The sequence below is a fragment of the Streptomyces sp. NBC_01077 genome (assembly GCF_045162855.1).
Lineage (GTDB): Bacteria > Actinomycetota > Actinomycetes > Streptomycetales > Streptomycetaceae > Streptomyces.
On the sequence record NZ_CP108669.1, the window covers coordinates 8,613,762 to 8,671,432 of the forward strand.

Here is a 57,671-nt window from a genome sequence, read left to right on the forward strand (position 1 = left end):
CAGGACGGCGACCGCGTCCGCCTGCTGCCCGGCGCGCGCCAGGACGTCGGCGAGCTGGAGTCGTACCTCGGCCGCGTCGTCGTGCGCGTCGTCCTGGTCGAACCGCGCGGCCGCCTCGGAGAGATGGCGCACCGCACCGCCGAAGTCCCCGAGATGCGAGGCCGCGTGGCCGAGCAGCGAGTACGTCGGTGCCATCGGGAACTCCGCGTCGTCGAAGCGGACGGCGTCGGAGACCGCCCGGTGCAGCAGCTCCACGGCCTCCGCCGGCTCGTCCTTCGCGAGGAGGATCTGAGCGAGCAGGGCACGCGGCCGAGGGCCACGCCACGGCCGACCGGCGACCTCGATGTCCTTCAGGGCCGCGCGCAGCTCCGACTCGGCCAGTGCCATGTCGTCGCGGTGGCCGGCCAGGTCGGCGACGAACTGCCGTGCGTTGGCGACCTGGTGGGGCGCGGACAGGCGTTCCGCCTCGGAGCGCAGCGCACGGGTGGCCTCCTCGAACCGCTCCCAGGCGGCGTCGGGGGCCTCCGGCAGCTGTCGCTGCACGTCCTGGTAGGCGGCGAAGGTCAAGGAGTACAGCACGGTGAGGTACTGCCGGATGCGCTCCGATGCCAGGTCGGCGCCGGAGAAGGGCTCTGCTTCGCCGAGTGCCTCACCCGTGAACGGCACCTCGGTCGTGAGCCGCTCGGCCTCGCCGAGGGCGGCGTCGAGCGCGGAGCGGATGGTGTCCTCGGCGCCCTCCTCCGCCCGGGACTCGGCGGCACCGGCGGCGATGGTGGTGCTTGCCGGGAAGGACGGACCGCTGGTGATCCTGGCGATCTTGGCGTCGAACTGCTGCCCCTGCTGGTCGACGAGCCGCGCTCCGTTGCTCGGGGAGTCCGAATGGACCTCACTGCCCGTGTTCTTCAACCGGAACTGGACGCCGATGAACTTGTTGCCGTCCCGCCGCCGCAGCCCACCGCCCCCAGGGTGACGACGGTCGGTGCGCAGATCAGTACCCGGCGCATCGCGGCCTCCGACGGCAGAACCACCCCGAGAGTTACGCACCATAATCCGCCTCGGCCTTCCCGTCCGCACAACGGGAAGGCCGAGGTCTCACTCTTCTCTCACTCCTCGTCCCGGTCGTCGCTGCCGACGCCGGGCTCGTAGTCGTCCAGTTCGCTCCGCAGCGCGGCCGGCCCGGCCGTCGGCCCCTCGCGGAGGAGGGAGAGGAAGCTGCTGAGGGGATGGTGCTGGGGACGGGCGTCGTAGTCGATGCCCTCGGGGTCCCGGTACTCGTCCAGGCGCGCGAAGGGCACGATGACGTAAGGGCGTTGGGACCAGGGGTGGCTGTCGGCGGGATCGGGGTCCATGCGCCACTGGGTGCCGCGGGTGCGGTTGTGGACCTCCCCGACGTACCAGCAGGCGACCTGGATCAACGGGGTGTGCTCGTCCGTGAACAGGTGGTCGACGGAGGTGACGTGTTCACGGATGAGGGCTTCCACGCGGTCGAGCGAGCGTTCGCCGAAGTCCCAGCCACCGCCGTGGCGGCGGCTCCAGTCGTCGAAGCGGCCCTGCTGCTCGCCCAGCCACGCCGTCAGGCGGGGGTTGTCGGCGTGCGCCGTGTCGATGCGCTCGGCGACAGCGTGCTCGTCCTCGTCCTCGTAGTCCCAGGTTTCATCGCTCACAGCAGCTAAGCCTAGCCCCCGATGTAACGGTAAGAATCAGTGATCTGCACGGAGTTAACACACGCCTCACCGCCGAAACGGCATTGCGGCGGCAAAGCGAGCCTCTAGGATCGGACCGCTTGTGCGGCGCCCACTGAGCATCGGGGGCCCTGGCGCCACACAGCCTGAATCGGACCCGTGGGGGCTCCCGGGGGAAGCACTGTGAAGCCAGCACGAATAGCGCGCCGCTGGCGTGCGCTCAGGAACAGCCTGCTAGCACTCGCCTGCGCCACCGTCATCACGGTCACCGGCCAGCCCGTCTCCGGCGTCGCCGAAGCCGCTCCGGGGCCGACGCTGAAGCCGGGCAAGCGCTGCGACCAGATGTACGGGGTGAAGAACGTACCCACCGGTGGCCTGCCCCAGGGGGACGCCTCCCGTGCGGTGGACCGCTGGGACACGTACGACTACACCAACCCCGGTCTCCAGTTCGACGGCCTCAACCCCACCCAGGCCGAGCTCGACGCGGCGGGCACCGACTACAAGAAGTACGACCACAGCGACCCGAGGCGCATCTACGCCCGGTTCAACGCGCAGAAGCGGTGGAAGGGCTTCAGCGACTACCTGTCGAAGGTCTACATCCCGAACCAGGGCTACGACGCCCGCGGCAAGGCCTTCATGGCCAAGGTCGTGCGCGAGATGGGCCTGACGGGCCCGGACTGGATCTGCGAGAAGGAGTTCTACTTCACCGATCCCGACACCGGCGAACGCCACGTGCGCCGGTTGGACGCCTACAACAAGCGCACCCGGGAGATCGTGGAGGTCAAGTCCAACGGCAGCCCCGACGGCCGCGAGAAGCCCGCGGACCGGGCCTGGGCCAAGAACAGGGGCTGGCGCTCCTACCGGTACACCTACGTGTTCGCCGAGAACCAGTCCCGCGACGCCAAGAACTTCATGAAGGAGTTGAAGGACACCGCGGGCAAGGACACGCTCGGCCGTGACCGGGTCCGTACCTACGACTACCAGTCCCACCACAAGGGAGTGCCGCCCAAGGGCACCGAGAACGGTCCGTACCGCGCGAACGGTACGACGATGTCGCCGGGCAACGGCACCTCCACCGGGTCCCGCGGCTCCGGCAACCAGGTGATCAAGCAGTCCCCGGCGAACCCGCAGACCCTCAAGGAGCAGCTCGACCGGCTGGGCAAGACCGGCGAGCGGGCCCTGATGAACCGCGGCCTCGGGGGCATCGACTTCACCACCCTCGACCTGCGGTACATCGGCAAGGGCAAGGGCGGCAAGGGGCTGGACTACGCGTTCTCCGCCAAGTCGGTGGAGGACGAGTACGCGGCGGGCTGGGGCGGCCAGGAGAAGGGCGACCTGATCTCCGACGCGTTCTTCACCTGGCTGGCCCTGGACCCGTCCACGTTCTGGGTGAATCTCAACCCGGACGAGCCGAACCGCATCATCGACGCGGACTTCGGCAAGACCGACGCGGGCCGGGTGCTCCTGGAGGCGGACCTGGAGCTGAAGCACGACATCTTCAAGGCCATGGACCCGGAGACGGACGCGGGCCGCAACTTCATGAACGCCCTGCCCCAGCGCAACGGTTTCCCCTGCTGGGCCGGTTTCCGCTACTGGATCGAGCCGGAGACCGCGGTCGTGCGCGAGCAGGACGGCGGCATCCACATCCTCGACACCCCGCTGAAGCTGTCCACGGTGCCGCAGGAGACCACCACCCAGCCGCCCGGCGGGAAGGGCTGCGACCTCACCGAGGCGGAGACGCAGCAGTCCGACCGCGTACTCGACCGCTACATCACCCCCCTGGTCGCGGAGAAGGTCAACAACGGCGACTACTACGCCGACCTGCGCCGCGTCTACACCGCACGCGTCGCCGCCGAGTGGGTGCGTCAGAACGCCGCCGACATGCCCGCCGAGTACCGCAAGATCATCAACAGCAACGACGTGAAGCGCTGGCCGCTGCGCGCCCCGCACAAGGACTGGACCGGCAAGCAGGTCTGGGAGCGCTACTACAAGGCGTTCACCGAAGGCACCTTCAAGTACAAGTGGTCCAACGGCGAGGACGTCTACGTCTACACCGTGGGCGGGGTCGACTTCTCCAAGCAGCCCAAGAGCAACATGAACCCCGTGCGCTTCCGCGCCGAGCAGCGCTACAAGCCCCGCACGGTCGGCTACGCGGTCGACACGATCGCCGACGATCCGAACAAGGAGGGCTACCTGATGTTCGGCGGGAACAGCGCCGGACACTCCGAGAGCGGCACCCCCGGCCCGACCCCCACGGACACGGGAACGCCGACCCCGTCCCCGACCCCGACCGTCACGGGGAAGCCGACCCCGACCCCGACGGCTCCGGCACCGACGGCCAGCCAGTCCCCCGGGGCCACCACCCCGCCGGGCCCGAAGGACCCTGACGGCGACCTCGCCGACACCGGCAGCAGCACCCCCGTGGGCCTGATCGTCGGCATCGCGGCCGCCGCGATCGCCGCGGGCGGCGCACTCGTCTGGTGGCGCCGCCGCCGGGCGAACACCGGGAGCTGACCGGCACCGCACCCGGAGAGCAGGAGAGGGGTCCTTCCCGTACGCGGGAAGGACCCCTCGCGCACGCCGGGGCGCGTGCTCAGCGCGCGGGACGATCGACGCGGATCAGCGTCTGCTGTCCGTTGGCGACGAGCTCGCGCTCGCCGTCGTGCCGGACGCCGTACACCTCCAGCCGGCACACGGTCAGCGTGCGTCCGGCCCTCAGGACGGTTCCGATCGCCTCGATGTGGTCGCCGGTGGCGGGTGCCAGGAGGTTGATCTTGTACTCGACGGTGAGCACCTCGGCGTCCTCGGGGAACAGGGTGGACGCGGCGTAGCCGCCGGCGCTGTCCGCGACGGCGCTGGTGGCACCCGCGTGGAAGTAGCCGTGCTGCTGGGTCACTTCGGGCCGGCTCGGGAGCTCGATGTGCACGCGTCCGGGGCCGATGTGCGTGATCCGCGCGCCGAGGTGGGCCATCAGTCCCTGGCGGTCGAAGCTGGCCCGGACGCGCTTCTGTACCTCCGGGCTCGACTGCTCCCGCTGTGTCCGGTCTTCCACGTGCTCTCCTTCGTCTGCGTACGGGGTGAGGAGGATGCGTCAGCCCGCCAGGCGTTCCACCAGCAGGAACCCGCCGATGGCGATCATCATGGCACCGGAGACGCGGGTGACCGTCCGGGCGGCGGAGGGCCTGGTCCTCAGTACGGACCGGGCCAGCACGGCGACGGCGAGGTAGACGAGAGCGCAGGCCGTCATGTGCAGTACGCCGAGCAGCCCGGTCTGCGCGGCGACCGGCCAGCCGTCCGCGGTGTCGATGAACTGCGGGAACAACGAGAAGTACAGCAGCAGGGCCTTCGGGTTCAGGCCGCTGATCCCGGCTCCCTTGAGCATGATCTGCCCGCGCGACGAGGCCATGGTCTCCGTGGACGCGCCCAGGACGGCGGGCCGGCGCAGAACACCCCAGCCGAGCCACATGAGGTAGGCGGCGCCGGCGACGGTCAGCGCCGTGAGGACGGTCGCCGAGCTTGCCACGATCACCACGAGCCCGGCCACGGCGAGCAACGTGTAGCCCGCGTATCCGGCTATCAGCCCGGCGACCGCCGGGACGACCGACCGGTCGCGCAGGCCGGCGGAGATCGCGTAGGCCCAGTCCGCGCCCGGGGTGAAGACCAGCAGCAGGTCCACGGCCAGGAAGGCCGCCAGCGTGGTCGTGTCCATCGATCGCTCCCTCTCGCATTCCTTGCTTCGAGAGGGAAGATTAGGTGCGATATGGCCGAAAGTGTTCCTGTATTCACTCCTTGATCGCGCCATTCGGGGGAGAATCTTCTGCATGGATGCCTTGGACCGGAAGATTCTTACCGAGCTCCAGCTGGACGGCCGTCTGACGGTCACCGAGCTGGCGGCTCGTGTGCAGCTGAGCGTCTCGCCCTGCCACCGCCGCCTGCGCGACCTCGAACGCCAGGGGGCGATCCGCGGCTACCGCGCCGTCGTCGACCCGGTAGCCGTGGGCCTCGACTTCGAAGCCCTCGTCTTCGCCACCCTGCGCTGGGAGGACCCCGGCACCGTCGCCGCCTTCGAAGAGGCCGTGGCCGCCATCCCGCACGTCCTTCAGGCCCAGCGACTGTTCGGCGAACCCGACTACCTCCTGCGCGTCGCCACCACCGACCTGGCCGCCTACCAACAGCTCTACGACCAGCAGCTGGCCAGGCTGCCGGGCGTCCAGCGGCTGACCTCGACCCTCGTCATGAAGCACGTCGTCGCCGACCGCCCCCTGCCCGAGTAGGCGCGGGGGCCTGGGGCCGGACGGGGCCGCACCGGTCTCACGGAGTCACGATCGGGAACTCCGGCTCAGGGGTTTCGAGGACCGCGAGCAGCTGGGGCAGGAGAGTGCGGTCGCCGGTCATGGTGATGCCGTCGGTGCCCTTTCCGGCGAGCAGGGTGAGGAGCTCGGGCTTGGTCATCGTCAGGGTCAGGCCCGCGTCGGCGGCGGGGTGACCGTCCGTGGTCCAGGTGAGCAGGCCGTTGGCGAGGCGCAGGTGCCAGTGGTCGGCGCCGATGTGCCAGTCCATGGCGATCCGGAGTGACCAGGCCTTCGGGCCGTCGACGCGGACGGCGAGGCTGTCGATGATCTGGCCGACGGTCAGGGCCAGGTACATGTCGGGGCCGAGGGTGGCGGTGGCGTGCGGCGTGATGCCGTGGAGGAGTTCCTGGGCGCCGGTGAGGTAGAAGTTCCGCCAGACGGCGTTCTCGACGGCCTGTCCCAGGCGGGTGTAGAGCGCGGCGAGCTGCCGTCGGGCCCGGCTGTCCCGGGGGTCGTTGAAGACGGCATGGTTGAGCAGGGTGACGGCGAAGCGCAGCTCGCCCCGGTCGGCGTAGTGCCGGGCACGGGCGCGGACCGCGGCCTGGCCGCCGAGGGACTCCACCCAGAGGCGGGCCTCCTCGACGGGCGGGTGTTCCCAGAGATGGGCCGGGTTGCCGTCGAACCAGCCCATGTACCGCTGGTAGACCGCCTTGACGTTGTGACTGAGCGAGCCGTAGTAGCCGCGGTTGGCCCAGACGCCTTCGAGCTGGGGCGGGAGCCGGAAGGTCTCCGCGATCTCGGTGCCGGTCATGCCCCGGCTGATCAGCCGGACGGTCTGGTCGTGCAGGTAGCCGTACAGGTCGCGCTGGTGGGAAAGGAGGGCGACGATGGCGTCGTTGCCCCAGGTGGGCCAGTGGTGCGAGGCGAAGGCGACGTCGGCGGTGCCGTCGTAGAGGCCGATCGATTCGGTGAGGTAGCCGGCCCAGGCGTGGGCGTCGCGCACCTGGGCGCCGCGCAGGGTGAGGATGTTGTGCATGGTGTGGGTGGCGTTCTCCGCCATGCACACCGCGCGCAGGTCGGGGAAGAGGAAGTTCATCTCCTCCTGGGACTCGGTGCCCGGGGTCATCTGGAACCGGATCCGCACCCCGTCGAGGACGACCTCCTCGCCCGTGGCGCCGATGTGGTGAGTGGGGGCGATGAGTCCCACGGTGCCGAGCGAGACCGTCAGCCCGAGCCCGCAACCGACCTGCGCGCCCGCGTTCTTGGGGAGCGTGGAGCCGTACATGTAGGCGGCGCGGCGGGCCATCGCGGTGCCGACGTACACGTTCTCGCTGACCGCGTGCTCCATGAAGCCCTTCGGGGCGAGCACGGGCACGTCCCCGGCGCCGTCCGGCAGCACGCCCCGGCAGCCGCCGAAGTGGTCGACATGGGGATGGGTGTAGATCATCGCCCGGACGGCGCGGTCGCCGCGGTGGGTGCGGTAGAGCCGCAGGGCCGCGGCGGCCGTCTCGGCGGAGATGAGCGGGTCGATGACGATGATGCCGGTGTCGCCCTCGACGATCGTCATGTTGGACAGGTCCATGCCCCTGACCTGGTAGATCCGGTCGGTGACCCGGTACAGGCCCTGGCGTGACAGGAGCCGCGCCTGCCGCCACAGGCTGGGGTCGACGGTGTCGGGGCTCTCGTGGCCCGCATGGCCGTCGTGGCCGCTCGTCGCCTCGGTGAGGAAGCGGTAGGCGCCGGGGTCCCAGACGGTCTTCCCGGCGGCGTCGGTGATCGGTCCACCGGTGAACGCGGCGATGAATCCGCGTTCCGCGTCGGCGAAGTCGGCCTCGTCGTCGTACGGGAGCCCGTCGGTCCGCGTGGGCGTCCGCACCTTCCGGGGCGGGTGCCCGGCGAGCGCCTGGGCGGTCTGAGGGTTCAGGGAGACGGAGGCGGCCGCGGCGCCCATCGCGGCGGCGGCCGCGACGAAGCCGCGCCGGTTCATCGAAGTCATGGGAGTGTCACGCCCTTCTCGGTGAGGACGCCCACTATTGCAGTCTGACTGCAATACGAGTCAAGAGGTGTGCGGCCCGACGTCCAGGAGCGCCCGGAGCGTGCGGTCGATCGCCGCACGCGCCGCCGTCCCGTCCAGCCCCCGGCGGGACCGCAGGTGGTCCCAGACCGCCCACGACGAGGCGGCCTCCAACGCGTCGAGCAGCCCTCCGGCCTCTTCGGCGTCCGGAACCCGGCCCAGCTCCGGCGCGAGCACCTCGGCGAGGTCCGCCCGGAACCAGGCGTCCCCCTCCGCCATCACCCCGCGCAGGCCCGGCGAGTCCGGTTCCAGGCCGAGCCCGATCTTCCGGATCGGCGTCATCACCTCGTACATCCGGCCGCGCTGTGCCAGCAGCGCCTCCACCTTGCGTGCCGTCTTCCACCCGGGCGGGACCGGTGCGGCATGACCGCGCCACCGCTCGGCCTGTCGCCGGGCAGCCGCCACGTACAGCGCCTCGCGGTCGGCGAAGTGCACGAACACCGTCCGCTCGGACACCCCCGCCCGCTCCGCGATCGCCTTCCGGGTCGGCTCCCTGCCCTCCTCCGAGATCAGCCCGAGCAGCGCGTCGAGCAACGCCGCGTACGTCCACTCCGGGTCCCGCCGGCGTCGCCCCCGCGCGCCGGCGTCCGCCCGCCCGGGGCCCTTCTCCGCCTCTGTGTCGCTCACCGGCCCATGGTGGCAGAAGGGCCGGAGCGGGACGGGGCGGCGTCACTCCGGGACGGGCGGGTGCAGGCGGTCGGTGAGGAAGGCGAGGATCTCGTCGCGGGCCCGGACCGTGGCGTGGCCCGCCTCGTCGACGAGATGGGCGGTGACGACGCTGTGCGGGGTGCCGACCAGGTCGGCGAAGAAGGGCGGCGGCGCCGGGTTCGCGGCGCTGTCCGGGAGGACGCGTCCGTCGAAGGCGTCGCCGAGGAGCGCGCGGTAGGCGGCGAACCGCTGCCCCGTGCACCAGCGGTCGCCCTCGAAGCGGTAGGCGAGGACGGTGAGTCCGTCGCGGGTGATGCGGTCACGCACCGCGCGCGCGTCCGCCGCGTCGAGTTCGATTCCGCCGGGGTCGTCGAGCGGTAGCGACGGGTGGTTGACCACGGGGGCGATCACCGCCGGCTCCAGGGCCATGGTGAGGGCGAAGTTGCCGGTGAAGCACAGGCCGATCGCGCCCACCCCGGGCCCGCCGCAAGCGGCATGGGCCTGGCGAGCGAGGCCGCGCAGCCACAGGGTCACCGGGCTGGTGCCGCCGCCGGCGAAGGCACGGAACTCCGCGCTCACGCAGGCGCGGCGGACGACCTCCCGGCCGCCCGCGACCGTGGGGAAGGCGCCGTCCGTTCCGAACAGGGAGGGCACGTGGACGGTGAAGCCCGCGTCCCGCACCCAGCGGGCGAGCCGCAGGACGTCGGGGCTGATGCCCGGCATCTCGGGCAGCAGCACGACCGCGGGCCCGGCCCCGGCCACGTACACCGTCTTCTCCACCCCCTCCACGGCCACGTTCCTGCGGGTGAAGTCGCTGATCGGATCGTCGGTCATGAGGACAGCGTGGCTCGGCGCCGGCGATCCGTTGAGGGGCCGGATCGCCAAGCTCGGGGGTAATCTCGCCACGTTACGAGGAGCGGCACGTGCCTCGGCGCGGACGGCGACGGGGCCCTCGGGCCCGCCGATCCGGCCGACGGCGACGGGACGGGGACGGGACGGCGACGGGGGTACGGGGACGATGGCGGAGGCGGCGCGGCGGGCGGAGGCGCAGCGAGGCCCGGGTGCCGGGCCTGGCGCGCTGCGGGTCGGCGTCCTCGCCTACCCGGGCTGCTTCGCGTCCGAAGTCTTCGGCGTCCCCGACCTGTTGACGATGGCCGCGCACGTCGCCGGACCCGACGCGCCCGGCTACCAGGTGTCGGTCGTCTCGCCCCGCCGCCGGGTCACCGCCTCGGGCGGCGCGAGCCTGGACGTACGTCCGCTGCGCGAGGTCGACGTCCTCGTCGTCCCCGGTTTCGAACTGGCCCCGGCCACGGACCTCGACGCCCGCCTCGCCGGACTGGCCCCCGAGACCGCGGCGATCCGCGCGCAGGCCGTCGCCGGCACCGCGGTCGTCTCCCTCTGCGTCGGCGCGTTCCTGCTCGCCGAGGCCGGGCTGCTCAACGGGCGCCGGGCCACCACGTCCTGGCTGTACGCCGACGAGCTGGCGAGGCGCTGCCCGGAGGCCGACGTCCGGCCCGAGCACCTGGTCGTCACCGACACGGGCGTGACGACCACGGCCGCTTTCAGCGCCATGTGGGACTTCGCGCTGGACCTGATCCGCAGGCACAGCGGCGCCCGAGTGGCCCGGACCACCGCGCGGGTGGCGCTCGTCGACGACGCGCGGACCTCCCAGACCCCGTACGTCGACCCGCGGCTCCTGCCGCAGCCCGGCGGCGAGTTCTCCCAGCGGGTCATGAGGCGGCTCGACCAGAACCTCGCCGAGCGGTACGACCTCGCCGCGCTCGCGGCCGCCTTCCGGGTCAGCACCCGCACGCTGCTCCGCCGCTTCTCCGAGGAGACCGGACGCAGCCCGCTGGCCCATCTGCAGGCCTCCCGGGTCCGCCGCGCCCGCCACCTCCTGGAGGCCACCGACCGCACCGTCGCCGCCGTCGCCGCGGCCGTCGGCTACCAGGACCCCGGCACCTTCGCGGCCCTCTTCGCCCGCCACACCGGCCACCGCCCGAGCGCCTACCGCGCGGCCTTCCGCCGCACGGACCGGGCGCTCTCCCCGAGGGACGACGCCTGAGGCGTCGCGTTCCTGGCGGGTCGGGCTCCCTGCTGTGCGACGTTCACCAGCGGTCGGTACCTCGGAAGGCGCAACCGATGTCCGACCACAACAGCACTATCGGGCCAACATCCTGACGATTTCGGCTCTCCGGACAACCGGGAATCCGATCCCCTCCTCTCACCGTACGGGCGCAGCGAGTGCCTCTCACCGTGCCGGGCGGACGGCTGTGCCGTCCCGTCGGCCGGGTGGCCCGCTGTCCGCTTCCTTCTCACAGCACCCGGAGAACGAGGGAACGATGACCACCACGCGCACCACCCGGCTGCGGCGTCCGCTGCTCGCCGGCACCACGGCCGTCGCCGTCATGGCCGTGACGGCCGGCATCATGGCCGCGACGCCGGAGCAGGCGACGGCCGCGACGGGGCCCAAACTGAGTCTCATCGCGGCGACCGACTCGGTCACGCTCACCTCCTGGAAGGAGGAGCCGGGCGTCTACCTGGACCTCGGCACCTACCTGACCGCGGAGGGAACACCGCTGGAGCTCAAGGTCACCCGGAAGTCCTACAAGGACCCGGTGACCATCACCCAGACCGTGTACGAGGGCGGCAAGGCCAAGGCCAAGGCGCTGCCCCAGGGCACCGTGAAGGACTTCTCCGGGCTGCCCGGCTTCGCGGAGATCACCGTCACCGACAAGACGGGCAAGAAGGTCGTCAGCCGGACGGAGGGCTTCTGTCCGAACAACGCCAGTGGACGGGTACGGCCCGACGCGCCCTCCACCTCGAAGTATCCGGAGAGCTGCCCCACCAACGCGTTCACCCTCGGTTCCGTGTGGGGTGTCGAGAAGGGGTGGGCCGCCAATACCTACGCCGGTTCCTACACCCAGCCGGTGAAGCTCGCCGCCGGCACGTACACGGCCAAGGTCGCGGTCGCCAAGAAGTACCGGGACCTCTTCGGCATCGCCGACAAGCCCGCGACGGTGAAGGTCACCGTTCAGGAGCGCAGCTGGGAGGACGGCGCCGGCGCGTCGGCCGCCCGACCGGCCACCTCCGGGAAGCACGCCGAGCACGGCGCCGCCCACCCGGATCCGGCCGGTCACGCCGGGCACCAGGCCCCGGCCGGTCACGCCGGGCACGGTCCGACGCCCGCCCAGGCCGCCGCACCGGTGACCAGCGGCGCGGGCCCCTCGTACAACGTGGGCCACGGGCCGCTGAAGGCCGCGCCGCCGGCCCTGCCGTGGGCGCTGAAGAAGGCGCAGGCCGCGCGCGCCGACACGCAGGACGTGCAGGACCTGCAGGCCGGCGACGCCTCCGGACAGACCGACGGCTCACGCAAGGCGCCCGCCCTCACGCCGCAGTCCAAGCGGCCCACCGGCGCGCCCTCCGTCCCGGCCGTCCCCAAGCCCGACCTGCGGTCGCTGCCGGCCTACGGCATCACCATCAGCGACGGTGCCGAGAACATCCCCGGCAAGGACTACCTGGCCTTCAGCGCCAACGTGTGGAACGCCGGCCCGGCTCAGCTCGTCGTGGACGGCTTCCGCTCGCCCGGCAAGGCCAAGATGGACGCCTACCAGTACTTCTACGACGCCAACGGAAAGCAGGTCGGCTACACGCCGACCGGCACCATGGAGTGGGACCCGCGTCCCGGCCACGTCCACTGGCACTTCACCGACTTCGCCAGCTACCGGCTGCTCAAGGCCGACAAGAAGGAAGCGGTGCGCAGTGGCAAGGAGGCCTTCTGCCTCGCCAACACCGATGCCGTCGACTACACGGTGAAGAACGCCAACTGGCACCCCTTCAACACCGACCTGTCCACCGCCTGTGGCCAGGAGAACTCCATCTCCGTCCGCGAGGTGCTGGACGTCGGCTCCGGTGACACCTACACCCAGGATCTGCCGGGGCAGTCGTTCGACATCACGGACGTGCCCAACGGCACCTACTACATCCAGGTGCTGGCCAACCCGGCCAAGCGGCTGAAGGAGACCAATCTCGACAACAACAGTGCCCTGCGGAAGATCGTCCTCGGCGGCACGCCCGGCAAGCGGACCGTGACCGTGCCCGCGCACGACCTCGTGAACGCGAACTGATCACCCACCGCACACCGGAACGCCCGCCGAGCCACCGTGAGTTCGGCGTGGTGTGAGCAGTCGCGCACCCCCAGGACGGAGGTTGTCCGGGGGTGCGCGACGGCACGGCCCGGCACGCTCTCCGTCGTCGGGTGCCGCCTCGCATAGAAGCTGAGAATTGTTCACTTTCCATTGACAGGGCCGACCCCGGGCCCCGAAAGTGCCGTGAGCAACCAGGCCCCGCCGAGCGAAGCGAGTCCCCATGACAGCGCCCGTACCCGCGTTCCCGTCCGGCTTCCTCTGGGGAGTCTCCGCGTCCGCCTTCCAGATCGAGGGCTCGCTCACGGCCGACGGGCGCGGCCCCTCCAGCTGGGACGCCTTCACCGGCGAACAGGGACGCGTCAAGGACGGCTCGCGCGCGGACGTGGCCACCGACCACTACCGGCGCTACCGCGAGGACGTGGCGCTGATGGCCGAACTCGGCGTCGATGCCTACCGGTTCTCGGTCTCCTGGTCCCGCGTCCTGCCCGACGGCCACGGCCGGGTCAATGACAAGGGGCTGGACTTCTACGACCGGCTCGTCGACGAGCTGTGCGCCGCGGGGATCGCCCCGGTGCCCACCCTCTTCCACTGGGACACCCCGCTCGCGCTGGAGAAGCACGGCGGCTGGCTCAACCGGGACACCGCCGAGCGGTTCGCGGCGTACGCCTCGGTGGTCGCGGAGCGGCTCGCCGACCGCGTGCCCATGTGGATCACCATCAACGAGCCAGCCGAGGTCACCCTGCTCGGATACGGCCTCGGCGAGCACGCCCCCGGCCGGCGTCTCGTGTTCGACGCCCTGCCCGCGGCCCACCACCAGCTCCTGGCCCACGGCATGGGCGTCCAGGCCCTGCGCGCAGCGGGCGCCCGCCAGATCGGGATCGCCGTCTCCCACAGCCCCGTCTGGACCGCCGGCGACAGCGACGACGACCGGGCGGCCGCCGAGTTGTACGACACCCTCACGAACCGCCTCTTCGCCGACCCCATCCTGACCGGCGCCTATCCGGACGAGGGTCTGGCCTCGCTCCTCCCCGGCCCGGTCGCGGAGGACCTCAAGACCATCTCGGCGCCACTGGACTGGTACGGCATCAACTACTACAACCCGATGCTCGTCGGCGCCCCGCAGCCGACCGCCGAAGCCGCCACTGCCGACGCCGCCTCCGCCGGCTCCTCCTTCGGCGGCATCGAGATACCGTCGGACCTCCCCTTCTCCATCCGGCAGATCGAAGGCCGCGAACGCACCGACTTCGGCTGGCCGGTGGTCCCGGACGGGCTGCGCGAACTGCTCGCCACGCTGCGCGAGCGCTACGGCGACCGGCTGCCGCCCCTGTACATCACCGAGAACGGCTGCTCGTACGGTGACGGGCCGGACCCCGAGACAGGGCGGATCGACGACGCCCGCCGGGTCGCGTACCACGACGGCCACGTGCGCGCACTGCACGAGGCGATGGCGGAGGGCGCCGATGTCCGGGGGTACTTCATCTGGTCGATCCTCGACAACTTCGAGTGGGCGGAGGGGTACCGGCAGCGGTTCGGACTCGTCCACGTCGACTACGAGACGCTGGCGCGGACGCCCAAGGAGTCGTACGCCTGGTACCGCGACCTGATCAAGAGCGGCAGATGACCGCCGACGGGACGGCGGCGGAGGGGACGGCGGGGGAGGGGACCACAGCCGGGCCGGCCCTGAAGACCGGTACCCCGCCCGGCGGGCGGTGGGTGAGCGCGCTGTCCCTCGCCAACCTCGGGGTCTGGGTCGGATGGTTCGGCCCTCTGCAACTGCTCCTGGCACGCCAGGCCGAGCACCTCACCCCCGACCACAAGGCGTCCACCCTCGCCCTGGTGACGGGAGTGGGAGCAGCCGTGTCGATGGTCGCCAACCCCGTCTTCGGTGCGCTCTCCGACCGGACGACGGCATCCGTGGGCCGGCGCATCCCCTGGGTGGTCGGCGGAGTGGCGGGCGGGGCGGCCGGGCTGCTCGTCCTCGCCGGGGCGCAGAGCGTCATGACCGTGATCGCGGGCTGGTGCCTGGTCCAGCTCGCCCTCAACGCGGCCTTCGCCGCACTCACCGCCGCCGTCCCCGACCAGGTGCCGCCGCGGCAGCGCGGTCTGGTCGGCGGGTGGCTCGGCGTCTCCCAGGTCGGCGGCATCCTGGCCGGTACGGCGCTGGCCACGCTCGCGGGCGGGGTGGCCGCCGGATATCTGGCCTGCGCGGCCTTCTCGGTGCTCGCGGCCGTTCCGTACGTACTGATGCGGCGCGACACCCCGCTCTCCGTCGCCGCCCGGCCGGCCTTCCGGTGGAGGACGTTCCTCGGCGGTTTCTGGATCGACCCGCGCCGCCATCCCGATTTCGGGTGGGCCTGGCTCACCCGCTTCCTGATGAACCTGTCGTACTCCATCAGCACGATGTATCTGCTCTACTACCTGATCGACGCCGTGCACTACGAGGGCGACGCGGACAACGGCGTACTGATCCTCACGGCACTCAACGCGCTGACCCTGCTGTCCACGGTGGTGATCAGCGGTATCCGGTCGGACCGCAGCGGCCGGCGGAAGTCCTACGTGATCTGGTCGGGGCTCGTCATCTCCGCGGCCACCCTGCTGCTCGCCGTCTGGCAGACCTGGACCGGCGCTGTCGTCGCCTCGCTCGTGCTCGGCCTCGGCTTCGGCGTGTACACCGCCGTGGACTTCGCCCTGCTCACGGACGTGCTGCCGACGGCGGAGGACCGGGGCAGGGACCTGGGCGTCATCAACATCGCCAATGCGCTGCCCCAGGTGCTGGCCCCCGTGATCGCGGCCCCGGTCGTCACCCATTTCGGCGGGTACACGGCCCTGTACGCCCTCGCGGGCGCCCTGGCCCTCGCGGGCTCGGTCCTGGTACGCCGCATCCGCTCGGTCCCCTGAGGCGACGTCGTCGTGTTCGACGGCGGTGTGCCGCTGCCGGATTGTTGGTTAGGGTGACGAGGAGAGGCTGATCCCCATCCCCATTGCCATGCCCATGGCCAGGGCGATGGCCGGGTCCGCGGCGACAGTTGTGGTCTCCGGAGGATGGGACCGACACGACGGGGGGCTCGGGTGGGAACGCCTGGCCGGAGCGGAGCCGGAAGTCGGCGACAGAGTCCCGCGACGCCCGACGCTCCGCACGGCGGACAAGAAGATCACTGCCACAGGTCGACCGGACGCGGTGGGCGGGTGACCGGCCGCCCGGAGCCCGCGGTGCTGCTCCCGTCGCTGCGCGTCCGGCTCGGGCTGATGGCGGCCCTCGCCGCGCTGGTGGTCGTCGTGCTCGGAGTCCTGTACGCCGACGCCGGCCGGCCCGGCAGGGTGGACGCGCGGATCTGGGCGGCGGTGGAGGGCGTCGGGCCGCAGGGGCGGCACGTCGCTCTGGCCACGGACTTCCTGGGCGAGCCCGTGGGAGCGGCGACGCTGGTCGTCGCCGTCGTGGCGGGCTGCCTGCTGCTCCGGCGTCCCCGTGCGGCGGTGCTCGTCGTCGCCGGCGTCGGCATCACCGTGGCGACGACGAGGCTGCTCAAGCACCTGGTGGGACGCACCATCCACGGTGACGAGAACCTGTCCTACCCGAGTGGGCACACCGCCTTCCTCACCGCGCTCGCCCTCGCCGTGGCGCTGCTCGCCATCGGCCGGTCCGGTCTCGGCAGGGCAGCCGGCACCTCACTCGTCCTCGCCGTGGCGCTGGTCGCCGGCGCCGCGATGGGATGGGCCCAGGTCGTCCTGGGCGCGCACTACCCGACCGACGTCCTCGGCGGCTGGTGCACCGCGCTGGCGGTCGTGCCGGCGACCGCGTGGCTGGTCGACCGGATCGCCGACCACGGTCGGTGGCAGCGCCGCTGACGTCACGTCACGCCAGGCGGCGGAAGACGGGCTTCACCGGACGCCCGCCCACCCAGGGCGTGGGGTCGGCGGCGTCCAGTGCCTTCCGGTACACCGCACATGCCTGGGCCACCACGTCGACGGTGTGGTCGATGTCGGCATCGCTGAGCGCGCTGCTCACCACGAACGACGGGGCGAGGATCCCGCCCGCGAGAAGCCGGCGCAGGAACAGGGTGCGGTACTCCTGCGACGGCTGCCCGTTCTCGTCGAGGGTGGCGAAGACCAGGTTGCTGGCCCGGCCCCGGACGACGAGGTTTTCGCCGACGCCCATGCCGGCCGCGGCCTCGCGGACACCGGCGGCCAACCGCTCTCCGAGGGCGTGCAGCCGCGCGGTGATGCCCTCCTCGACGTATGTGGTGAGCACGGCCATCGCGGCGGCCAGCGAGTGCGTCTCCGCACCGTGCGTGGTGGACAGCAGGAACACCCGGTCGCCGGAGTGACGCAGCCCGCCCCACTCCATCAGATCGCGGCGCCCGGCCAGCGCGGAGACGGCGAACCCGTTGCCCAGCGCCTTGCCGAACGTGGAGAGGTCGGGGACGACGCCGAACAGACCCTGGGCGCCCGCCTCGGACCAGCGCAGGCCGGTGATCATCTCGTCGAAGATCAGTACGCAGCCGTGCCGGTCGGCCAGTTCGCGCAGTCCGGCGAGGTACCCGGGCGGGGGCTCGGTGTGGCCGGCGGGTTCGAGGATCAGGCAGGCGACCTCGTCCTGGTACCGGGTGAGCAGCTCCTCCGTGGCGGCCAGGTCCCCGTACGGGAACGCCACGGTGAGTTCGGTGCTCACCGCCGGAATTCCGGCGGACATCGGCGTGGTGCCGATGAACCAGTCGTCGACGGAGAAGAACGGATGATCGCCGCAGATCGCCACCCGCGGGCGCCCGGTGACGGCGCGGGCGAGGCGGACCGCGGCGGTGGTGACGTCGGAGCCGTTCTTCGCGAACTTCACCATCTCGGCGGTCGGCACCGTGGCGAGGAAGCGTTCCGCGGCCTCGACCTCCACGATGGACGGCCGGACGAAGTTGCTGCCGCGGTCGAGTTCCCGCCGCACCGCCTCGACCACGCGTGGGTGGGCATGGCCGAGGCTGACCGACCGCAGTCCTGACCCGTACTCGACGTAGCGGTTGTCGTCGACGTCCCACACATGGGCTCCGCGGCCGTGGCTGATGACCGGGGCCAGGTTCTCGGGGTACTGGTCGTCGCCCTTGGCGTAGGTGTGCGCGCCCCCGGGGATCAGGGCGTGCAGCCGCTCGTTCGCCAGCCGCGACCGGGGCAGGAGGAACTCTTCGGTGTCCATGCTGACGTCACTTCTCCGTTTGCTTGAGGGCCTCGGCGAGGTTCGGCGCCTTCCGGTCCCGCTCGGACATCGATACGGGCGGCAGCGGCCAGGGGACGGCGAGCTCCGGGTCGTCGAAGGCGATCGTCACGTCCTCGGCCGGATCGTGCGGGCGGTCGATCCGGTACGACGTGTCGGCGGTCTCGGTCAGCGCCTGGAAGCCGTGCGCGCACCCCGCCGGGATGTACAGGGTCACCTGCGTCTCGCCGGACAGCTCGAAGAAGGCCCGGTTGCGGTAGGTCGGCGACTCGGGCCGCAGGTCCACGACGACGTCGAAGATCCTCCCGTACGAGCACCGCACGAGCTTGGCCTCACCGGCGCCGGAGCGCAGGTGCAGGCCGCGCAGTACGCCCCGGACCGAGCGGGACAGGCTGTCCTGGACGAAGGCGTCCGGGTCGATGCCCACCGAACGGACCACGTCGGCGTCGAAGGTACGGCAGAAGAAGCCGCGCTCGTCGGCGTACGGGGTGGGCTCGAAGAGGTATGCGCCGTTGATCTCCGGGACTGCCGTCGCTTTCACGAAGCCTCCTGACGGGTGTGGGCGTGGCCGGCCGTCGGGAAGAGGGCCGTGGTCAAGGCGGCGAACTGCTGCTCCAGTCGGCGGCCGGCGACGAGGTTCCGCTCGGCGAGGGTCCGCCGCAGTTCCGCCGATCGCTTCTCCAGCGCGCGGAACTGCTCCAGGAGTCGGTCGGCGTCGACCTCGCGGGCCGGGTGGCGATACGCGTCGAGGCCCATCCGGGCCATGAGCGCGTCGCTCTTCGCCGCGTAACTGAGCGCGAGCGTCGGGGTGCCGGCCTTCAGCGCGCAGATCAGGTTGTGGTAGCGGGTCGCCACCACGGTGTCGGCCGCTCCCGTCTCCTCCATCAGGTCGGCCAGCGACGCGGTCTCGGCGGCGGTGACCAGCGGCGAGTCCACCGCGTGGAGGATCGCGGCGACCACCGTCGCATCGCACGCGTCACCGGTGAGCAGCCGGACCGGCCTGCCTTCCCGAACCAGTGCGCGGACAAAGGCAGTTGCTCCGTCCACGTAGCGCCGGTGGATCTCCTCGGCCCGGGCGCGGTCGTCGTTGCCGCCGTGGAAGTCCATGACGCCGACGCAGACCAGGCCAGGCGTGGCACGCTCCGACGGCGTCGGCAGGGCGAAGGCGAGGTCCGGGTAGACCTCGTCGCGCGCGGTGTCCACGCCCATCGCCCGCATCGCGTCGCGGGACAGGGTGTCCCGGTACGAGCGGTAGGTGGCGAGCCGCGCCGACCAGCGCACCAGGGCTCGGGTCGGCCGGTCACCGATCGCGTCCGCGCCGACGCTGACGAGCGCAACGCGGGTGCCGAACAGCCGACCGCTCGCGCAGAGCAGGAACAGCGCGTACGGGAAGCCCCACGGCCGCAGCGGCAGCGTGGCCTCCAGGACACCCATGCCCGGCACGATCACCACGTCGTGCCGGCGCACCCAGGCAGCGGTGCGGAAGGCGTCGACGAGTTTGCCCAGACCCTTCCCCGCGATCGCACCCGCACGTGACGCGGTCCGGTACTCCCCGCGATACCAGTGCAATCGCGTTGCCGGAATCCCGAACCGGGCCGAGACGTACTCGGGTCCGCCGCACAGCGCGTCCACGACCGCCTCCGGGTGCTCGGCGCGGAGGTAGGCGAGCACGGCTTCGAGCGAGCCGTCGTTGCCGAGGTTGCCGGAGCCGAGCAGACCGAACACCCCGACGCGGGCGGCGGTCACGCCTGCCGCCCCTCACGGCCGGCGACGAGGGCGTCGAGGGAGACGGTGAGCCGGTCAGGGTCGACCGGGGCGCGGTCCTCCACCCGCTCGCCGGCGCCCGGCCGGACCCGGCTGGCCGCCCACGCGACCAGGTGGCGATAGCACGCTCGCCGGTCGGCCGGGGACAACGGCGCCCGCCGGATCGCCGCGACGAAGCCCCAGACGTACTCGGCGAGCAGCCGGGGCGTCGGGTGCAGAGGGCCGGCCCGGCGCGGGTCCAGGTTGACGCAACGGGAGCGCTTGGAAGGATTGGCCCGCTCGGCGCGGGTGGGGTGGTCGCGGCGGAAGTACAGCAGCTCCGGTACCTGGTGGAAGGGGCCGTGCAGGCCGATCTCGGAGACGAACGTGCGGTCCGCGTGGTGGTAGCTGTCGTGCGGCTTCACCCGGCGCAGCACATCGGCCCGCATCACCCCGTAGAAGTCGTCGCCGCCGGGCTCGAACAGCATGCTGCGGAAGCGTTCCGGCGCGCGTGGCGAGCTGGTGGCGAGCGTGTACTCGTACGGGACCTTCACCTGTCCTTCGCCGTCGATGACCGCCTGGTCGGCGTGCGCGAGGATCACGTCCGGCCGCTCGTCCAGCGCGTCCACGCAGCGCCGCAGCAGGTCCCGGGCGTACAGGTCGTCGTGCGAGGCCCACTTGAACAGCTCACCGCGGCACTCGGTGAACACGTAGTTGTGGTTCGGTGCGGCGCCGATGTTCCGGGGCAGCCGGACGTACCGGATGCGTGAGTCCTTCTCGGCGTACCGGCGGCAGATGTCCTGCGTACCGTCGGTCGAGGCGTTGTCGGAGATGACCAGCTCGAAGTCCTCGTACGTCTGGCCGAGCAGGGCGTCGAGCGATTCGGCGAGGTACTCCTCGCCGTTGTACACGGGCAGGCCGATGCTCAGCCGGGGTCGGGCGGTCATGAGGTCCTCACTTCGGGAACTTCGGGAAGGGTGTTCTGGTGGTGCTCCCGCAGGGCGGAGCGCAACTGCAGCCACCACACGGCCGAGCCGCAGACGGTCGCGGCGGCGACGCCCCAGGCCGAGCCGACCGTGCCGGCCACGGCCGCGCCGCCGAGCCCGCCGACGACGTAACAGGCCGAGGCGAACAGCTGGCTGCGCAGGCTGCGCCGGGCCGCGCCGAGCGCGCGCAGCCCGGCCGCCGCGCCGGTGCCGAGGCCGGCGCCCGCGACGCCCACCGTGACCGGCACGATGAGCTCCGAGGCAGCGGTCCAGACGCCGCCGAGCACGAGCTCGCCGGCGCGGTCCGGAACGAGCAGCAGCGCTCCGCCCCAGAGCAGCGCGGCGGCGGCCTGCCCGCCGCCCAGCAGAAGGCAGAACGCGCCGAGGCGGTGCGGGGAGCGCCGCAGCACCCGTGCCGCCTCCGCGACGGTGACGAGTGACAGGCCCATCAGCACGGCGAGGAACGGGCCGAGGAGGAGCTCGGCCCCACGGATCACCCCCACCGCGCCGACCCCGACGATCGCGCCGAGCCCGTACGCCCGCAACTGGCTCGCTCCGCTGTTGGTGACGTTCTCGACCAGGTACCGGGAGCCGAGGTCGTGGTGCTCGCTCAGCCACTCGCGCGCCCCGGTCGGCCGGGGCCGGATGCCGGACTGGAGGCAGCCGTACACCGCGGCCACCGCGGCGGACGCACCCCAGGCGAGCACGAAAGCCGCCACGCTGCCCACACGGGCCGCCACCACCAAGGCGGGGACGAGCGCGACGCCCCACACCATGTCGTTGACGAACGCCTTCCGCCCGGAGCCGGCAGCGAAGAAGGCGAACCGCCACGCGTCCTGCAGCAGCAGCCCCGGCAGGACGACGCCGAGACAGGCGAACGCGGTCCCCACACGGCCGCCGACAGCGAGGCCGAGCAGCAGCGACACCGCGCCGAGGGCGGCGCCGACCCCGAGCGCGGTACCCGACGACCGGGCCACGGCCGCGCGCCAGGACGCGGCCGGCACGGCGCTGAAGCGCACCACGAGCGGATCGGTGGCCAGTCCGCGGGAGACGTTGAGCACCACGCCGTAGGTGACCCAGGCCAGGCTGAACACGCCGAACGCGGTCAGCCCCAGCGAGCGCGCCACGTAGATGCCCACCGCGAAGTTGGACATGCTGGAGGCCGCCTGGTCGGCCAGTCCCCAGGACAGCCGACCCGCGACGGCCCGCTTGGCGGTCCGCCGGTCCGCCGGTGTCGTCGTCGTTTCCCCCTCGGTGGACATCGGCGTCATGCCTTGATCAGCCCGGCGGCGCCCAGGGCGTCGGCCGCGACGGCGACCGTGTCGAACGGCAGCCCGGACCGCTCGGCGACGTCAAGGAGACTGTGCTCGCCGTCGGAGAGGCTGAGCACCCAGAGCATGGCCATCTGGGCCTGCTTCGCGTCGCTGCGGCCGCCGAGCGACTCGTACAACCCCCGTCGGCCCAGCTGCGGTTCGCCGGACGGGCTGAGGTTGACGTACCGCCGGTTGCGGTCGAGCAGTTCGAAGGCCTCGCGGCAGAGGGCCAGCGTGTCCGCCATCGCCTCCGGGGAGACGAAGTCCGGGTTGTCCGCCGAGGTGTGGTACTCGGGGTAGCCGGCGTACGGGGTCCGGCTGAGCGAGCCCACGCCGAGATCGAACCCCGGTGAGCAGTACTGCCGTTCGTCGTAGCCGTACGGGGTGAACTCGGTGACGTGGTGCGGGCGTTCGGAGGCCGTCAGTACGTGACGCATCACCCGGTCGATCTCCGCGTCGCCGCGCCTGCTCTGCTTGTACGTCAGCCGGCCCGAGTCGCCGGCGCAGGCCAGCACGAGCCCGTGCTTCACCCCCTCGATCCGCTCCGCGTTGCGGGCCAGCCAGGTGATCGCCCCGATGGTGCCGGGTGCGTAGATGAACCGGTAGGTGTAGTACGGCGTCTCGCGCGCCAGCGCGCGGGCCAGGAACGTCGCCACCGCGATGCCGGCCAGGTTGTCGTTGGCCAGCGACGGGTGGCAGACGTGACAGGAGACGATCACCTCGTCGGGGACCTGTCCGGGGACCACGTGCTCGGCGTAGGTGAGGTGGCCATCCGCCAGGGTGGAGTCGATGCGCACCTCGTACTCGCCGTCGGGCAGCGCGTCCAAGGTCTCCTGGGCCAGGCAGAACCCCCATTCCGGCGTGTAGTAGCTCGTGCGGTACGGCACCCAGGTCGGGTGGTCCGGCAGGGTGTGCAGGTGCTCGCGCAGCTCGGCCAGCGGCATGGTCCGCGACACCGGCACGCTGTAGCCGAGCACGTGCAGGCTGGACGCGGCGAAGTCGATGACCCGGTTGCCGGCGGTGTCGGCGACGTACGCGTCCCGGATGTTCCACTCCTGCGGCACCGTCCAGTCGAGCACCTGCGTCCCGGTCGGCACCTCGTGCACCTGCAGCGGCACGTACTCGCCGACGATGTCCAGGGTGGCGCGCACACCGTCGCCGGTGATGCTCCGGCAGAGCGGGTACAGCCGCTCCACCAGCGCGTGCATCTCCTCACCGACCGCTGTCATCGGCGCCACCGCAGGGTGTCGTCGACGGCGCCGGCGTCGGACGCCGCGCGGAGCACGGCGAGCCGGGTGAAGCGTCGCTCGAAGGCCTCCCGGGTCAGGTCGAACTTCCGGTAGGCGTCGGCGAGTTCGAGCGCGCCCTGCTTCACCGTCCACTCGCAGTCGAAGCCGGGCACCGCGGCACGGAACCGCGCGAAGTCCACCCGGTACGACCGCGGATCGGCACCGGTCTCCCCGGTGATCACCACCTTCGAGCCGGTCACCGCCTCGGCGACCTGCTCGGCGATCTCGGCGACCGTGACGTTGTTGATCTCGCTGCCGATGTTGAACGCCCGGTCGTGCACCGCTTCGCGCGGCGCGGTCAGCGCGGCCGCGAAGGCCCGTGCGATGTCGGCGGCGTGCACCAGCGGGCGCCAGGGCGTGCCGTCGGACATCACAAGCACTTCGCCGGACAGGAGCGCGTGGCCCACCAGGTTGTTCAGCACGATGTCGGCGCGCAGCCGGGGCGAGAAGCCGAAGGCGGTGGCGTTGCGCATGAACACCGGGCTGAAGTCGCCGTCGGCGAGCGCGTGCAGGTCGTCCTCCACCCGCACCTTGGACTCCGCGTACGGCGTCACCGGGCGCAGCGGAGCGTCCTCGGCCACCAGGTCGTCGCCGCCGGCGGCGCCGTAGACCGAGCAGGTGGACGCGTACAGGAAACGCGTCACCCCGGAGTCGCGGGCCAGCCGGGCCAGCCGTACGGAGGCGTGGTGATTGATGTCGTAGGTGAGGTCCGGCGCCAGCGATCCCAGCGGGTCGTTGGACAGCGCGGCCAGGTGGATCACGGCGTCCACCCCGGCCACGTGGTCGGCCGTGACGTCGCGCAGGTCCACCCGGTGCCCCGCGGGGTCCGCGGGCGCCGGGCCGAGGACACAGTCCGCGAACAGGCCGGCGTCAAGACCGACGACCTCGTGCCCGGCGGAGCGGAGGACCGGGGCCATCACGGTGCCCAAGTAGCCCTGGTGTCCGGTCAGTAGTACGCGCAAGGTTCATTCCCCCAGGTCGAGAGTGAGTTTGGTGACGGCGAACGCCTCGGCGTAACGCGCGTGGCATTCGATGCCGCGGATCCGCGCGAGGCCGAGGAAGGCCTCCCGGTCGTACCAGGGACGGTGCCGTTGCGAGGCGTAGTGCTCCTGCAACAGCCGCACCTTCTGTTCGGCGATCTCCGGCGACAGCGGCTGGTACGCCGCCGGACGGCCGAGATCGCCGTCCCACTTGACGATCTCGTAGCCGAGCACGAGGTGGTCGCGGAAGGCGGTGGGCAGCAGCCGCGCCAGGCCGCGGTGGTCCTGGTGCGCGTCATCGGTACGCGGCGCGAGGACGAGATCAGGCTCGGTCCGCTCGCGCAGTTCCTCGACCGCGGCCTTGGCCTCCTCCCAGTGCGCGGGCATCCGGCCGTCCGGCAGCTTGAGCACGGTCAGCCGCAGGTCGGCGCCCGGGCAGAAGGCGGCGAGCGCGGCCCGCTCCTCCTCCTCCCGCTCGCTGCCACCACCGGAGAGCACCAGCGCGTCGACCCGGACACCCGGCCGCGCGAGGCAGAGCGTCAGCAGCGTGCCGCCGGCGCCGATGGCGATGTCGTCGCAGTGCGCGCCCACCGCGACGATCCGGTCCAGGCGCCCCGACCCGAGCCGGATCACGCTCTCGCTCCGGCGCCGTGCCCGCTGCTGTGCTGCTGGTGCACCCTCGCCCCCGCGCCGTCCCGTTCCCACACGGCCCACGGGCGGTCGCCCCGGGCGTAGGCCTCGTCGAGTGCGGCCCGCTCCTTCACGGTGTCGGTCGGCTTCCAGAATCCGCGGTGCTGATGCGCCACCAGCCGTCCACGCTTGGCCAGTTGGGCACATCCATCGGCGACCAGGTCGCCGTTCTCCGGGATGTGGTCGAAGACCTCCTGGCGGAGCACGAAGTAGCCGCCGTTCTCCCACAGCGGCATATCGCTCACCGCGGTGATGCCCCCCACCAGGCCGTCCTCGCCCAACTCCACGCAGTGGAACGACGACTGCGGCGGCACCACCATCATCGAGGCACCGGCGTCGCGCCCGGCGAACCGATCGATCATCTCCGGCAGCGGGGCGTCGGTGAGCACGTCGGCGTAGTTGGCGAGGAACATCTCGTCGCCGTCCAGATGGTGCCGCACCCGGCGCAGCCGCTCCCCGATCGGCGACTCGATGCCGGTCTGCGCGAAGGTGATCGTCCAGTCGGCTATGTCGGTGGACAGCAGCTCGGTCCGCCCGCCCCGCAGCACGAAGTCGTTGGACGTCGTCTCCTCGTAGTTGAGGAAGAAGTTCTTGATGTGGTGAGCCCCGTACCCGAGACACAGGATGAACTCCGTGTGCCCGAAGGACGCGTAGTAGCGCATGACGTGCCAGATCAGCGGCCGCGGGCCCACCATCGCCATCGGCTTGGGGATGTCGTCGGAGGCTCCGCTGCGCATGCGCAGCCCGTACCCGCCGCAGAACAGTACGACCTTCATGCCGTGACCTCGACAATGCTCAGTTCCGGGATGGGGAAGACCAGCCGGCCGCCCCAGTCGTGAACGAAGGACAGTTGCTCGACCAGCTCGGCCCGCAGGTTCCACGGGAGAACGAGGACGTAGTCGGGCCGGTCGATGCCGATCTGCTCGGGCGACAGGATCGGGATGCGGGTGCCCGGGGTGAACCTGCCGTGCTTGTAGGGGTTGCGGTCGACGGTGTACGGGAGCAGGTCGGGCCGGATGCCGCAGTGGTTGAGCAGGGTGTTGCCCTTGCCCGGGGCGCCGTAGCCGACGACCGTCTCGCCGCGCTCGGCCGCCTCGATGAGGAACCGCAGGAGGTCCCGGCGCACCTTGGCCACCCGGGCGGAGAACTCGGTGTACCCGGACAGCTCCTGCAGCCCGGCGGCCTTCTCCCGGGCCAACACGTCGGCCACCTGCCGGGTCGGCTCACCGGCCACCTCTACCGGCCGGGCCCACAGCCGGATGGAGCCGCCGTGCGTGGGCAGCAGCTCGACGTCCACGAGCGCGAGACCGCCGCTCGCGAGCGCCCGGATCGCGGACGCGACCGTGTAGTACTGGAAGTGCTCGTGGTAGATCGTGTCGTACTGGTTCTCCTCGATCAGGGTCAGCAGGTGCTGCACCTCGATGGAGACCCAGCCGTCGTCGGCGACCAGGGCACGCAGCCCCCGGGTGAACCCGACGACGTCGGGGATGTGCGCGTACACGTTGTTGGCCACGACCAGGTCCGCCGGGCCGTGTTCGGCGCGGACGGCCGAGCCGGTGGCCGGGTCCAGGAACTCCGTGAGCGTGGGCACACCCGCGTCCCGCGCAGCGGCGCCGACGTTCACCGACGGCTCGATGCCGAGGCAGCGGATCCCGCGGTCCACCACGTGCTTCAGCAAGTACCCGTCGTTGCTCGCCACTTCGACCACGAAGGCGTCCGGGCCGAGCCCCACCCGCTGTGCGGCGTCGTCGACGAACGTACGGGCGTGCTCCACCCAGGAGGTCGAGTAGGAGGAGAAGTACGCGTACTCCTTGAACGTCTCCTCGGGCGTGATCAGCGGAGGTATCTGCGCGAGCCAGCATTCGGTGCAGACCCGCAGGTGCAGCGGGTACGCCGGCTCCGGTTGGTCCAGTTGGTCCGCGGCGAGAAAGCTCTCGCACGGCGGGGTCGCCCCGAGATCGACGACGCCGGCCAGCGCCGTCGAACCGCAGAGTCGGCAACCTGTCATCTACTGCCCCCATCCCCGCTCGCGCGGGTGCCCCGCCGCGAGCCAGTGTTTTCGTTCCCTGCCGGTGGCGCGCTGTCCGCGCCACCGGACCGACCCGCGATCGCGGTGCGGTACTCCTCCACCAGACGTTCGAGCCCGACGGCCGGGCTGAACCCCTGCTCGTAACGGCGCCGGGCCGCCCGGCCCATCTCCTGGTTGCGGTCCGGCTCGGCCGCGATCCGGCGTATGCGGGACGCGAGCGAGGCGGGCTCGCCCGGCCGGTGCAGCAGCCCGGTCACCCCGTCCTCGACGAGCTCGACGAAGGCGCCGTGACCGGCGGCGACGGCCGGGACCCCCGCCGCCATCGCCTCCGCGACGACCAGGCCGAACGTCTCCAGGGACATCGAGGGGGCCACCACGGCGACCGACCGCGCGACGGCCCGCCGGCACTCCGCCGGGTCCCACAGGCCGGCGTACCGCACGTCGTCCCGGCCCGCCGCCCAGGCGGTCACCTCCCGCTCCAGTGGCCCCGCGCCGGCGATCACGAGCGGCACGTCCACACCGCCGTCCGCGGCGATCTCGTCCCACGCGGCCATGAGCAGCCGCACGCCCTTGGCCTCCGCGAGTCGGCCGAGAAAGAGCAGCTGCTCGCCGGCGCCCGCTCGGCGCATGCCCGGGTCGGGCACGAAGTTGTGCTTCACCGCAAGCCGTTCGGGTGGCATGCCGGACCGCACCAGCACGTCGCGCTGCGCCGCGGAGATGCAGAAGAACCGCTCCACGCCGGACCACCACCGCCGCCGGTTGACCGACAGGCTGACCGCGAGCGGAACCGTCGCAAGCCGGGAGTTCCGGTAGCAGCCGTGCCGGACCGCGGGCAGCGACGCCACCGACCCGACGCACTCGGTGCACTGCCGGCCGTCCCGGTGCAGCGTGCCGGGCGGGCAGACCTGGGTGTAGTTGTGCAGAGTGGCGACGACGGGCACGTCGGCGTCGGCGCAGGCGGCGAGGACCGCGGGCGACAGCAGCGGGAAGACGTTGTGGACATGCACCACATCCGGCCGCTCGGCGCGGAGCCGGGCGGCGAGCTCCGTGCGGACCGCCGGGTTCCACGGCACGAGCAGCGGCACCGCGGCCTTGCCGAGCAGGGACCGGGCGGCGATGTCGTCGCTGCGCCGCTCGAACACGTCGACCCGGTGGCCGGCCGAGCGCAGCAGCCCCACCTCCTCGTCGACGACCCTGTTCTCCCCGCTCGGCTGCGCCGAGGAGTATCGGTTGTGCACCACCAGGACATGCATGCTCAGGTCACCTCCGGGCCCATCGCGGGATACGTCGTCGAGGGCTGTCGGTCGTCGGGAGCGGCGTCGCCGCGGCGGGTGCCGCGAGCAGCGAGGCGGCCAGGGCCAGATGGAGCAGATATGCCGAGGCGTCGCCGAGCCCGACCTCGGTGTACGACGAGAGCGCGCAGTAGCTGATCAGGAAGATCGCGCAGGCCCTCGGCAGCGACGGCGGCCGCAGCAACGCGACGCCGCCCAGCACGGCGATGATCGCCGCCACGATGGTGAGGCCGATCAGGCCCTGCTCGTCGTAGACGGCCAGCCAGCTGTTGTCGATCGGCAGCCCGTCGAACGACTTGTCGCCCAGGCCCGTGCCGAACACCTTCTCCCCGGTCGTCCGTGGCGCTGCGAGCAGGGCGTCCCAGACCTTGGCCCGACCGGTGAGGTTGGCGAAGTTCTCCTGGCTCTGTCCGCGCAGGAACCACGCCCGCAGCGCGGAGCTGAACACCACCGCGGCCACCGTGGCGCACAGCACCGCCCAGGCGAAGACCCGGCGGGCGGCTGCGCTGGTCAGGATGAGCGAGCCGATCCCCAGCACCAACCCGATGAGCATGCCGAGCGTGGCCGTCCGGGTATGGGTCAGCGCGAGCAGGACGAGCGACGGCACGATGAGCACCACCGCGCTGGTCCTGTCGATCCGGCGGCCGAGGAGGAGCAGCACGGTGAGCCCGATGACCACCGCGGAGTACTGTCCGATCTGCGGCGGGGTGAGCGGCCACAACGCGCCGACGAGCCGCCCGCCGTAGTACTCGGGCATGGCCGTGGCCGGTGAGACGACCAGACCCGCGGCCACCAGCCCGAGTACCGCGAAGTACATCCTGATGTGGTACCGGACGAACGTCAGGCTGCCGTCCCACCAACGGCTGAGCAGCCACAGCGTGCCCACGAAGAGAGCCAGCCGGGCGCAGCGGAACAGCGCGCCGAACCCGACGTCCAGCTGCACGCTGGAGATCACGCTCGGTACCAGCAGCAGGGTGAGCAGGAACACGAAGGCGCTGGCTCGGATGTTCAGCCGGGGATTGAGCGCGAGCGCCAGAGCGAACGCGGCGACCAGCGCGCCCATGGTGGCCATCTGGATCAGGGAGCGGGGGATCGGGACGACGGTCTGCGCCCCGGCGGAGCCGAGCGTGTTGAGGCCCAGCAAGGCCCAGACGATCCCGACGGCCTTCGGAGTGCCGCCGGCGCGTGGTGCGGCATCGGGCCGCGTGCCGGCCGCGTCCGGTCCGCCCGGCAGCCCACCGCGCCTCAGGTCTCCGCCCATCTCAACCACCGGCCTGTGGGTGGAAGGTGCTGCCCGCGTCCTGCCGGTACGGGGTGCCCTGCCACTGCCCGGCGTCGAGCTTCCGGCCCGGTCCGTCGGCGACAAAGCTCCACGGTCCGCGGTAGACGTTGTCGTGCCAGCGGTTCTGCTGTTCGTGGGTGATCGCCTCGGCCACCCGCTTGCCCCGGTACGGCGACCAGTCGGGAGAGGTGCCGTCGTTGGCCAGCACCGCCATGCGGCCGCACTCCACCGTGCACTTCACGACGGACGGGTCCAGCAGGAAGTGGTTGCCGTGGATGTCCACCCGCTGGGTCTTCCACCGGCAGTCGCCGTACAGCGGTGCGCCGGCGATCGCCGGCTGCGCGCAGCGGTCGGTGTCCTTCACCAGCAACGTGCAGTAACCGGTCGAGGTGTTGGACGGGCTGTTGCAGAACCGGTCGGCGTCCTCCCACAGGGTGATCCCGTTCCAGTTGTTCTCCAGCACGTTCCGGTAGATCTCGATCCTGTCCGTGCGGGCCGGGACCCGTGGTTCGCCGCCGGCCTCGGACACGTAGACGGTCCCGTACGGGAAGTCGTCGCCCTGGTCGGCGTACGTGCGGCCCTCGACCCAGTTGTTCCGCCGGATCACGTTGTTCCGGATGACCGCGTTGTAGCTGGTCTCGTACATCAGCGCGGCACCGTCGTTGGCATCGAGGACGTTGTCCTCGATGAGGAAGTCGTTGTTGTTGTTGTCCGCCCACAACCCGGCTCCGCGGTTGTCGTGCACCCAGTTGCCGCGTACGTCGGCACCGTCGACGGCCCAGAACTTGATGCCCCCCGTGCAGCCGCAGCCCGGCTGCCGCCGCTCCCAGTCGTCGGTGTTGTTGCCCACGATCTCGTTGCCCTCGACCACCAGGCCGCGGATGGAGTCACCGGTCTTGTATGCGTTCATCCCGTACTGTCCGTTGCCGCGCAGGCAGCTCGCACGGACCTGCTGGCGAGCACCGGCCATCAGCCCGGCGCCGGAGTTGTACTGGACGGTCGCGTGCTCGATCACCCACTCGTCGGCCATGTCATGGTTGACGACGCCCTCGTTGTGCGGCGCGACGAAACGTTCCACGGTCAGGTGGCGGATGGTCACCTTGCGGGCGGTACCGCTGAACGCGTACTGGTTGATCTTCCGGCCGTCGAGCACCGCGCCCGGCGCGCCGAGGTACCGGTTCCCCTCCTTGGGCATGACCTGGGCGTAGCGGTCCGGCTCGAGTCTGTGCTTGCCCGGTCGCAGCCAGAACGTGGTGTTCGGGGGGCTGCTCTCGGTCTTCGCGGCCAGGTCGCCGACCACCGAGGGGTCGACGGTCACCGCGCCCGGCGGCGCCTTCGCCGGCCCGGCCGCGGGCTGCTCGCACACCCGGGCCACGGACGTGGAGGGCGTGCCGGATGTGGCGGGCGTCCCGGATGTGGCGGGCGTCCCGGAGGGCTCCGCCGGGGCGTCCGACATGCTCGTACAGCCGGTCGCCGCCGGCAGGACCAGCGCCAGCGCCGCCACCGGCAACGCCCAGCGCCGCCACTCGATCACCACGCCTCCCCCTAGCCGCTGAACCCGAGCACGGTGGTGAACCCCTCCGCGCCGTCGGCGAAACCGGTGCCGACCAGCGTGGTGGAGGGTTCCTTGCGTCCGAAGCCGGCGGAGTACCAGCCCAGCGGCGGGTGGGTCTCGCCGCGATGCGCCCGCCAGGACAGCTGCCCGGGCAGGTCGAGCACCGCGGAGCGGTCCTCGCCGTCCCGGGTCCAGGTGAGCACCGCGCGGTTCCCCATCAGGTCCGCGGCGATCGCCGGGCCGAGGTGGAACGCCAGACGCACGGGCCCGCGCTCGCCGAGGACCTCGTCGACCACGCGCAGCTCCCGGCTCGCGGCGGTCAGCTCCACCCGGCGGCGGTGCACGGAGCGCTGGTAACCGTCGTGCTCGGCGCTCCAGCGGGCCGTCCCCCCGTCGGAGGCGTCGGCCGTGTCCGCGACCAGGACGCGGCTGCGGGCGTGCCGGGTCCACAGGAACGGGCCACCGGAGACGGACTGGTCACCGCCGTCCCACTGCAGGGTGTTGTGGCCGAGGGTCGACCGGAAGTACTGCCGCCACTCGGGCTGCCCGTGGTAGCAGAACGTCCCCGGGTCGGCGAGGACGTCGACCCCGTCGTGCCGGACCTCCACGGACAGCGCGTCCGCGTGGGCATGCGCGGCGATCGACAGGAACCCGTGCGGGCCCCCGTCGCAGCGGCACCAGATCTCCGCCGGACCGCGCAGAATGGTCATGCCCGCGTCGGCGAAGTGGGCGGGCCGGCTTGCCGGACGCGTCACGGCCGGCGCGGTTCCACTCTCCGAGTACGGCCGGATGAGCGCGGCAAGGAGCGGGGTGCGCACATCGGTGCCGATCACTGTCGGCCACCAGGGGAGTCGGCCGAACACGGCCTCCCCGGTGGCGAGCAGCGAGCCCCAGCGGTCGGTGCCCGTGCCGTCCACGATCAGACCGTGCCCGTCGTCTGCGTCCCCCTGGCGCGGCGGCCGCAACCGGCCGTCCACGATGGCCGCGAGCGCGTCGGTCATCCGCAGCAGCACCAGCCGGACCGAAGCGGGGACCGGCACGCCGGCGGCATCCGCCTCGGCCACCGCGGCCAGGCCGAGCTCAAGCACGAGTCCGTGGTACTCGGTGGCCAACTCGCGGTTGAGGCCGGAGTCGAAGGTGTTGCTCCGCAGATGCCGCTCCAGCGACCGCAGCGCTCCGGCTCGCCAACCCGCCGAGGAGGGGAACCACCCGAACGCGCAGGCCGCGGCGAACTGTCCGGCGGCCTCGGCGATGACGTGGTTGTTCGCCGAAGACCCCCGGCTGGGGAAGGCGGCCAGCCAGCGCTGGTGGTGCCAGATCTGTTTCAGCGCCACCGGGTTGCCCTCGAACAGCCCGGCCGCGCCCGGCCAGCCGTCGAGCAGCCGACGGATCCACACCCAGGAAAGCAGCCGGATCCCCAGCTCGATGCCGCTGATCCAGTGCACTCCGCGCAACGGAGCGTTGGCCGCCCACCACAACCGCAGGTGCTTGGCCACTCGCTCGGCGTACCGCTCGTCCCCGGTGATCGCGTACGCGGCGGCGAGCACGGTGAGGTACTGATGCCGGGACAGCTCCCAGATCTGCTTGATGTCCCCGACCGCGTCCTCGTTCCGGTACGGCACGTCGAAGGCGTACCCCCACGGAGCCCGGCGCCCGGTCTTCGGGTCGTACCACCAGTCCGGGTCGGCCAGGTCGTCGCGGTCCACCCCGAAATACTCGGCGTGCCCGGCCATCAGCCGGTCCGCCTCGGCGACGAGACGTTTCGCGGCGTCCGGGGGCACCGCGGCGATCGTCCCGGCGGGCAGTACCGCGGTGAACCGGGCGCCGGTCACCCTCGGGCAGTCCGGCAGCGCCGCCCGCCACCGACGCCTGCGCACCGCGTCGCTCACCCGGCCGCCGACCTCCCGCGGTTCCATCCGGGACAACCGCCGCAGGTACCAGCCCGGACTCCCCGAGCTCACCGTCATCGCCCCCTCGCCAACGTCACCGGTGCGCCGCCGGCCAGGCCGGCCTGCACGGCGAGGGTGGCCGCCGTGGTGGCGACCAGCGACTCCAGCGTCACCGGCATCGGCCCGCCGGTCCGTACGGCCTTGATGAACGCGGCCAGCTCGGCGGACTGGCCCTTGTTCCGGGCCTTGGGCAGCCGCGAGCTGACCCACCGCCGGCTGCGGGCATCGTGGACGGAGGCGCGGACGAAGTCGTCGAGTCGCAGCACCTTGCCGTCCGCGATCAGGTCCAGCGTCTCCTTGGGGAAGCCGGCCGCGCCGGTGGTGACGTAGCTGATGGTGGCGGTGGACTCGTCCGGGTAGCGCAGCACGACCTGAAGGTCTTCGTTGCCGGGCGTGGCGACCGCGTACACCGAGACCGGGTCGGACTCGAGCAGCCAGCTCGCCGTATCGATGAAGTGTCCGCCCTCGCCGGCGAAGCGCGAGCCCTCGGTGCCCTGCCGGAGGTACCAGCTGCCGTGCTGCAGTCGGCCCGCGTTGACCAGGTAGCGGAGGCTCGCCGGACCGGTCCGGGCGCCGAACCGCTGCCTGGCCTCCTGCAGCAGCGGCGCGAACCGGCGGTTGAAGCCGACCTGCAGCCGGTCGTTGCCGGACTCCTCCACCGCCGCGAGTACGCCGGCCAGCTCGTCCTCGGTGAGGGCCAGCGGCTTCTCCACGAACACCGACTTGCCGGCGAGGAGCGCCTTGCGGGTCAGTTCGGCGTGCGAGCTGTGCCGGGTGACGACGAACACCGCGTCGATGGACTTGTCGCCGAGCACGGCGTCGAGATCGGTGGTCGCCTCGGCGAAGCCGAACTTCCTTTGCGCGTTGGCTGCGGACAGCGCCGTCGTGGTGACGACGGTGGACAACTCGACGCCGTCGCGCCGGGCCAGGTGCGGCAGCAGCATCGACGTCGCGTAGTTGCCCGCGCCGACGAACGCGAGGCGCACCGGCGACGTGGCCGGCCGGGCCGGGGCGGGCACTCCACCGCTGCGCCGCACCGCGGGCACGGCCACCGCCGGGGCCTCCGCCTCCGCGGCTCGGTCGGGGAGGCCGGGGTACCGGAACAGCACGGCCACGGCCTTCAGTTCGCCGTCCTTCAGACGCCGGTACGTCTCGACGGCGTCATCGAAGTCGGCGACGTGGGAGACCAGGGGCTCCACGTCGACACTGCCGCGGGCCAGGAGATCGAGGAAGCACGCCAGGTTGCGGCGCTCGGTCCAGCGCACATAGCCGATCGGGTAGTCCCGCCCCTCGAGCTCGTACTCCGGGTCGTAGCGCCCGGGGCCGTACGAGCGGGAGAACCGGACGTCGAGCTCTTTCTCGTAGTACGCGTTCCACGGCAGGTCCAGGCGGCACTTGCCGATGTCGACGACCCGGCCGCGGTCCCGGCACAACCGTGCGGCCAGCTCGACGGGCTGGTTGCTGCCGCCCCCGGCGGCCAGGTACACCTGGTCCACGCCGTGACCGCCGGTGAGTTCGGCGACGGCGGCTTCCACGGCCGCGGACGCGGGATCGCCGCAGGCCGCGGCGCCCAGGCGCTCGGCGAGCTCGCAGCGTTCCGGGTCGGGGTCGACCCCGACGACGCGGACCCCCGAGGCGACGAGGAGCTGCACCACCAGCTGACCGATCAGCCCGAGGCCGATGACCAGGGCCACTTCGCCGAGCTGTGGCTCGCCGCGGCGGACGCCCTGCATCGCGATCGACCCGACGGTGCCGAAGGCCGCGTGGCGCGGCGCGAGGCCGTCCGGAACCCGGGCGTAGAGGTTCTTCGGCACCCAGTTCAGCTCGGCATGCAACGCGTGCTCATTGCCGGCGCAGGCCACGAGGTCACCGACCGCCACATCGTCGATCCCGGGGCCGACCTGCTCGACCACCCCGCACAGCGAGTAGCCCAGCGGCGTGTAGGAGTCCAGCTTGCCCATCACCTTCTGGTAGGTGGCGGACACCCCGTTGGTGGCCACGCTCTGCATGACCTTGGCCACCTGGTCCGGGCGGGAGCGGGCCTTGCCCAGCATCGACATGCCCGCCTCGGACACCTTCATGAGCTCGGTCCCGGTGGATATCAGCGAGTAGGCGCTGCGGACCAGCACACCACCCGGCTTGCATCCCGGCACCGGTACGTCGAGCACCGCCAGCTCGCCGCTCTTGTAGTTCTGCACAACCTGTTTCACCGAAGTCCCCTTGTTTCTAAGCCGTCCAGCGCGCGTGCCCGCCGGACCCGGAGGTCGCGCCGCGATACCAGTACTCGAGGGTCAGCACATGCCACAGATGCTTGGAGAAGTCCCGCTGCCCGGCGGCGTCCTCGGCGACCATCCGCGCCAGCGCGTCGCGGCGCAGGAACCCGGAACGGACGAGCACGCCGTCGTGCACCACCTCGCGCACCAGCGGTGCCAGATCCCGGCTCATCCAGGCGCGCAGCGGGGCGCTGAACAGGCCCTTGGGCCGGTACACGATCTCCCTGGGCAGGATCGAGGAGGCCGCCTCCTTGAGGACGGCCTTGCCCTGCCGTCCGACGATCTTGCGATCACCGGGCACGGCGAACGCCGCCTTGACCACCTCGACGTCCACGTACGGCACCCGTACCTCGGTCGACGCGGCCATGCTCGACCGGTCCGTGTACGCGAGGTTCAGGCCCGGCAGGAACATCCGGGCGTCGCCCAGGCACATGCGGTTGACGAAGTCGTCGAGGTCGTTGTCCTGGTAGATGTCCGCGTGTTCGGTCAGCACGTCATCGACCGTGCCGGCCAGGTCCGGATTGACCAGGGCGAGCAGCTCGTCCTGGTCGTACATGGTGTAGCTGCGCCGGAACGCGGTCTCCTCCGGCAGGTCGGCGAAGGAGAGGAACCGCTTCGCGAAGCGCACCGACCGGTACCCCCGGCGGGCCGTGGCGACCGGCAGCCGGTCCACCGTCGCGGACAGGCCGCGCCGCAGGGGCCGCGGGACGCGCTGATAGCGCAGCGCGATCAGGTTGGCCAGGTGCTTGCGGTAACCGGCGAACAGCTCGTCGGCGCCCATCCCGGAGAGCATGACCTTGACTCCGGCCTCCCGGGCGGCCGAACAGATCAGGAACGTGTTGATCGCGGCCGGGTCGCCGATCGGCTCGTCCAGGGTGTGCGTCATCTGCGGCAGCAGGTCGAGCACGTTCGGGGCGATCTCGATCTCGTGCAGGTCGACGCCGAACCGCTCGGCCACCTGCCGGGCATAGCGCAGATCGTCCGGCATCGCCTCGAACTTGGCGTCCTCGGCACGGAACCCGATCGTGTAGGCGGAGATCCCGGGGCGGTCGCGGGCCGCCAGCGCGGTCAGGTAGCTGGAGTCGAGCCCGCCGGAGAGGAACGTCGCCACGGGTACGTCGGAGAGCAGGTGGCGGCGGGTCGACTCCTCGACGATGGCAGCGATGTCCGGCAGCTCGCCGCTCCGGGCCCGCTCCCGGCCCTCGGCGGCGACGTCCCGGAGGTGCCAGAACCGGCCGCGCTCCACACGGCCGTCGGGCCGGCACCGGAGCCAGCTCCCCGGCGGCAGCTTCTCCGCCTCGCGGTACGCGCACCGTGAGTCCGGCACCCAGTAGTACAGCAGTGAGGCCACCAGCGCCGCATGGTCCACCTCCAGCGACCCGCCGGTGGCGGCGGTGAGCGCCTTGAGCTCGGAGGCGAACACCAGGCCCTCACCGCGCCGGAGCAGGAACAGCGGCTTGATGCCGAGTTGGTCACGGGCGAGCACCAGGTCACCGGTGCGCTCGTCGAAGATCCCGAACGCGAACATGCCGCGCAGCCGCGGCAGGCAGTCCGTGCCCCAGCGCCGCCAGGCCTCGAGGAGCACTTCGGTGTCGGACGTACCGCGGAAGCGCACCCCGGCGGCTGCCAGCTCGGCACGCAGCTCGGGCGCGTTGTACAGCTCGCCGTTGTACGTCAGGACGAGGCCGTCCGAGACCATCGGCTGGGCGCCGGTCTCGGACAGGTCGACGATGGCCAGCCGGCGGTGCCCGAGGTGCACTTCGCCGTCACCGGCGCGGTGGCTGTACCGGCCCGCCCCGTCCGGACCGCGGTGGGCGAGGGTGTCGGTGAGCCGGTCGGTCACGACCTTCCCGTCCGGCCATCGGTACGTGCCTGCGATGCCACACATGTCCTACTGTCCCTCCTGGTCGCTGTCCGGGACCCGTGCCGCCCACATCGGCAGCCGGTCCGTCCGCCGCCGGTCCGTCCCGTTCTGCCGGGCCGCCCGCTCGTTCCGGCCGCGCGGCGCGGCGTGCGGCCCGTCCCACAGCGTGCCGTCGGTACGGTCGCGCGGATCGGGGTCGATCAACACCACACCGATCACCGCGATGCGCTGGTCCGCGAGCTGCCGTGCCACGGTGTGCAGCCAAGCGGCACTGCCGTGCCCGGCACGCACGACGAGGACCGTCCGCGTGCCGAGGTACTGGAGATCGGGCCACGCCGCGCCGGGCGCCACCGAGCCGACGCCGAGACGCCGCTGCTGATGCGGGACGGACGCGGCACGGTCGGCGCTGACCACGGTGGGGTCTCCCGGCTTCGGGCGGCGGTGGGCAAGCCTGAGGCCCGGCAGACCATCGATGATGGCCACGGGCCCGTCCGCCGCCAGTGCCCCGGCGAGATCCAGGGCGATCACGCTCGTGCTGCGCACACAGCCCAGTTCCAGCAGCGACACCGGTTCCGCGGAGCCGCGCACGGTGCGTGCCAGGGACGCGGCGAGCCGTTCGTGTGCCGCCCGGATTCGCCGACGCCGCCACAACCTGGCCGGACGGCCGGGAAGTTCGGCGATGACCGAGGAGCCGAGGTTCGCCGCGATCTCCCGGCGCAGCACGGGGCGGTCCGCCACCACCGCGCCGACCGCGGCCACCGCGAGTCCGAGGGCGAGTCCGAGGGCGAGCCCGATCGCGCCGTCGGTGGCAGCGGTCCTGGGCAGGGAGTGCCGTACCGGGCGTGGGGCGTCCACGATCTGTGTGCGGGCGATGAGCTGGGGCGTGCCGATGCGTGCCTCCGCGGCGCGCCGGCCGAAATCGGAGATCTGCGAGGTGAGTTCGGCCCGGCGGGCGAAGAGCGACTCCATGTTCGCCGACGTCTTCGGCCCGCTCTCCGACGATCCCTCTCCGATCGACTTGTCGACCTCGGCGAGGTCGTCCCGCAGTCGGTCACGCTGGTCGAGCAGGGCCTGGGCCTCGGCGTTCGCGGCTTCCCGTATCCGCCGCACATGGTCGGCGACGAACGCGTCGGCCAGCGCCTGGGCGCGGGCAACCGCTTCCGCGTCGCTGTCACCGGTCACATCGATCCGCAGCAGGTTGTTGGTCAGGCCGACACCCTCGTAGTCCTTCATGAAGTCCTCCGGTTTCTCCGGGGACTTGAGGGACCGCAGGGCCATGTCGGCGATCCGCGTGGTCTGCAGCAGCGCGACGTCGGTCCGGATCAGTGTCCCGGGGTCGTTCGGCTGGTCCTCCTGATGCGCGACCAGCACTTTGGTCAGCGCGGTCGGCGGTGGGGGCAGCAGGACCGCCACCGCCACGCCGAGGAGAAGTCCGAGCAGCGCCACCGAACACCAGAGGCGCCGCCGTCTGCGCACCGCCACCACCAGCACCTGCAGGTCCAGGAGCGGAGCTGCGGCCGACGACTCCGACGTCGTACTCGTCGTCACCGCGAACCTCCCGTCGTGTCATCGCCCACCGCGAGCGCCGGCGTGGCGGCATGCCTAGGGGGGCCGGCGGACCGCGTCGGAGGGGCCGAGACCGTGCCGGCGAGGACGATGCCGACGACCTCGTGCTCGGCGTCGGCACACGCCTCGGCGATGCCGGCGAGCTCGCCCGCGGTCCAGCTGCCCGCGCTGAGCACGACCAGGGCACCGGACGCGTCGTCGACGTCGGGCACCATCGGCCGGGACACCGAGACCCCCACCACCCGCAGCATGGGGAATTCCCTGCTCGACGAGCTCGGGGAGGAATCGTTCTCGGCCTCGGCGACGAGCTGCCCGGCGGCCCGGCGGGCGATCTCGTCGCCGTCCGGGACGACGACCAGCAGCCGCCGGGGGGCCGGCAGCCGGTCCCGGAGGCGGGCGCACACCCGCCGGTAGCGGATCTGCCTGCTGTCCTCGTCGCCGGAGGTCTGCGGGGCCGGGATGTCCCACCGGATGTCGACGCCGAGGAGTCGGCGGATCCGGGCCCGCGGGCCACGGCCTTCCGGCCGGTGCGCGGGCCGTTCATCGGGTACGTCGACGGTACCGAGCAGCACCGAGCCGAGCGCCGCGGTGATCTCCGGCCCGGTCCGCAGCCGGCGACTCACCCGCGCGGCGGCGAGATGACCGATGACCGCGAGCAGGAAGGACAGCAGCGCTCCACCGCCGACGAGCTGCGTCCTCGTCGGCGGTGCCTCGCCCGCCGGCCGGGCGGCCGGCCCCATGACGACCATGTCGGCCCTGCCGTCGGCCGGATCGGCCTGGCCGGCCTTGTCCAGCTTGTCCACGGCCTCCTGGAGCGCGGTGCGCAGCTTCGCGAGCTCGGTGCGGGTCTGCACGCTCTCCACGGTCCGCCCCGGACCGGCCGCGTCGGCCAGCTCGTCGATACGGCGCGTGGTCTGCTCCACCATCTTCCGCAGTGCCTCGGGCCGCGCCGCTTCGGGGTCGGTGCTGTCGCTCACGATCTGCGCGGCGAAGGTGACGAACTGCTGGGCCATCTGGTCGGAGAGTCGCTGTGCGCGCTCCGGGGTGTCGGCCGTGCCCGAGATCTTGATGATGTTCCCGTCGGCGGCCTTGGCGCTCACCCGCTCCCGCAGCTCGCTGCCGCTGACCCCGGCCCAGCCGAGCGTGGCGGCCGCGCGGTCGACCACCACCGAACTGGTCACGATCTCCGCCTGGGTGAGCAGTTCGCGCTCCTCCCACGCCCCGGGCAGCAGTACCGACGCCGACGTCGTGTACCGCGGCGGGAACAGCAGAGAGGTGCCGTAGCCGACGAGCGCGCCCACCACGACGAGGATCGTGAGAAGCCGCCGGCGCCGACGGATGATCCGCCCGATCGTGACCAGGCGTATGGTGTCATCGCTCAACGGCGCGGCCTTCTCCCCGTCCGGACCGGGCCGCTCACTGACACGGGAGTGTGGTCACGGCAGGCGGCGGCGTAGGCGGACAGCAGCGATTGCTGCGAGTGCCGCCAGGAGAGCTGCCCGCTGATCCGCTCCTGGCCGATCTTGCCCATCCGGGCCCGCTCCTCCGGATCGTCGAGCAGCCGCGCGATGAGCCCGGCGAACTCGGCCTCGTCGTCGGCGGACGCGTAGACGGCGGCGTCACCGGCGGAGACCCGCGCCTCCCGGAGGTCGAACGAGACGATCGGCCGGCCCATCACCATGTACTCCAGGACCTTGTTCATGGTCGACACGTCGTTGAGCGGATTGCGCGGGTCGGGGGAGAGGCACACGTCCGCGGTGGACAGGTAGCGCACGAGGTCCGCGTCCGGAATGCGCCCGGTGAACTGCACCTGCTCCGAGAGCCCGAGCTGCCGGGACAGCTCGACCATCGCGTCGAAGGCGTCGCCGGCGCCGACGAACACCGCGTGCCAGTCGGTCCGCCCGAGCTCGTCGCGCAGCTTCGCGAGGGCCCGCAAGGCGTAGTCGACGCCGTCCTGCGGGCCCATGACGCCGAGGTAGCACAGCAGATGAGGCTTGCCGCGCTTCAGTTCCGGCTCGGGCGGTACCGGGTGGAACCGGTCGATGTCGGGTGCGCTGCGGACCACGAAGACGTCTTCCGGCCGTCGGCCCCCACGGCGCAGCGCGACGTCCCGGTAGCTCTCGTTCGTGGCGAGCACGACGTCCGCGGCCCGGTAGGTCATCCGTTCCAGCGCGCACACGGCGCGGTAGAGGAGGTCCTCACCGCGGTCGAACCGGGAGAGGTACAGCTCGGGCACCAGGTCGTGCTGGTCGAAGACGAACCGCGCCCCCCGCCGCTTCAGCCACAGGGCCGGCAGGAACAGCAGGTCCGGCGGATTGCAGGCGTGGACCACGTCGACCGGGCCGACCCTGCGGGCCAGCCGGACCGTGTGCCACAACGCCGATCCGTACTCCCGCAGGTAGCCGGCCGGACCTCCGGTGGCCGCACGCAACGGGTAGCGGTGGATCCGCACCCCGTCGATCTCCGCCTCCGGCTCCGTGTCCCGCTTCTCCCCCCGGGGACAGATGACATGCACCTCCCAGCCCGCGTCGCGCAGCGTCGTGCATTCCTGCCACACCCGCCGGTCGAACGGGACCGACAGGTTCTCCACCAGGATCAGCGCGCGCCGGACCGGCCCGTCGCCACCGGCTGTGTCACCGAACGATGTGTCACCAAGCAAGGCCCACGTACCCCGGTTCGGCCCGGCGCGCGTCGGCGTCGGGAAGGTGGATGAGGTCGACGATCACCGGGGCGTCGCCATGGGGCAGCGCCGCCAGCACGGCCGGATCCCTGGTCCCGACCAGGCATACCTCGGCATGTTCGAGCACCTCGTCGACGGATTCCGCAAGCAGCTGCGCGAGGTGCGGCAGCCGGGTCTCGATGTACTCGCGGTTCGCGCCGAGGAGCCGGGAGAGGTTCACGTTGGGGTCGTAGATCCGAAGGTCGTACCCCTTGCCGAAGAGCCTCTCCGCCAGCTCGACGAGCGGGCTCTCGCGGAGGTCGTCGGTGCCGGGTTTGAAGGACAGCCCGAACATGCCCACCCGGCGCTTGCCGGTGCGCTCGACGAGCTCCACCGCGCGCTGCAGATGGTCGGAGTTGGACGGGAGCACGTGGGCGAGGATGGGCACCGAGACGTCGGCCCGCCGCGCCGCGTGGACCAGGCTGCGCAGGTCCTTGGGCAGGCAGGAGCCACCGAAGGCGAAGCCCGGCCGCAGGTAGGCGGCGCTGATGTTCAGTTTGCGGTCGGCCAGGAACACGTCGATCACCTGGTGCGAGTCCACCCCGAGCGCCTGGCACACCGCGCCCAGCTCGTTCGCGAAGCCGATCTTGAGGCCGTGGAACGCGTTGTCCGCGTACTTGATCGCCTCGGCCGTCGGGACCGGCACCCGGAACACCTCGCCGGGCAATCCGTCGTACAGCGCCGCCACCACGTCGCCGCTTGCCGGGTCGAGCTCGCCGATGACGGTCTTGGGCGGGTCGAAGAAGTCCCGCACACTCGTGCCCTCGCGCAGGAACTCCGGGTTGACCGCGACCCCGAAGTCCACCCCGGCCGTGCCGCCGACGTACTTCTCGAGGATCGGCACCAGCAGGTTCAGGCAGGTGCCCGGGAGCATGGTGCTGCGGAACACGACGGTCTGCCGCCCGCCCCGCTCGGCCACCGCGGCACCGATCTCCTCGGTGACCCGCTCCAAGTACGTGGTGCACAGGCTGCCGTTGGGCTCCGACGGAGTACCCACGCAGACCAGCGACACCTCGCTGCCCGTGATCGCCTCGCGGACGTCGGCGGTGGCGCGCAGCCGTCCGTCCCGCACGACCTCGGCGATGAGCTCGCCGATCCGCTCCTCGACCACCGGCGCCTTGCCGTCGTTGACCAGGTCGACCTTCACCTGGTTCACGTCCACCCCGATGACCTCGTGACCGAGGCTGGCCAGGCACGCGGCCGACACGCAGCCCACGTAGCCGAGCCCGAAGACGCTGACCCTCATGACCCGTTCCTCCCCCAGGGCAGGCCCTTGTGGCCTGCCATATGTGCGCCGACCCGACGACGCCCCCCGCGCATCAGTAGGCCCCCTGCCCGTAGAGCACCGCCCGCAGCGTCTTCCACAGAATCACCGCGTCGAGGGCGAGCGACCAGTCCTCCACGTACCGCAGGTCGAGCCGGACCGCCTCCTCCCACGGCAGGTCGCTGCGTCCGCTGATCTGCCACAGGCCGGTGAGCCCGGGCTTGACGAGGAGCCGCCGCCGGATGTCCGGGCCGTACGCGGCGGACTCCTCCGGCAACGGAGGCCGCGGACCGACCAGCGACATCGAGCCGGTGAGTACGTTGAAGAGCTGCGGGAGCTCGTCGAGCGAGTACCGGCGCAGCACCGTTCCCACCCGGGTCACCCGCGGATCCCGGCGGAGCTTGAACAGCAGGCCGGCGCCCTCGTTGCGGTGGGCCAGCTCGGCACGTGCCGCGTCGGCCCCGACGACCATGGTGCGGAACTTGAGAATGGTGAACTCGCGGCCGTCCTTGCCGACCCTGCGCTGGCGGTAGACCGCCCCACCCCGGCTGTCCACCATCACGAGCAGCCCGACGAGTATCAGCAGCGGCGCGAACAGCATCAGCAGGACCGCCGCGCCCATCCGGTCGACGACCTCTTTGACCGCCCGGCGTCCCCCGGTGAAGGTCGGCATGCTGACCCGCAGCAGGGGGATCCCGAGCACCGCGTCGACGTGCAGCCGTGGGCCGGCCACCTCCATGAGCACGGGGGCCACGACCATCTCGGCATCGCTGCCTTCGAGGTTCCAGGCCAGCCGCTGCAGCCGGTCCGGTGACCAGTGCGGGTCCGGTGTGACCGCGACGACACGGTAGCCGTTGTGGCGGACGTGGCCCGCGACGTCGGCCAGTCGGCCGACGACCGGCACTCCGTCCAGTTGGTCACCGTCGAGCCCGGGACTGTCCGCCGTGCACACCGCCTCCACCCGCCAGCCGAGGTGCGGGAACTTGCGGGTTCGGGTGATCAGGTCGCGCACGGTGGCCGGGCTCCCGGCGGCGAGCACCGGGCGCAGGCACCGTCCTTCCTTCCGCTGTTTGTGCAGCCAGAGGCGCAGCAGATACCGCTCGGTCATGGTGATGAGCGCGATCACCGGGATCGCGACGAAGATCCAGAGCTTGATGTTGCGCGAGGTGAGGGCGATTCCGAGGAGCGCCAGGACGACGGCTGCCGTGCACAGCGAGCGTCCGAGCCGACGGAATTCCTCGGCGCCCTGGCCGAGCACGGCCGGAGCCCATGACCGGCTCACCGCAAGCGCTCCCAGCACCAGCAGCTCGGTGCCGAAGGCGAGAATTCTCCACTTCTCATGCCAGTTGGCCGCGTCCCGGACACCGAAGAAGCTGCCGATCGCCGCCACGACGAAGGCGGTGACCACGATGTCGCTGGTGATCACGGCACGGCGGTACCGCTGCTCCCAGTCGATCGTGGTCCGGCTGATCGCCCCGTTCTCCAGACGCCCGCGCGCCGTTGGAAACGGGCTGACTAATTCCCCCTGCTGCACGGACCCCCCCAGGGCACCAGTGGTCTCGACGTGTTGGCTCCACACAGTTCCTCCCCCCGGGAGGCCCCCGCCCCCCGCGCTGTCCTCCCCCCGGGAGGCCCCCGCCCCCCGCGCCGCGCTGTTCCTGCCTCCGGGAGGCACCCGCCCACCCCGTGAATGACGTATCTGCTGTTGCTGAGCTGCTTGAACACCCTCACCGGGGCGACGGCGGACTCGCCTGCCCTGCCAGAGTCTTGAGGCGCGAGAACCCGTTGAGATCTCGGGTGCCCCCGCACCCAAGGCCCCTGTCGGGCTCCGAGAATTGATCACCCCACGTCTGACGCAGGGGGGCTACTGCTGGCTGTCCATAGCGCTGGATCGATAGATCATCATTTGTCGCCTGGTGTCCGAGCTTGTGAAGCATGGTCAATCTAGAGCATCGGGGCCCGCCTGAAGAGGTATGTGCGGAATTTGTGCTGAACCTTTGAAGGTGGATCTATCGAGGGGTGACCGCCCGGTGGTGCCTCGGCGACGGAGACGTGCCGTGTGACCTGTGGTGACGGGAGTTCACCGGGCTGTCAGCATCGGCAACCCGGGGCGTCCTGGCGCTGCCGGCCGGGCCGAGCTTGGCTTGTTCTTTAACCTGTCGCGCGGAGATCGTGCGGCCGTGATGGACGGGCAGGGCCGCTCCAAGCGATTTCATTCGCTCACGTGTTCGGTTAGTGGTTACGCTGGACCCATGAGCGCAGCGCGACCCGCCCTGCCCGGACTCCAGGGCTCCCTCTTCGATCAGGACGACGACATCCGGTTCGGCCCCTTCGACGGCCTCCGGCGGACGGCGCTGGACGGCGGCGCCTGGGTCGACCACCTTCCCGGATGGCTGCACGGCTCCGACGCCCTCTTCGAGGAGCTGGCCACGGGCGTGCCCTGGCGGGCCGAGGAGCGGCCGATGTACGACAACGTGGTCGCCGTACCCCGGCTCCTGGCCCACTACGGCGAGGGCGTCCCCCTCCCGCACCCCGCCCTCGCCGAGGCGCGGCGGATCCTCGGCTCCCACTACGGCCCCGAACTCGGCGAACCCTTCGTCTCCGCCGGTCTCTGCCTCTACCGCGACGGCCGTGACAGCGTGGCCTGGCACGGCGACCGCACCGGACGCTCCGGCACTCACGACACGATGGTCGCGATCCTCTCCCTCGGCGACCCCCGTGACCTCGCCTTCCGCCCGCGCTCCGGCGGTCCCACGGCTCTCCGTCTCCCGCTCGGCCACGGCGACCTCATGGTGATGGGCGGCTCCTGTCAGCGCACCTGGGACCATGCCGTCCCCAAGACGAGCCGCGCCGTCGGGCCCCGCATCAGCGTCCAGTTCCGCCCGCGCGGAGTCCGCTGAGCCCGGCGCGCGAGCCGATCGGGAAGATCCTGAGCGTTCCCGTCCTCCTGTGCGGTGATGTCGGTCTACGCGGTGATGTCGGTCGGCTCCTCGTCGGAGGAGACGATCGACACCTCCAGCTTGCGCAGCAGTCGCGCGAGCTGGCGGCGTTCGGAGGGCGACAGTCCGCCGAGCATCCGCTGCTCGTTGTCGAGGTGCTCGGCGAACACCACGTCCACCGTCGCGAGGCCCTTCTCGGTGAGGCGGGAGTAGACGACCCGGCGATCGTCGTCGTCCCGTTCCCGGACGATGAGGCCGTCCTTCTCCAGGCGGTCGATCCGCAGCGTGACCCCCGCCGACGACACGAGGCCCGAGTCGGCGAGCTGCCCCGCGGTCAGCCGGTGGGGGTGCCCCGCGCGCCGCAGCGCGGTGAGGACGTCGAAGCCGGCCACGGACAGGCCGTGGCGCTCGATGGAAGTGGTGAGCCGGGTGTTGTAGCGCAGGTAGGAGCGGTGGAGGCGGGCGAGGACCTCCAGCGGGCTGGTGTCCAGCTCGGGCCTCTCCCGCGCCCAGTCCTCGATCACGCGCGCGACGGCGTCACGGTCCGACGGCCTCGATACAGCCATGCTCTTCCCCTCGTCCTGCGTCGTCCCCCGACTTCTCACAGCACTGAGAATCTTAGTCCTGAGGTGAAAATGCGCGGGCGCCCGCTCTGCGCAGGGCGCCCGCTCTCTGTGCCGGGCGCCCGCTCCGTCTCGGGCACCCGCTCCCTACCGGCCGTCTCAGGCGTTGAGCTCCTCCAGCGTCCTGCCCTTGGTCTCGACGGCGAAGCAGGCGATCGCGGCGCCCACGGCCGCCACCACGGCGAGCTGTGCGAAGACGAGGGCCAGGCTGCCGCCCGCGCCGATGATCGCGCCGACGGTGACGGGGCCGAGGATGACGCCCAGCCGGTTCCACACACCGCCGAACGCGGCGCCCCTGGCCCGGTTGGACGTGGGGTAGAGCTCGGGGGAGTACAGGTAGAGCCCCGCGTTGATCGCGTAGAGGAAGAAGGTCGTACAGGAGGCGAAGACGGCCACCTGGCCGCCCGAGGTCGCGCCGGCCAGGGCGAGCACGCCGAGCGAGAGCACGGTGCCGACGAGCGCGCCCACCAGCGCGGGCCTGCGGCCGATGCGGTCGATCAGGAGGGCGACGACGAACGTGCCGAGCAGGCCGGTCACGTTGCTGAGCAGGCTGTAGACGAGAGCAGTGGTCAGGTCCAGGCCGAAGGTCTTCGTGTAGAGCGAGGGCAGCCAGGTGGAGATGCCGTGGTTGACGTAGTAGGCGACGAACCACAGACCCGACACGACCACGGTCCGCCGGAGGTAGCGTCCCCGGAACAGGTCGCTCAGGCGGCCGCCGGGCGGCTCGTCGGCCAGGTCCGCGGCGGGGGCGGGCAGCGCCTCGGAGGTGGAGCGGGCGACCTCCGCCTCGATGCGTGCGATGACCTCCTCCGCCTCCCGGACACGTCCTCGGGACAGGAGCCAGCGCGGGGACTCGGCGACCTGGCGGGGGAGCGCGGCGGCGAGCAGCACCGGGACCGTGCCGAGGACGAACATCGCGCGCCAGCCGAAGTGGGGGACCACCCACACGGCCACCAGCGTGGCCGCCGCGAGACCGGCCGGGAAGATCATCTCGTACAGCAGGACGAACCGGCCGCGCTTGTCGGAACGGGCGATCTCGTTGATGTACGTGGCGGCGACGGGTACGACTCCGCCGATGCCGAGGCCCTGGACGAACCGGAAGAGCGAAAACGTCTCGATGCTGCCGGAGAACGCGACGGCGAGGCTGGCGAGGCCCGTGATGCCGACCCCCAGGGCGACGGTGCGGACGCGGCCGATCCGGTCGCCGAGCCAGCCGGCCGCCAGGGCGCCGAGCAGCATCCCGATGGAGGCGGCGGTCACGGCGAGGGTGGCCTGTCCGGTGGTGAGGCGCCACTCCTTCATCAGGACGGGTAGTGCGGACGCGGCAAGCAGCTGGTCGAACGCCTCGAAGAAGGTCACGGCGCCGATCAGGAACCGGACTTTGACGTGCCACCGGGAGTGGGGAAGCCGTTCAAGTCGCGCGGCTACGGAGCCGAGGCCTTGCCTTCCGGCCACAGTCGTCATGGAGGGGTCCTTCCGCGGGCAGGGGAGTTGCCGAGACAGTAGGGGGCCTTATCTAAGCGGTCAATGGTTAAGCGCCTAGAGATCTCTGTCTCGCGGGCCCGGTAGCCATCATCGGCCCCGTGAAGACCGTGCTCAAGGCCGATTCGGCAACGATCTCGACTCGGGGGCTTGTCGAGAAATAGTTAAGCGCTTAGATTTCTAGTGCTTCGACGATTCCGGTCTCGGGATCGCGCCGGACTCCGTCCGTGCCCGGAGCCAACTCCCCTTCCGCCCCCGCCCGGAGGTCCACCCGTGCCGCTCCTTCCCACCGACATCCTGATCGCGGGCCAGTGGCGACGCGGTGCGGGCGAGCCCGTCGACACCGTCGACCCGGCGACCGGACACGTCCTCGCCACCGTCCACTCCGCCTCCGCCGCCGAGGTCGCCGAAGCGGCCGAAGCCGCGGCGCGGGCGGTGGCGGACCCCGCCTGGCGGGACCTGCTCGCCCACGAGCGCGCCCGGCTCCTGCACCGGATCGCCGAGCTGACCGAGGAGGCCGCGCCCGAGCTCGCCGCCGTGCAGACCGCCGACACCGGCAAGACCCTCACCGAGACCCGGGCCCTCGCGCTCAGCGCGGCGGGCACCTTCCGGTACATGGCGGCCGCCCTGGAGACGGCCGAGGACACGGTCACGCCGTCCCGCGGCCCGTACGTCACCATGAGTGTCCACGAGCCGATCGGCGTGGTCGGCGCGATCAACCCCTGGAACTCCCCGGTCGCCAGCGACGCGCAGAAGATCGCCCCCGCGCTCGCCGCCGGCAACGCCGTCCTCCTCAAGCCCGCCGCCTGGACCCCGCTGGTGTCCCTCGCCCTCGGGCGGCTGATCACCCGGGCACTCGACGAGTTCGGCCTGCCCACCGCCCTCCTTTCGGTACTGCCCGGCAGCGGGAGGATCGTCGGCGACGCCCTCGTGCGCCACCCCCTCGTCGCCCGGATCGGATTCACCGGGGGCACCGAGACGGGCAGGTCGATCGCCGCCCTCGCCGGCGAGAAGCTCGTCCCCGCCTCGCTGGAGCTCGGCGGCAAGTCGCCGACGATCGTGCGCGCCGACGCCGACATCGAACAGGCCCTGGCCGGCGTACTGTTCGGGATCTTCTCGTCGAGCGGCCAGTCCTGCATCGCCGGCTCGCGGCTCTTCGTGGCACGCGAGATCTACGACACCTTCGTCGGCGAGCTCGTCGAGCGGGTCCGCAAGCTGCGCGTCGGCCCCGGCACCGACCCGGCCACACAGGTCGGCCCCCTGGTGCACCACCGCCACCGCGACTCCGTCGCCGCCTACGTCGACCTCGCCCGCTCCGAAGGTGCGCGCGTGCTGTGCGGCGGGGCGGCGCCCACGGGGGAGCGGTACCAGGACGGCGCCTACTACCTCCCGACCGTCCTCGACGGCCTGACCAACACCTCCCGCACCTGCCGGGAGGAGATCTTCGGCCCGGTCCTCGTCGCCCTGCCCTACGACGACGAGGACGACCTCGTCAGCCAGGCCAACGACTCCGTCTACGGGCTCGCCTGCGGCATCTGGACCCGTGACCTGCGCGCCGCCTGGCGGATCGCCCGCCGGATCGAGGCCGGCACCGTCTGGATCAACACGTACAAGCAGTTCAGCGCCGCCACCCCGTTCAGCGGATGGAAGGACAGCGGCCTCGGCACGGAGAAGGGCCGGGACGCGATCCGCGCCTACCAGCGACAGAAGTCCCTGTACTGGGGCACCTCCGACGCCCCCCTTCCCTGGGCCAACTGACCCGGCATGCCCGCCCGTCTGGAGACACTCATGCAACCGTCACCGCCCGGTCCGATCGCCCGGCTCCGCTCGCTGCGGTACGTCGAGCTGCACACGCCCGCCTTCACCGAGGCCGCCGACTTCTACGAGGAGGTCTGGGGGCTGGAGACCGTCGAGTCCGACAGCGGCGCGCGCTGGCTGCGCGGCACCGGCGACGAGCACCACGTCCTGCACCTGACCGAACGCGAGCGCGTCGGCCTCGGCCGGCTCGCCTTCGCCGTCGCCACCCCCGCCGAGGTCGACGAGGCCGCCCGGCGCCTCGGAGCACGGGGCATCGTTCCCGTCTTCGGCCCGGGACCGCTCGACCAGGCGGGCGGCGGATACGGGCTGCGGTTCACCGACCCCGAAGGGCGCCTCGTCGAGATCAGCGCCCACGTCGAGGCGGTCGTCCCGCGCGGACGGGACGGCGCCGTGCCCGTCGGGGTCACCCACGCCGTGCTCAACACCGTCGACATCGACGCCGCCGTCGCCTTCTACCGCGAGGTGCTCGGACTGCGCGTCTCCGACTGGTCCGAGCACCAGATGGCCTTCCTGCGCTGCAACGCCGACCACCACTGCATCGCCTTCAACCAGGCCGAATGGACCTCGCTCAACCACGTGGCGTACGAGATGAGCTCCGTCGACCACTTCATGCGCGGCCTCGGCCGGCTCCGCCACCACGGCATCACCCCCCAGTGGGGACCCGGCCGCCACGGTCCGGGGAACAACACCTTCTCCTACTTCACCGACCCCTCCGGACTGGTCTGCGAGTACACCTCCGAGGTCGCCCAGATCGTCGAGGACACATGGATCGCCCGCGTGTGGCGGCGCGTGCCGGACCTGTCCGACCTGTGGGGGACGGCGGGCCCGCCGTCGAAGGAGATCCGCTGCCACATGGCGGGCACGCCGGACCCCGGCCCGCTCGCCCCCGTCGACGCCCAGGAGGTCACCGCATGAGCACCGCGAGGAGCACCGTACGCAAGGTCGGCGTCGTCGGCTGGGGTGCGATCGGCCGGATCGTCGGCACCGCGCTCGCCGACGGCCGGGTGGACGGCGCCGAACTGGTGTGCGTCGTCGACAACCGTCCGCTCGGTGACGCGGCCCCCGCCCCCCAGGTCCCCTTCGAGGAGGCGCTGGAACTCTGCGACCTGATCGTGGAGGCCGCCGGCCAGGGCGTCGTACGGGAGTGGGGCGAGCGCGTGCTCGCCTCCGGGACCGATCTGCTCATCGCCTCCAGCGGGGCGATGACCGACGAGGAGCTGGCCAAGCGGCTGCTCGCGGCGGGACCGGGCCGGGTGTACTTCACCGGTGGCGCCGTCGGCGGACTCGACCTGCTCCAGGCGGCCCGCTCGCTCGGCCCGCTCGACGAGGTCCGCCTGACCACCACCAAACTGCCCTCGACCCTCGAACAGCCGTGGATGGACGAGGAGTTGATCGCCCGGATGCGGACGGCGACCGGCCCCGTCGAGGTCATGGCCGGCACCGCCCGCGAGGTACCGGCGAAGTTCCCCAAGTCGACGAACGTGGCCGCCTCGGTCGCGCTGGCCGTCGGCGACCTGGACGCTGTGCGGGTCCGGGTCGTCGCCGACCCCGAGGCGCACCACACGCGCCATCTGATCGAGGCGTCCGGCGCGCACGGGGCGTACCGCTTCGAGGTCGCGCACCTGCCCGACCCGGGCAACCCGGCGACCAGCCAGGTGGTGCCGTACGCGGTCCTGCGCGGCCTCGCCGCGCTCGCCGGACGGACGGGCCAGATCCTGTGAGCGCCCCGACCGACGTCATCGGCCCCGCCCCCACCGGCGTGCGGGTCCACGTCGAGGAGGCCGGTGACCACGGCCCGCTGCTCCTCTGCCTCCACGGCATCGGCTCCTCGTCGGCCGCCTTCGCCCCCCAGCTCGCCGAACTCTCCCCGTACGCACGGGTCGTCGCCTGGGACGCACCCGGCTACGCCCGGTCGCCCGACCCCGAAGTCCCCCTCACCCTCGACGACTTCGTGGACACGGCGGCCGGACTGATCCGGGAGCGCGGCGGCAGCGCCCATGTGCTCGGCGTCTCCTGGGGCGGTGTGATCGCCCTGCGGCTCGCCGCCCGCCACCCGGATCTCGTCGCCTCGGTGATCGTCGCCGACTCCAGCCCCGGCTCGGGTACGGAGGAGGCGAAGGCGGCGGGCATGCGGGCCCGCGCCACCGAGCTCGCCGAACTCGGCCCGCGCGCCTTCGCCGAGGCCCGCGGACCACGCCTGGTGTCACCCGGCGCCCCGGCCGGACTGGTCCGGCGGATCGTCGACACCATGGCGGGCTCGGTGCGGCTCCCGGGGTACGGGTACGCCGCCGAGTCCATGGCCTCGGCCGACCTCCGCGCCGAACTGCCCTCGGTCGCCGCGCCCTCGCTCGTCCTCTGCGGCGACCAGGACCGGGTCACCGGCATCGAGGGCAGCCAGGCCGTCGCCGGGGCCCTCCACAAGACCGCCTTCGTGATCGTCAAGGACGCCGGTCACCTGGCCAACCAGGAGCAGCCCGGACGCTTCAACGCCTGGGTCCTCTCCCACCTCCGCATCACCGCACGCATCCCCGAATAGGAGCTGTCTCCCATGCCTCTGACCACCACCGCGTACGACAACGGCGACGACCTCGCCGCGTACACCGACTCCCTCATCGCCACCAAGGCCTCCCGGGTGGCCGACTTCGACACCCTCTCCTTCCAGGAGAAGGCCGGCCCGCAGTACCGCCGCGGCCAGATCCGCTACGTCGGCTCCGGCGCCACCGGCAACCACGAGGGCGACAGCCGCATCATCCCGTCCGGCGGCTTCACCTTCTCCAACATGCTGCTGCCGCCCGGCGCCGAGGGCCCGGCCCACACCCACCACGACGTCGAAGAGGCCTTCTTCGTCCTGGAGGGCGAGGTCAAGGTCGGCATCCACCGAGGCCCCGACGAGGTCGAGTACCGGACCCTCGGCTACCGCGACATGATCGTCGTCCCGGCCGGTGTGACCCGTTCCCTGAAGAACGAGGGGGACACCGACGCCCTGTTCTGCGTCGTCATCGGCACGCAGAAGCCGCAGGTGCCGACGTACCCCGAGTACTCGCCGATGCACGGCGTCACCCGTGGCTGACCTGCCCCCGGCCGACGCACGCACCGTCGTCGTCACCGGAGCGGGCCGTGGCCTGGGACTGGCCATGGCCCGCCGGGCGGGCGAGGACGGCTTCCGCGTCGTCGTCGCCGAACTGGAGCGGGGGCGGGGCGAACACGCGGCCGCGGAACTGCGCGCGGAGGGCATCGACGCCCGCTTCGTACGCTGCGACGTCGCCGACCCGGACTCGGTGGCCGCGCTGGCGGCCGCAGTGCGCGAGATCGGCCCGCTGTACGGCCTGGTCAACAACGCGGCGCTCGCCAACGGCGTGGGCGGCAAGGAGTTCCAGGACATCGACATCGAGGTGTGGGACCGGCTGATGACGGTCAACGCCCGCGGCCCCTGGCTGGTCTCCAAGGCCCTGTACCCGCTCCTCGCGGCGCCGGGCCGGATCGTCAACATCGCCTCGGACGCCGCCCTCTACGGCTCCCCGCGCCTCGCCCACTACATCGCCTCCAAGGGAGCCGTCATCGCCCTCACCCGGGCCATGGCGCGCGAACTCGGCGACAAGGGGATCACCGTCAACGCGGTCGCGCCCGGGCTCACCGAGGGCGAGGCGACCGAGACCGTGCCCGCCGAGCGGCACGACCTCTACCGCGTGAACCGGGCCGTCTCCCGGCCGCAGCAGCCCGACGACCTCACCGGGATCGTCTCCTACCTGCTCGGCGAGGAGTCCCGCTATCTGACCGGACAGGTGATCGCCGTCAACGGCGGCTTCACCATGAACTGACACGCAAGGGAAACCCGTTATGGATCTGGGCCTCGCCGACCGCACCATCGTGGTCACCGGCGGCAGCTCGGGCGTCGGCCTGGCCACGGTCCGCGCCCTGCTCGACGAGGGCGCCCGTGTCGCCACCTGCGGCCGCGACGCCGACCGCCTCGCCAAGGCGGCCGCCCGGCTCGGCGCCGGACGCGACCGCCTGCTCACCGGCGTCTGCGACGTCCGGGACACCGACGCCGTGGACCGCTTCGTACGCGGCGCCGCCGAAGCCTTCGGCGGCGTCGACGGACTCGTCAACAACGCCGGACAGTCCCGCATGAAGGGGCTCGACGACTCGACGGCCGAGGACTGGCGCGACGAACTGGAGCTCAAGTTCGCCGGGGTACTGAACCCCCTGCGCGCCGCGCGCCCGTTCCTCGCCCGCTCCGGAGCGGCGAGCATCGTCAACATCAACGCGGTCCTCGCCAAGCAGCCCGAGCCCCGTCTCATCACCACCAGCGCCGCCCGCGCCGGCATCCTCAACCTCTCCAAATCCCTGTCGGCCGAACTCGCCGGCGACGGCATCCGGGTCAACTCCGTGTGCCTGGGCCTCATCGACACCGGCCAGTGGACCCGCCGCCACGCCGCGGCCGCGACCGGCACGAGCTACGAGGACTGGCAGGCGGAACTGGCCGCCGACCGGGGCGTCGCACTCGGTCGGCTCGGCCGGGCCGAGGAGGTCGCGTACGCGGTCGTCACCCTGCTCTCCCCCCGCGCCTCGTACATCACCGGCACCAGCATCGACGTCTGCGGCGGCGTCGGCCGCTCCATCCTCTGAGGAGACACCATGCGTTACGACAACGGAGGCGATCTCCTCGTCGCCGTCCTGCGAGAACTGGGCATCGACACCGTCTTCGGCATCGTCAGCGTGCACAACCTGCCGCTCGTCGAGGCCGTCGACCGGGAACTCCGATTCGTTCCCGTGCGGCACGAGGCGTCCGCGGTGAACGCCGCCGACGCCTACGGACGGGCCCGCGGCTCCCTCGGCTGCGCCCTGACCTCCACCGGAACCGGCGCCGGCAACGCCGCCGGATCGCTGATCGAGTCACTGAGCGCCGGCAGCTCCGTCCTGCACGTCACCGGTCAGATCGAGAGCGAATTCCTCGGCAGTGGACGGGGGTTCATCCACGAGACCAAGGACCAGCTCGGGATGCTCACCGCCGTGTCGGCCCACGCGGCGACCGTGCCGGACACCGGACGGGCGGGCCGCATCCTGCGCGAGGCGGCGCGGGCCGCGCTCGGCGGACCGGGCGGAACCGGCGGACCGGCGAGCGTGGAGTGGCCCATCGACCTCCAGTACGCGCCCCAGACCGACGGCCCCGTCGTCCCGGAGTTCCCCGCGGCGCCCGCCCCCACGGACGGTGAACTGGCCGCCGCCGGCGCGCTCCTGGCCTCCGCCCGCCGCCCGCTCGTCTGGGCCGGCGGTGGCGCGACGGGAGCCCGTGACGAACTCGCCCGGCTCCTCGAAGCGACCGGAGCGGGACTGCTCACCTCCAACTCCGGGCGCGGCACGGTGCCCGAGGACCACGAGCAGGTCATCGGCAACTTCGCCACCACCCCCGCCGCCCGGGCCCTGCTCGCCGACGCCGACGTGCTCGTCACCCTCGGCACCCACTTCCGCTCCAACGAGACCGCCGACTACACGCTCGAACTTCCTCCGGCACACATCCAGATCGACCTCGACGCGGCGGCACTCGGCCGGGTCTACCCGGTCGCGCACCCCCTCCACGGCGACGCCGCACCCACCCTCACGGCCCTGACCCGGCACGCCGCCCCCGCCGAGGACGGCTGGCGCGAGCGTGTCCGTGCCGTCCGCGCCGAGGTGCGGGCGACACTGCACGACAACATCGGACCGCAGGCCGCGATCTGCGACGCCATCCGCGCCGCCCTGCCGCGCGAGGCGGTCGTCGCCCGCGACGTGACCATCCCCTCCAGCAGCTGGGGCAACCGCCTCCTCGACATGTACGACCCGAGGGACAACGTCTTCCCGCGCGGCGGCGGCATCGGCCAGGGCCTAGGCATGGGGATCGGCGCGGCGCTCGGACGGCCCGACACGCCCACCGTCGTCCTCGCCGGCGACGGCGGACTCGCCGTCCACCTGGGCGAACTGCTCACCCTCGCCCAGGAGCGGCCCCGGCTCACCCTGATCGTCTTCAACGACGGGGGATACGGCGTGCTGCGCAACATGCAGGACCGCCACAGCGAGCGCCGCTCCGGCGTCGACCTGGTCACCCCCGACTTCGAACTCCTCGCCCGCGCCTGCGGCCTGCCGTACCTGCGGATCGCCGCCGGGGAACACGCGGCGCCGGTCATCGGCGAGGCCGTCGCCTCGGACGGGCCGACGCTCGTCGAGGTCGACCTCGTGGCGCTGGGCCCGATGAAGAACCCGTTCACCCCGCCCGTGAGGATCCCCGGCCGGTAATCCGGTCCCGTACTGCCCGATCGCCGGTAAGGAGGCACCAGGCCATGAGCGAGAACCCGCTGCAACTGATCGTCCACCGCATGACATGGGAGGCCGAGGGAGTACTGTCCGTCGAGCTCACCCACCCCGACGGCAAACCCCTGCCCGCCTGGACGCCAGGCGCCCACATCGACGTCCACGTCGGGGGCCGGATCCGCCAGTACAGCCTGTGCGGAGACCCGCACGACCAGGGCGCGTACCGGATCGGAGTCCTCGACGAACCGTCCTCGCGCGGCGGTTCGCGCTTCGTACACACCGCACTGCGCCCCGGCCAGTCCGTCACGGTCTCCGCACCGCGCAACCACTTCGCCCTGGAGGACGCCCCCTCGTACGTCCTCGTCGCCGGCGGGATCGGGATCACACCCCTGCTCGCCATGGCCCGCGAGGCCGCCCGCCGGGGCGCCGAGTGGCGCATGGTCTACGGCGGCCGCAGCCGCGCGTCCATGGCCTTCACCACCGAACTCGCCCTGCTCGACGGCGATGTGACGCTCGTCCCGCAGGACGAGCTGGGTCACATCGACCTGGACACGGAGCTGACCCGGCTGCCCGACGGCGCCCTCGTCTACGTGTGCGGCCCCGAACCCCTCCTCGCGGCCGTGGAGGCACGCTGCCCGGAGGGCCGACTGCGACTGGAGCGGTTCACCGCCCCCACCGTGGAACGCGCCGGAGACGACGAGGAGTTCGAGGTCGAGTGCCGCACCTCGGGCCTGACGCTCCGGGTCGATGCGAACACCTCGATCCTCGACGCCGCCGAGAACGCCGGGATCGGTGTCGACAGCTCCTGCCGCGAAGGCATCTGCGGATCCTGCGAGACCGGAGTGCTCGACGGCACGCCCGACCACCGCGACTTCCTGCTCAGCGAGGCGGAGCAGACCGCCGGCGCCACCATGATGATCTGCGTCTCGCGGTGCGCCTCCGGCCGGCTCGTCCTCGACCTGTGACCCCTTCCCCCGCCTTCTCAGGAGACACCGTGACCGACACCTGGCCCTACCTGGACGTCCACCAGTCCCGTACGCACGAGCCCACCCCGTACGAGTACAGGCTCGCCGCCACCCTCGAAGAGGTCTTCACCCACGAGGGCCACGAACTGACCGACGTGGTGCGTGGACTCAACGCCCGCAAGGTGCACACCGCTGACGGCGCGCCCTGGACCGAGGAGTCCTTCCGCGCCGAGATGAACCGCCTGGGAGCCTGACATGACGCTGTCGTCCACCGCCACCGCGGACCGCATCTACGCCACCGGACTGCGCAACCAGTGGCACCCCGTCGTCCCCTCGCACTTCGTCGCCCCCGGCGCCATGCGGAAGGTGACCGCGCTCGGCGAGCACTGGCTGCTCTTCCGGCGCTCCGACGGAGCCCTGTCCATGCTCGCCGACCGCTGCCCGCACCGCGGAGCGCCCCTGTCGCTCGGCAAGCACCTCGGCGACCGGGTCGCCTGCTGGTACCACGGCGTCGAGGTCGGCGCCGACGGCACGGTCACCTCCGTGCCCGGCCTGCCCGGCTGCAACCTGGAGGGCAGGAAGCTGGTCACCTCGCTGCCCGTACGCGAGGTCGGCGGTGCGGTCCTCGCCTGGTTCGGCGACGAGGAACACCCCGAGCCGGCCGAACTGACCCTGCCCGAACCGCTGACGGACCCCGCGACCGACGCGTTCCTCTGCTACGCCG

Annotated in this window: 50 protein-coding genes (2 of these 50 cut by a window edge); 20 read left to right on the forward strand and 30 right to left on the reverse strand. The window is 71.9% G+C overall.

Annotation, left to right across the window (positions count from 1 at the left end; genetic code table 11):
- Positions 1 to 906, reverse strand: partial view of a tetratricopeptide repeat protein gene (locus OG462_RS38645; RefSeq protein ID WP_406065238.1) — the 5' portion only. Its footprint begins 738 nt before the window's first position; 906 of the gene's 1,644 nt are visible here — the first part of the coding sequence; it begins with the start codon at positions 904 to 906; its stop codon lies beyond the left edge, outside the window.
- A 197-nt stretch (positions 907 to 1,103) separates the two neighbouring features.
- Positions 1,104 to 1,664 (reverse strand): hypothetical protein, encoded by a 561-nt coding sequence (locus OG462_RS38650; protein WP_406065239.1) that lies wholly within the window; start codon positions 1,662 to 1,664, stop codon positions 1,104 to 1,106.
- Between the two features lie 201 nt (positions 1,665 to 1,865).
- On the opposite strand from OG462_RS38650, the gene OG462_RS38655 reads away from it, so the two are divergent.
- Positions 1,866 to 4,196: an LPXTG cell wall anchor domain-containing protein gene (locus OG462_RS38655; RefSeq protein ID WP_406065240.1), complete on the forward strand. Its 2,331-nt coding sequence runs from the start codon at positions 1,866 to 1,868 to the stop codon at positions 4,194 to 4,196.
- Positions 4,197 to 4,275: 79 nt separating this feature from the next.
- On the opposite strand, the gene OG462_RS38660 is transcribed toward OG462_RS38655, so the two are convergent.
- Together OG462_RS38660 and OG462_RS38665 are read right to left on the reverse strand one after the other, a co-directional pair.
- On the reverse strand, positions 4,276 to 4,734 hold the full coding sequence (locus OG462_RS38660; RefSeq protein WP_406065242.1) for a PaaI family thioesterase: 459 nt from the start codon (positions 4,732 to 4,734) through the stop codon (positions 4,276 to 4,278).
- 39 nt (positions 4,735 to 4,773) lie between these two features.
- Entirely contained in the window at positions 4,774 to 5,391 is a 618-nt protein-coding gene (locus tag OG462_RS38665; protein ID WP_406065244.1) for a LysE family translocator, read from the reverse strand.
- 112 nt (positions 5,392 to 5,503) lie between these two features.
- Between OG462_RS38665 and OG462_RS38670 the strand changes: the two genes are divergently transcribed.
- Entirely contained in the window at positions 5,504 to 5,956 is a 453-nt protein-coding gene (locus OG462_RS38670) for an Lrp/AsnC family transcriptional regulator (RefSeq protein ID WP_406065246.1), read from the forward strand.
- 37 nt (positions 5,957 to 5,993) lie between these two features.
- On the opposite strand, the gene OG462_RS38675 is transcribed toward OG462_RS38670, so the two are convergent.
- Genes OG462_RS38675 through OG462_RS38685 form a run of 3 tightly spaced genes read right to left on the reverse strand, consistent with a single transcriptional unit; the run spans position 5,994 to position 9,530 of the window.
- Positions 5,994 to 7,970, reverse strand: a complete 1,977-nt coding sequence (locus OG462_RS38675; RefSeq protein WP_406065247.1) for an alkyl/aryl-sulfatase — start codon at positions 7,968 to 7,970, stop codon at positions 5,994 to 5,996.
- 60 nt (positions 7,971 to 8,030) lie between these two features.
- Positions 8,031 to 8,675: a TetR/AcrR family transcriptional regulator gene (locus OG462_RS38680; protein ID WP_406065249.1), complete on the reverse strand. Its 645-nt coding sequence runs from the start codon at positions 8,673 to 8,675 to the stop codon at positions 8,031 to 8,033.
- 42 nt (positions 8,676 to 8,717) lie between these two features.
- Positions 8,718 to 9,530, reverse strand: coding sequence for a dienelactone hydrolase family protein (locus OG462_RS38685; RefSeq protein ID WP_406065251.1), 813 nt, complete (start codon positions 9,528 to 9,530; stop codon positions 8,718 to 8,720).
- Between OG462_RS38685 and OG462_RS38690 the strand changes: the two genes are divergently transcribed.
- From OG462_RS38690 to OG462_RS38710, 5 genes are all read left to right on the forward strand, one after another.
- Entirely contained in the window at positions 9,529 to 10,761 is a 1,233-nt protein-coding gene (locus OG462_RS38690) for a GlxA family transcriptional regulator (RefSeq protein ID WP_406065253.1), read from the forward strand. The two genes, OG462_RS38685 and OG462_RS38690, sit on opposite strands and share 2 nt — an antisense overlap.
- A 277-nt stretch (positions 10,762 to 11,038) precedes the next feature.
- Positions 11,039 to 12,823, forward strand: coding sequence for a lysyl oxidase family protein (locus tag OG462_RS38695; RefSeq protein ID WP_406065255.1), 1,785 nt, complete (start codon positions 11,039 to 11,041; stop codon positions 12,821 to 12,823).
- Between the two features lie 241 nt (positions 12,824 to 13,064).
- A complete protein-coding gene (locus OG462_RS38700) occupies positions 13,065 to 14,465 on the forward strand; it encodes a glycoside hydrolase family 1 protein (protein ID WP_406065257.1) in 1,401 nt (466 codons plus the stop codon).
- Positions 14,462 to 15,742 carry an MFS transporter gene (locus OG462_RS38705; RefSeq protein WP_406065259.1) on the forward strand — a complete coding sequence of 427 codons (1,281 nt, stop codon included), beginning with the start codon at positions 14,462 to 14,464 and terminating at the stop codon, positions 15,740 to 15,742. Before OG462_RS38700 ends, OG462_RS38705 begins: the two co-directional genes overlap by 4 nt.
- Before the next feature lie 288 nt (positions 15,743 to 16,030).
- On the forward strand, positions 16,031 to 16,690 hold the full coding sequence (locus tag OG462_RS38710) for a phosphatase PAP2 family protein (protein WP_406065261.1): 660 nt from the start codon (positions 16,031 to 16,033) through the stop codon (positions 16,688 to 16,690).
- A 7-nt stretch (positions 16,691 to 16,697) separates the two neighbouring features.
- Here OG462_RS38710 and OG462_RS38715 read toward each other — a convergent pair whose 3' ends face one another.
- From OG462_RS38715 to OG462_RS38775, 13 genes are read right to left on the reverse strand one after another with little or no spacing between them, the layout of a single operon-like run.
- A complete protein-coding gene (locus OG462_RS38715) occupies positions 16,698 to 18,023 on the reverse strand; it encodes a glutamate-1-semialdehyde 2,1-aminomutase (protein ID WP_406065262.1) in 1,326 nt (441 codons plus the stop codon).
- Positions 18,024 to 18,030: 7 nt separating this feature from the next.
- Positions 18,031 to 18,582, reverse strand: coding sequence for a dTDP-4-dehydrorhamnose 3,5-epimerase (gene rfbC / locus OG462_RS38720; RefSeq protein ID WP_406065264.1), 552 nt, complete (start codon positions 18,580 to 18,582; stop codon positions 18,031 to 18,033).
- A complete protein-coding gene (locus OG462_RS38725; RefSeq protein ID WP_406065266.1) occupies positions 18,579 to 19,787 on the reverse strand; it encodes a polysaccharide pyruvyl transferase family protein in 1,209 nt (402 codons plus the stop codon). The genes rfbC and OG462_RS38725 overlap by 4 nt, the downstream gene beginning before the upstream one ends.
- Complete coding sequence (locus OG462_RS38730) at positions 19,784 to 20,731, reverse strand: glycosyltransferase family 2 protein (protein WP_406065268.1); 948 nt, start codon at positions 20,729 to 20,731, stop codon at positions 19,784 to 19,786. Before OG462_RS38730 ends, OG462_RS38725 begins: the two co-directional genes overlap by 4 nt.
- A complete protein-coding gene (locus tag OG462_RS38735; protein WP_406065270.1) occupies positions 20,728 to 22,041 on the reverse strand; it encodes a hypothetical protein in 1,314 nt (437 codons plus the stop codon). Before OG462_RS38735 ends, OG462_RS38730 begins: the two co-directional genes overlap by 4 nt.
- On the reverse strand, positions 22,038 to 23,321 hold the full coding sequence (locus tag OG462_RS38740) for a DUF4910 domain-containing protein (RefSeq protein WP_406065272.1): 1,284 nt from the start codon (positions 23,319 to 23,321) through the stop codon (positions 22,038 to 22,040). The genes OG462_RS38735 and OG462_RS38740 overlap by 4 nt, the downstream gene beginning before the upstream one ends.
- A complete protein-coding gene (locus tag OG462_RS38745) occupies positions 23,309 to 24,334 on the reverse strand; it encodes an NAD-dependent epimerase/dehydratase family protein (protein ID WP_406065274.1) in 1,026 nt (341 codons plus the stop codon). Before OG462_RS38745 ends, OG462_RS38740 begins: the two co-directional genes overlap by 13 nt.
- Before the next feature lie 3 nt (positions 24,335 to 24,337).
- Positions 24,338 to 24,985: a PIG-L deacetylase family protein gene (locus OG462_RS38750; protein WP_406065276.1), complete on the reverse strand. Its 648-nt coding sequence runs from the start codon at positions 24,983 to 24,985 to the stop codon at positions 24,338 to 24,340.
- Positions 24,982 to 25,818: a glucose-1-phosphate cytidylyltransferase gene (locus OG462_RS38755; RefSeq protein ID WP_406065278.1), complete on the reverse strand. Its 837-nt coding sequence runs from the start codon at positions 25,816 to 25,818 to the stop codon at positions 24,982 to 24,984. Before OG462_RS38755 ends, OG462_RS38750 begins: the two co-directional genes overlap by 4 nt.
- Positions 25,815 to 27,050 (reverse strand): class I SAM-dependent methyltransferase, encoded by a 1,236-nt coding sequence (locus tag OG462_RS38760; protein ID WP_406065279.1) that lies wholly within the window; start codon positions 27,048 to 27,050, stop codon positions 25,815 to 25,817. The genes OG462_RS38755 and OG462_RS38760 overlap by 4 nt, the downstream gene beginning before the upstream one ends.
- Positions 27,047 to 28,324 (reverse strand): glycosyltransferase, encoded by a 1,278-nt coding sequence (locus tag OG462_RS38765; protein WP_406065281.1) that lies wholly within the window; start codon positions 28,322 to 28,324, stop codon positions 27,047 to 27,049. Before OG462_RS38765 ends, OG462_RS38760 begins: the two co-directional genes overlap by 4 nt.
- A gap of 7 nt (positions 28,325 to 28,331) precedes the next feature.
- Entirely contained in the window at positions 28,332 to 29,624 is a 1,293-nt protein-coding gene (locus OG462_RS38770) for an O-antigen ligase domain-containing protein (RefSeq protein ID WP_406065283.1), read from the reverse strand.
- Position 29,625: 1 nt separating this feature from the next.
- Positions 29,626 to 31,020, reverse strand: coding sequence for a right-handed parallel beta-helix repeat-containing protein (locus tag OG462_RS38775; protein ID WP_406065285.1), 1,395 nt, complete (start codon positions 31,018 to 31,020; stop codon positions 29,626 to 29,628).
- On the opposite strand from OG462_RS38775, the gene OG462_RS38780 reads away from it, so the two are divergent.
- Positions 30,911 to 31,201 carry a hypothetical protein gene (locus tag OG462_RS38780; RefSeq protein ID WP_406066878.1) on the forward strand — a complete coding sequence of 97 codons (291 nt, stop codon included), beginning with the start codon at positions 30,911 to 30,913 and terminating at the stop codon, positions 31,199 to 31,201. The two genes, OG462_RS38775 and OG462_RS38780, sit on opposite strands and share 110 nt — an antisense overlap.
- Here OG462_RS38780 and OG462_RS38785 read toward each other — a convergent pair.
- The 8 genes from OG462_RS38785 to OG462_RS38820 form a co-directional block, all read right to left on the reverse strand.
- On the reverse strand, positions 31,191 to 33,167 hold the full coding sequence (locus tag OG462_RS38785) for an alginate lyase family protein (protein WP_406065287.1): 1,977 nt from the start codon (positions 33,165 to 33,167) through the stop codon (positions 31,191 to 31,193). The genes OG462_RS38780 and OG462_RS38785 overlap by 11 nt on opposite strands.
- Complete coding sequence (locus OG462_RS38790; protein WP_406065289.1) at positions 33,164 to 35,359, reverse strand: bi-domain-containing oxidoreductase; 2,196 nt, start codon at positions 35,357 to 35,359, stop codon at positions 33,164 to 33,166. Before OG462_RS38790 ends, OG462_RS38785 begins: the two co-directional genes overlap by 4 nt.
- Positions 35,360 to 35,375: 16 nt before the next feature.
- Positions 35,376 to 37,310 (reverse strand): asparagine synthase (glutamine-hydrolyzing), encoded by a 1,935-nt coding sequence (asnB, locus tag OG462_RS38795; RefSeq protein ID WP_406065291.1) that lies wholly within the window; start codon positions 37,308 to 37,310, stop codon positions 35,376 to 35,378.
- Positions 37,311 to 37,313: 3 nt separating this feature from the next.
- Positions 37,314 to 38,834 carry a Wzz/FepE/Etk N-terminal domain-containing protein gene (locus OG462_RS38800; protein ID WP_406065293.1) on the reverse strand — a complete coding sequence of 507 codons (1,521 nt, stop codon included), beginning with the start codon at positions 38,832 to 38,834 and terminating at the stop codon, positions 37,314 to 37,316.
- The gene (locus OG462_RS38805; protein ID WP_406065295.1) at positions 38,831 to 40,234 is read right to left on the reverse strand and encodes a Wzz/FepE/Etk N-terminal domain-containing protein; all 1,404 of its coding nucleotides are present in this window, start codon (positions 40,232 to 40,234) and stop codon (positions 38,831 to 38,833) included. Before OG462_RS38805 ends, OG462_RS38800 begins: the two co-directional genes overlap by 4 nt.
- On the reverse strand, positions 40,231 to 41,511 hold the full coding sequence (locus tag OG462_RS38810; RefSeq protein WP_406065297.1) for a glycosyltransferase family 4 protein: 1,281 nt from the start codon (positions 41,509 to 41,511) through the stop codon (positions 40,231 to 40,233). The genes OG462_RS38805 and OG462_RS38810 overlap by 4 nt, the downstream gene beginning before the upstream one ends.
- On the reverse strand, positions 41,501 to 42,817 hold the full coding sequence (locus tag OG462_RS38815; RefSeq protein WP_406065299.1) for a nucleotide sugar dehydrogenase: 1,317 nt from the start codon (positions 42,815 to 42,817) through the stop codon (positions 41,501 to 41,503). Before OG462_RS38815 ends, OG462_RS38810 begins: the two co-directional genes overlap by 11 nt.
- Before the next feature lie 73 nt (positions 42,818 to 42,890).
- On the reverse strand, positions 42,891 to 44,369 hold the full coding sequence (locus OG462_RS38820; RefSeq protein ID WP_406065300.1) for a sugar transferase: 1,479 nt from the start codon (positions 44,367 to 44,369) through the stop codon (positions 42,891 to 42,893).
- Between the two features lie 718 nt (positions 44,370 to 45,087).
- Between OG462_RS38820 and OG462_RS38825 the strand changes: the two genes are divergently transcribed.
- Complete coding sequence (locus OG462_RS38825) at positions 45,088 to 45,735, forward strand: alpha-ketoglutarate-dependent dioxygenase AlkB (RefSeq protein ID WP_406065301.1); 648 nt, start codon at positions 45,088 to 45,090, stop codon at positions 45,733 to 45,735.
- A 65-nt stretch (positions 45,736 to 45,800) separates the two neighbouring features.
- Here OG462_RS38825 and OG462_RS38830 read toward each other — a convergent pair whose 3' ends face one another.
- On the reverse strand, positions 45,801 to 46,340 hold the full coding sequence (locus OG462_RS38830; RefSeq protein WP_406065303.1) for a MarR family winged helix-turn-helix transcriptional regulator: 540 nt from the start codon (positions 46,338 to 46,340) through the stop codon (positions 45,801 to 45,803).
- A 156-nt stretch (positions 46,341 to 46,496) separates the two neighbouring features.
- A complete protein-coding gene (locus tag OG462_RS38835; RefSeq protein ID WP_406065305.1) occupies positions 46,497 to 47,861 on the reverse strand; it encodes an MFS transporter in 1,365 nt (454 codons plus the stop codon).
- 291 nt (positions 47,862 to 48,152) lie between these two features.
- On the opposite strand from OG462_RS38835, the gene OG462_RS38840 reads away from it, so the two are divergent.
- The 11 genes in view from OG462_RS38840 to OG462_RS38890 are tightly spaced (at most 44 nt apart) and all read left to right on the forward strand, a layout consistent with a single transcriptional unit that may run on beyond the window.
- Positions 48,153 to 49,637 (forward strand): aldehyde dehydrogenase, encoded by a 1,485-nt coding sequence (locus OG462_RS38840; RefSeq protein ID WP_406065307.1) that lies wholly within the window; start codon positions 48,153 to 48,155, stop codon positions 49,635 to 49,637.
- A gap of 30 nt (positions 49,638 to 49,667) precedes the next feature.
- Positions 49,668 to 50,612 (forward strand): VOC family protein, encoded by a 945-nt coding sequence (locus OG462_RS38845; RefSeq protein ID WP_406065309.1) that lies wholly within the window; start codon positions 49,668 to 49,670, stop codon positions 50,610 to 50,612.
- Positions 50,609 to 51,418, forward strand: coding sequence for an aspartate dehydrogenase domain-containing protein (locus OG462_RS38850; RefSeq protein ID WP_406065311.1), 810 nt, complete (start codon positions 50,609 to 50,611; stop codon positions 51,416 to 51,418). The genes OG462_RS38845 and OG462_RS38850 overlap by 4 nt, the downstream gene beginning before the upstream one ends.
- Positions 51,415 to 52,233: an alpha/beta fold hydrolase gene (locus OG462_RS38855; RefSeq protein ID WP_406065312.1), complete on the forward strand. Its 819-nt coding sequence runs from the start codon at positions 51,415 to 51,417 to the stop codon at positions 52,231 to 52,233. Before OG462_RS38850 ends, OG462_RS38855 begins: the two co-directional genes overlap by 4 nt.
- A 12-nt stretch (positions 52,234 to 52,245) precedes the next feature.
- A complete protein-coding gene (locus OG462_RS38860) occupies positions 52,246 to 52,767 on the forward strand; it encodes a cupin domain-containing protein (protein ID WP_266972260.1) in 522 nt (173 codons plus the stop codon).
- Positions 52,760 to 53,515 carry an SDR family oxidoreductase gene (locus OG462_RS38865; protein WP_406065313.1) on the forward strand — a complete coding sequence of 252 codons (756 nt, stop codon included), beginning with the start codon at positions 52,760 to 52,762 and terminating at the stop codon, positions 53,513 to 53,515. Before OG462_RS38860 ends, OG462_RS38865 begins: the two co-directional genes overlap by 8 nt.
- Before the next feature lie 19 nt (positions 53,516 to 53,534).
- Positions 53,535 to 54,323 (forward strand): SDR family oxidoreductase, encoded by a 789-nt coding sequence (locus tag OG462_RS38870; RefSeq protein ID WP_406065314.1) that lies wholly within the window; start codon positions 53,535 to 53,537, stop codon positions 54,321 to 54,323.
- A 9-nt stretch (positions 54,324 to 54,332) separates the two neighbouring features.
- Entirely contained in the window at positions 54,333 to 55,967 is a 1,635-nt protein-coding gene (locus tag OG462_RS38875) for a thiamine pyrophosphate-binding protein (RefSeq protein ID WP_406065315.1), read from the forward strand.
- Positions 55,968 to 56,011: 44 nt separating this feature from the next.
- The gene (locus tag OG462_RS38880) at positions 56,012 to 56,947 is read left to right on the forward strand and encodes a PDR/VanB family oxidoreductase (protein ID WP_406065317.1); all 936 of its coding nucleotides are present in this window, start codon (positions 56,012 to 56,014) and stop codon (positions 56,945 to 56,947) included.
- 29 nt (positions 56,948 to 56,976) lie between these two features.
- A complete protein-coding gene (locus OG462_RS38885) occupies positions 56,977 to 57,201 on the forward strand; it encodes a recombinase-like helix-turn-helix domain-containing protein (protein WP_406065319.1) in 225 nt (74 codons plus the stop codon).
- A 1-nt stretch (position 57,202) separates the two neighbouring features.
- Positions 57,203 to 57,671, forward strand: the 5' end (the start) of a protein-coding gene (locus tag OG462_RS38890) for a Rieske 2Fe-2S domain-containing protein (RefSeq protein ID WP_406065321.1). It continues 557 nt past the right edge of the window; the window shows 469 of its 1,026 coding nt (coding positions 1–469); the start codon lies at positions 57,203 to 57,205; its stop codon lies off the right edge, out of view.

Bases quoted from the DNA above. Each gene is read 5' to 3' on its own strand.
- OG462_RS38665 (WP_406065244.1), bottom strand. From the start codon at position 5,391: ATGGACACGACCACGCTGGCGGCCTTCCTGGCCGTGGACCTGCTGCTG.
- OG462_RS38670 (WP_406065246.1), top strand. From the start codon at position 5,504: ATGGATGCCTTGGACCGGAAGATTCTTACCGAGCTCCAGCTGGACGGC.
- OG462_RS38675 (WP_406065247.1), bottom strand. From the start codon at position 7,970: ATGACTTCGATGAACCGGCGCGGCTTCGTCGCGGCCGCCGCCGCGATG.
- OG462_RS38690 (WP_406065253.1), top strand. From the start codon at position 9,529: ATGAGGACAGCGTGGCTCGGCGCCGGCGATCCGTTGAGGGGCCGGATC.
- OG462_RS38685 (WP_406065251.1), bottom strand. From the start codon at position 9,530: ATGACCGACGATCCGATCAGCGACTTCACCCGCAGGAACGTGGCCGTG.
- OG462_RS38695 (WP_406065255.1), top strand. From the start codon at position 11,039: ATGACCACCACGCGCACCACCCGGCTGCGGCGTCCGCTGCTCGCCGGC.
- OG462_RS38700 (WP_406065257.1), top strand. From the start codon at position 13,065: ATGACAGCGCCCGTACCCGCGTTCCCGTCCGGCTTCCTCTGGGGAGTC.
- OG462_RS38705 (WP_406065259.1), top strand. From the start codon at position 14,462: ATGACCGCCGACGGGACGGCGGCGGAGGGGACGGCGGGGGAGGGGACC.
- OG462_RS38715 (WP_406065262.1), bottom strand. From the start codon at position 18,023: ATGGACACCGAAGAGTTCCTCCTGCCCCGGTCGCGGCTGGCGAACGAG.
- OG462_RS38730 (WP_406065268.1), bottom strand. From the start codon at position 20,731: ATGACCGCCCGACCCCGGCTGAGCATCGGCCTGCCCGTGTACAACGGC.
- OG462_RS38735 (WP_406065270.1), bottom strand. From the start codon at position 22,041: ATGACGCCGATGTCCACCGAGGGGGAAACGACGACGACACCGGCGGAC.
- OG462_RS38755 (WP_406065278.1), bottom strand. From the start codon at position 25,818: ATGAAGGTCGTACTGTTCTGCGGCGGGTACGGGCTGCGCATGCGCAGC.
- OG462_RS38760 (WP_406065279.1), bottom strand. From the start codon at position 27,050: ATGACAGGTTGCCGACTCTGCGGTTCGACGGCGCTGGCCGGCGTCGTC.
- OG462_RS38765 (WP_406065281.1), bottom strand. From the start codon at position 28,324: ATGCATGTCCTGGTGGTGCACAACCGATACTCCTCGGCGCAGCCGAGC.
- OG462_RS38770 (WP_406065283.1), bottom strand. From the start codon at position 29,624: ATGGGCGGAGACCTGAGGCGCGGTGGGCTGCCGGGCGGACCGGACGCG.
- OG462_RS38785 (WP_406065287.1), bottom strand. From the start codon at position 33,167: ATGACGGTGAGCTCGGGGAGTCCGGGCTGGTACCTGCGGCGGTTGTCC.
- asnB (WP_406065291.1), bottom strand. From the start codon at position 37,310: ATGTGTGGCATCGCAGGCACGTACCGATGGCCGGACGGGAAGGTCGTG.
- OG462_RS38815 (WP_406065299.1), bottom strand. From the start codon at position 42,817: ATGAGGGTCAGCGTCTTCGGGCTCGGCTACGTGGGCTGCGTGTCGGCC.
- OG462_RS38825 (WP_406065301.1), top strand. From the start codon at position 45,088: ATGAGCGCAGCGCGACCCGCCCTGCCCGGACTCCAGGGCTCCCTCTTC.
- OG462_RS38830 (WP_406065303.1), bottom strand. From the start codon at position 46,340: ATGGCTGTATCGAGGCCGTCGGACCGTGACGCCGTCGCGCGCGTGATC.
- OG462_RS38835 (WP_406065305.1), bottom strand. From the start codon at position 47,861: ATGACGACTGTGGCCGGAAGGCAAGGCCTCGGCTCCGTAGCCGCGCGA.
- OG462_RS38845 (WP_406065309.1), top strand. From the start codon at position 49,668: ATGCAACCGTCACCGCCCGGTCCGATCGCCCGGCTCCGCTCGCTGCGG.
- OG462_RS38850 (WP_406065311.1), top strand. From the start codon at position 50,609: ATGAGCACCGCGAGGAGCACCGTACGCAAGGTCGGCGTCGTCGGCTGG.
- OG462_RS38860 (WP_266972260.1), top strand. From the start codon at position 52,246: ATGCCTCTGACCACCACCGCGTACGACAACGGCGACGACCTCGCCGCG.
- OG462_RS38870 (WP_406065314.1), top strand. From the start codon at position 53,535: ATGGATCTGGGCCTCGCCGACCGCACCATCGTGGTCACCGGCGGCAGC.
- OG462_RS38875 (WP_406065315.1), top strand. From the start codon at position 54,333: ATGCGTTACGACAACGGAGGCGATCTCCTCGTCGCCGTCCTGCGAGAA.
- OG462_RS38880 (WP_406065317.1), top strand. From the start codon at position 56,012: ATGAGCGAGAACCCGCTGCAACTGATCGTCCACCGCATGACATGGGAG.